The organism is Variovorax paradoxus, from assembly GCA_016806145.1.
Taxonomy (GTDB): domain Bacteria; phylum Pseudomonadota; class Gammaproteobacteria; order Burkholderiales; family Burkholderiaceae_C; genus Variovorax.
The window spans coordinates 340,775-396,457 of record CP063167.1; the positions used below are offsets into that span (position 1 = coordinate 340,775).

Annotated in this window: 54 protein-coding genes (2 of these 54 only partly in view); 24 read left to right on the plus strand and 30 right to left on the minus strand. The window is 71.1% G+C overall.

Annotated elements, in window-relative coordinates; genetic code table 11:
* The 14 genes from INQ48_32545 to INQ48_32610 all read right to left on the minus strand — a co-directional run.
* A protein-coding gene (locus INQ48_32545; protein ID QRF62283.1) for an MmgE/PrpD family protein crosses the window boundary here: on the minus strand, positions 1-1,256 show its 5' portion. 121 nt of this gene lie to the left of the window's left edge; only the first 1,256 of its 1,377 coding nucleotides appear in the window; the start codon lies at positions 1,254-1,256; its stop codon lies off the left edge, out of view.
* 13 nt (positions 1,257-1,269) lie between these two features.
* Positions 1,270-2,466 carry a CoA transferase gene (locus INQ48_32550; protein ID QRF62284.1) on the minus strand — a complete coding sequence of 399 codons (1,197 nt, stop codon included), beginning with the start codon at positions 2,464-2,466 and terminating at the stop codon, positions 1,270-1,272.
* A 5-nt stretch (positions 2,467-2,471) separates the two neighbouring features.
* Positions 2,472-3,635, minus strand: a complete 1,164-nt coding sequence (locus INQ48_32555; protein QRF62285.1) for an acyl-CoA/acyl-ACP dehydrogenase — start codon at positions 3,633-3,635, stop codon at positions 2,472-2,474.
* A gap of 22 nt (positions 3,636-3,657) precedes the next feature.
* Positions 3,658-4,512 (minus strand): MaoC family dehydratase N-terminal domain-containing protein, encoded by an 855-nt coding sequence (locus tag INQ48_32560; protein QRF62286.1) that lies wholly within the window; start codon positions 4,510-4,512, stop codon positions 3,658-3,660.
* 123 nt (positions 4,513-4,635) lie between these two features.
* Positions 4,636-6,393 (minus strand): sigma 54-interacting transcriptional regulator, encoded by a 1,758-nt coding sequence (locus INQ48_32565; protein QRF62287.1) that lies wholly within the window; start codon positions 6,391-6,393, stop codon positions 4,636-4,638.
* Between the two features lie 124 nt (positions 6,394-6,517).
* Positions 6,518-7,648: a branched-chain amino acid ABC transporter substrate-binding protein gene (locus tag INQ48_32570; GenBank protein QRF62288.1), complete on the minus strand. Its 1,131-nt coding sequence runs from the start codon at positions 7,646-7,648 to the stop codon at positions 6,518-6,520.
* Positions 7,649-7,683: 35 nt separating this feature from the next.
* Entirely contained in the window at positions 7,684-8,370 is a 687-nt protein-coding gene (locus tag INQ48_32575; GenBank protein QRF62289.1) for an HAD hydrolase-like protein, read from the minus strand.
* Between the two features lie 14 nt (positions 8,371-8,384).
* Positions 8,385-9,143: an enoyl-CoA hydratase/isomerase family protein gene (locus tag INQ48_32580; GenBank protein QRF62290.1), complete on the minus strand. Its 759-nt coding sequence runs from the start codon at positions 9,141-9,143 to the stop codon at positions 8,385-8,387.
* Between the two features lie 46 nt (positions 9,144-9,189).
* Positions 9,190-10,512: an AMP-binding protein gene (locus INQ48_32585; GenBank protein ID QRF62291.1), complete on the minus strand. Its 1,323-nt coding sequence runs from the start codon at positions 10,510-10,512 to the stop codon at positions 9,190-9,192.
* Positions 10,509-10,994 (minus strand): thioesterase, encoded by a 486-nt coding sequence (locus INQ48_32590; GenBank protein QRF62292.1) that lies wholly within the window; start codon positions 10,992-10,994, stop codon positions 10,509-10,511. The genes INQ48_32585 and INQ48_32590 overlap by 4 nt, the downstream gene beginning before the upstream one ends.
* A 199-nt stretch (positions 10,995-11,193) precedes the next feature.
* A complete protein-coding gene (locus tag INQ48_32595) occupies positions 11,194-11,646 on the minus strand; it encodes a PaaI family thioesterase (GenBank protein QRF62293.1) in 453 nt (150 codons plus the stop codon).
* Between the two features lie 16 nt (positions 11,647-11,662).
* Positions 11,663-12,376 carry a helix-turn-helix transcriptional regulator gene (locus INQ48_32600; protein ID QRF62294.1) on the minus strand — a complete coding sequence of 238 codons (714 nt, stop codon included), beginning with the start codon at positions 12,374-12,376 and terminating at the stop codon, positions 11,663-11,665.
* Between the two features lie 7 nt (positions 12,377-12,383).
* Complete coding sequence (locus INQ48_32605; protein QRF62295.1) at positions 12,384-13,379, minus strand: LysR family transcriptional regulator; 996 nt, start codon at positions 13,377-13,379, stop codon at positions 12,384-12,386.
* Positions 13,380-13,473: 94 nt separating this feature from the next.
* Positions 13,474-14,514 (minus strand): VWA domain-containing protein, encoded by a 1,041-nt coding sequence (locus INQ48_32610; protein ID QRF62296.1) that lies wholly within the window; start codon positions 14,512-14,514, stop codon positions 13,474-13,476.
* A 228-nt stretch (positions 14,515-14,742) separates the two neighbouring features.
* Here INQ48_32610 and INQ48_32615 point away from each other — a divergent pair, with 228 nt between their 5' ends.
* From INQ48_32615 to INQ48_32675, 13 genes are all read left to right on the plus strand, one after another.
* Entirely contained in the window at positions 14,743-15,252 is a 510-nt protein-coding gene (locus INQ48_32615) for a DinB family protein (GenBank protein QRF62297.1), read from the plus strand.
* 171 nt (positions 15,253-15,423) lie between these two features.
* A complete protein-coding gene (locus INQ48_32620; protein QRF62298.1) occupies positions 15,424-16,464 on the plus strand; it encodes an ABC transporter substrate-binding protein in 1,041 nt (346 codons plus the stop codon).
* Between the two features lie 10 nt (positions 16,465-16,474).
* On the plus strand, positions 16,475-17,566 hold the full coding sequence (locus INQ48_32625) for an ABC transporter ATP-binding protein (protein ID QRF62299.1): 1,092 nt from the start codon (positions 16,475-16,477) through the stop codon (positions 17,564-17,566).
* Between the two features lie 8 nt (positions 17,567-17,574).
* Positions 17,575-18,429 (plus strand): ABC transporter permease, encoded by an 855-nt coding sequence (locus INQ48_32630; GenBank protein QRF63046.1) that lies wholly within the window; start codon positions 17,575-17,577, stop codon positions 18,427-18,429.
* Positions 18,426-19,220 (plus strand): ABC transporter permease, encoded by a 795-nt coding sequence (locus INQ48_32635; protein ID QRF62300.1) that lies wholly within the window; start codon positions 18,426-18,428, stop codon positions 19,218-19,220. The genes INQ48_32630 and INQ48_32635 overlap by 4 nt, the downstream gene beginning before the upstream one ends.
* Before the next feature lie 2 nt (positions 19,221-19,222).
* On the plus strand, positions 19,223-20,152 hold the full coding sequence (locus INQ48_32640) for a polysaccharide deacetylase family protein (protein QRF62301.1): 930 nt from the start codon (positions 19,223-19,225) through the stop codon (positions 20,150-20,152).
* Positions 20,149-20,859 (plus strand): GntR family transcriptional regulator, encoded by a 711-nt coding sequence (locus tag INQ48_32645; protein QRF62302.1) that lies wholly within the window; start codon positions 20,149-20,151, stop codon positions 20,857-20,859. The genes INQ48_32640 and INQ48_32645 overlap by 4 nt, the downstream gene beginning before the upstream one ends.
* A complete protein-coding gene (locus tag INQ48_32650) occupies positions 20,856-21,509 on the plus strand; it encodes an Asp/Glu racemase (GenBank protein ID QRF62303.1) in 654 nt (217 codons plus the stop codon). The genes INQ48_32645 and INQ48_32650 overlap by 4 nt, the downstream gene beginning before the upstream one ends.
* Before the next feature lie 166 nt (positions 21,510-21,675).
* Positions 21,676-22,422 (plus strand): DUF3348 domain-containing protein, encoded by a 747-nt coding sequence (locus INQ48_32655; protein ID QRF62304.1) that lies wholly within the window; start codon positions 21,676-21,678, stop codon positions 22,420-22,422.
* Between the two features lie 10 nt (positions 22,423-22,432).
* Complete coding sequence (locus INQ48_32660; protein QRF62305.1) at positions 22,433-25,090, plus strand: DUF802 domain-containing protein; 2,658 nt, start codon at positions 22,433-22,435, stop codon at positions 25,088-25,090.
* The gene (locus tag INQ48_32665; GenBank protein QRF62306.1) at positions 25,090-25,764 is read left to right on the plus strand and encodes an OmpA family protein; all 675 of its coding nucleotides are present in this window, start codon (positions 25,090-25,092) and stop codon (positions 25,762-25,764) included. The genes INQ48_32660 and INQ48_32665 overlap by 1 nt, the downstream gene beginning before the upstream one ends.
* Positions 25,721-26,431, plus strand: a complete 711-nt coding sequence (locus INQ48_32670) for a DUF2894 domain-containing protein (GenBank protein QRF62307.1) — start codon at positions 25,721-25,723, stop codon at positions 26,429-26,431. The genes INQ48_32665 and INQ48_32670 overlap by 44 nt, the downstream gene beginning before the upstream one ends.
* 51 nt (positions 26,432-26,482) lie before the next feature.
* Complete coding sequence (locus INQ48_32675) at positions 26,483-26,767, plus strand: antibiotic biosynthesis monooxygenase (GenBank protein ID QRF62308.1); 285 nt, start codon at positions 26,483-26,485, stop codon at positions 26,765-26,767.
* A gap of 10 nt (positions 26,768-26,777) precedes the next feature.
* Here INQ48_32675 and INQ48_32680 read toward each other — a convergent pair whose 3' ends face one another.
* Entirely contained in the window at positions 26,778-27,098 is a 321-nt protein-coding gene (locus INQ48_32680; protein ID QRF62309.1) for a helix-turn-helix transcriptional regulator, read from the minus strand.
* Between the two features lie 100 nt (positions 27,099-27,198).
* Between INQ48_32680 and INQ48_32685 the strand changes: the two genes are divergently transcribed.
* Positions 27,199-28,290 carry an NADH:flavin oxidoreductase/NADH oxidase gene (locus tag INQ48_32685; protein ID QRF62310.1) on the plus strand — a complete coding sequence of 364 codons (1,092 nt, stop codon included), beginning with the start codon at positions 27,199-27,201 and terminating at the stop codon, positions 28,288-28,290.
* A gap of 30 nt (positions 28,291-28,320) precedes the next feature.
* Here the strand turns inward: INQ48_32685 and INQ48_32690 are convergent, their stop codons facing one another.
* Positions 28,321-28,980, minus strand: a complete 660-nt coding sequence (locus INQ48_32690; protein QRF62311.1) for a TetR/AcrR family transcriptional regulator — start codon at positions 28,978-28,980, stop codon at positions 28,321-28,323.
* A 209-nt stretch (positions 28,981-29,189) separates the two neighbouring features.
* Here INQ48_32690 and INQ48_32695 point away from each other — a divergent pair, with 209 nt between their 5' ends.
* From INQ48_32695 to INQ48_32730, 8 genes are read left to right on the plus strand one after another with little or no spacing between them, the layout of a single operon-like run.
* Entirely contained in the window at positions 29,190-30,176 is a 987-nt protein-coding gene (locus INQ48_32695; GenBank protein ID QRF62312.1) for a tripartite tricarboxylate transporter substrate binding protein, read from the plus strand.
* A complete protein-coding gene (locus INQ48_32700; protein QRF62313.1) occupies positions 30,173-31,708 on the plus strand; it encodes an AMP-binding protein in 1,536 nt (511 codons plus the stop codon). Before INQ48_32695 ends, INQ48_32700 begins: the two co-directional genes overlap by 4 nt.
* A complete protein-coding gene (locus INQ48_32705) occupies positions 31,705-32,868 on the plus strand; it encodes an acyl-CoA dehydrogenase family protein (GenBank protein ID QRF62314.1) in 1,164 nt (387 codons plus the stop codon). The genes INQ48_32700 and INQ48_32705 overlap by 4 nt, the downstream gene beginning before the upstream one ends.
* Positions 32,869-32,881: 13 nt before the next feature.
* The gene (locus INQ48_32710) at positions 32,882-34,090 is read left to right on the plus strand and encodes an acetyl-CoA C-acetyltransferase (GenBank protein QRF62315.1); all 1,209 of its coding nucleotides are present in this window, start codon (positions 32,882-32,884) and stop codon (positions 34,088-34,090) included.
* Between the two features lie 13 nt (positions 34,091-34,103).
* Positions 34,104-36,227 carry an enoyl-CoA hydratase/isomerase family protein gene (locus tag INQ48_32715; GenBank protein QRF62316.1) on the plus strand — a complete coding sequence of 708 codons (2,124 nt, stop codon included), beginning with the start codon at positions 34,104-34,106 and terminating at the stop codon, positions 36,225-36,227.
* 9 nt (positions 36,228-36,236) lie between these two features.
* Positions 36,237-36,653 (plus strand): PaaI family thioesterase, encoded by a 417-nt coding sequence (locus tag INQ48_32720; protein QRF62317.1) that lies wholly within the window; start codon positions 36,237-36,239, stop codon positions 36,651-36,653.
* Positions 36,650-37,891, plus strand: a complete 1,242-nt coding sequence (locus tag INQ48_32725; protein ID QRF62318.1) for an FAD-dependent monooxygenase — start codon at positions 36,650-36,652, stop codon at positions 37,889-37,891. The genes INQ48_32720 and INQ48_32725 overlap by 4 nt, the downstream gene beginning before the upstream one ends.
* The gene (locus INQ48_32730; GenBank protein ID QRF62319.1) at positions 37,888-39,045 is read left to right on the plus strand and encodes a CoA transferase; all 1,158 of its coding nucleotides are present in this window, start codon (positions 37,888-37,890) and stop codon (positions 39,043-39,045) included. The genes INQ48_32725 and INQ48_32730 overlap by 4 nt, the downstream gene beginning before the upstream one ends.
* On the opposite strand, the gene INQ48_32735 is transcribed toward INQ48_32730, so the two are convergent.
* The 6 genes from INQ48_32735 to INQ48_32760 are packed head-to-tail and all read right to left on the minus strand — an operon-like array spanning position 39,042 to position 45,304.
* Positions 39,042-39,614 (minus strand): DUF2889 domain-containing protein, encoded by a 573-nt coding sequence (locus INQ48_32735; GenBank protein ID QRF62320.1) that lies wholly within the window; start codon positions 39,612-39,614, stop codon positions 39,042-39,044. The two genes, INQ48_32730 and INQ48_32735, sit on opposite strands and share 4 nt — an antisense overlap.
* Before the next feature lie 14 nt (positions 39,615-39,628).
* Positions 39,629-40,318, minus strand: a complete 690-nt coding sequence (locus tag INQ48_32740) for a nitroreductase (GenBank protein ID QRF62321.1) — start codon at positions 40,316-40,318, stop codon at positions 39,629-39,631.
* A 34-nt stretch (positions 40,319-40,352) separates the two neighbouring features.
* Positions 40,353-41,492 carry a CoA transferase gene (locus INQ48_32745; GenBank protein ID QRF62322.1) on the minus strand — a complete coding sequence of 380 codons (1,140 nt, stop codon included), beginning with the start codon at positions 41,490-41,492 and terminating at the stop codon, positions 40,353-40,355.
* Positions 41,489-42,715, minus strand: a complete 1,227-nt coding sequence (locus tag INQ48_32750; protein QRF62323.1) for an FAD-dependent monooxygenase — start codon at positions 42,713-42,715, stop codon at positions 41,489-41,491. Before INQ48_32750 ends, INQ48_32745 begins: the two co-directional genes overlap by 4 nt.
* Complete coding sequence (locus tag INQ48_32755; GenBank protein QRF62324.1) at positions 42,712-43,707, minus strand: tripartite tricarboxylate transporter substrate binding protein; 996 nt, start codon at positions 43,705-43,707, stop codon at positions 42,712-42,714. Before INQ48_32755 ends, INQ48_32750 begins: the two co-directional genes overlap by 4 nt.
* Positions 43,708-43,747: 40 nt before the next feature.
* Positions 43,748-45,304 (minus strand): AMP-binding protein, encoded by a 1,557-nt coding sequence (locus tag INQ48_32760; protein QRF62325.1) that lies wholly within the window; start codon positions 45,302-45,304, stop codon positions 43,748-43,750.
* Between the two features lie 368 nt (positions 45,305-45,672).
* Here INQ48_32760 and INQ48_32765 point away from each other — a divergent pair, with 368 nt between their 5' ends.
* Positions 45,673-46,230 carry a TetR/AcrR family transcriptional regulator gene (locus INQ48_32765; GenBank protein ID QRF63047.1) on the plus strand — a complete coding sequence of 186 codons (558 nt, stop codon included), beginning with the start codon at positions 45,673-45,675 and terminating at the stop codon, positions 46,228-46,230.
* Positions 46,231-46,306: 76 nt separating this feature from the next.
* Positions 46,307-47,506 carry an MFS transporter gene (locus INQ48_32770; protein QRF62326.1) on the plus strand — a complete coding sequence of 400 codons (1,200 nt, stop codon included), beginning with the start codon at positions 46,307-46,309 and terminating at the stop codon, positions 47,504-47,506.
* Between the two features lie 44 nt (positions 47,507-47,550).
* Here INQ48_32770 and INQ48_32775 read toward each other — a convergent pair whose 3' ends face one another.
* The 8 genes from INQ48_32775 to INQ48_32810 form a co-directional block, all read right to left on the minus strand.
* Positions 47,551-49,683, minus strand: a complete 2,133-nt coding sequence (locus INQ48_32775; protein QRF62327.1) for a WG repeat-containing protein — start codon at positions 49,681-49,683, stop codon at positions 47,551-47,553.
* Positions 49,684-49,873: 190 nt separating this feature from the next.
* Entirely contained in the window at positions 49,874-50,719 is an 846-nt protein-coding gene (locus INQ48_32780; GenBank protein ID QRF62328.1) for an ABC transporter permease, read from the minus strand.
* Positions 50,622-51,884 carry an ABC transporter substrate-binding protein gene (locus INQ48_32785; GenBank protein ID QRF62329.1) on the minus strand — a complete coding sequence of 421 codons (1,263 nt, stop codon included), beginning with the start codon at positions 51,882-51,884 and terminating at the stop codon, positions 50,622-50,624. The genes INQ48_32780 and INQ48_32785 overlap by 98 nt, the downstream gene beginning before the upstream one ends.
* The gene (locus INQ48_32790; protein ID QRF63048.1) at positions 51,881-52,723 is read right to left on the minus strand and encodes an ABC transporter ATP-binding protein; all 843 of its coding nucleotides are present in this window, start codon (positions 52,721-52,723) and stop codon (positions 51,881-51,883) included. The genes INQ48_32785 and INQ48_32790 overlap by 4 nt, the downstream gene beginning before the upstream one ends.
* 17 nt (positions 52,724-52,740) lie before the next feature.
* Positions 52,741-53,817: an acyl-CoA/acyl-ACP dehydrogenase gene (locus tag INQ48_32795; protein QRF62330.1), complete on the minus strand. Its 1,077-nt coding sequence runs from the start codon at positions 53,815-53,817 to the stop codon at positions 52,741-52,743.
* Complete coding sequence (locus tag INQ48_32800; protein ID QRF62331.1) at positions 53,807-54,391, minus strand: carboxymuconolactone decarboxylase family protein; 585 nt, start codon at positions 54,389-54,391, stop codon at positions 53,807-53,809. The genes INQ48_32795 and INQ48_32800 overlap by 11 nt, the downstream gene beginning before the upstream one ends.
* A 61-nt stretch (positions 54,392-54,452) precedes the next feature.
* Positions 54,453-55,481 (minus strand): AraC family transcriptional regulator, encoded by a 1,029-nt coding sequence (locus tag INQ48_32805; protein QRF62332.1) that lies wholly within the window; start codon positions 55,479-55,481, stop codon positions 54,453-54,455.
* Between the two features lie 57 nt (positions 55,482-55,538).
* Positions 55,539-55,683, minus strand: the 3' end of a protein-coding gene (locus INQ48_32810) for a response regulator (GenBank protein QRF62333.1). Its footprint extends 1,571 nt past the window's final position; only the last 145 of its 1,716 coding nucleotides appear in the window; its start codon lies off the right edge, out of view — the gene reads right to left on this strand; the stop codon is at positions 55,539-55,541.

Consider the following 55,683-nt stretch of genomic DNA (forward strand, 5'->3'; position numbering starts at 1 on the left):
CGCGTCGCCTTCTCTTCCAGTTCATGGCGCTCGAGGGTGTTGCCGGGATCGCCCTTGGGCTCGTCGACACGGCCCTCGAGGCGGCGTCCGTCGATGGTATCAACATGCACCTTGCCGATCCATCGCGCTGGATAGGCCCGGTCCACCTCGGCATCGAGGACCATGCTGACCTTGTCGTGGAAGGCCGAGACCGCGGCGTCCTTGAAGTGTCCGTCGAATTCCGCCAGGCCCGCGCGGCCATGCACGGCCACCAGGCCGAGCACGGTGCCCATCGAGAACTTCGACTGGTGCACGGTCTGCGGATCGGTGACCGGGCCGAGGACGTCGATGGCCGCCTGGTGCACCTGCGCCGTCACCGCCTTCACGTCGCCGGCCGCGAGCTGGTGGCGCTGCAGGATCTGCTGCAGTGCATCGGCCGCGGGGTGCGTGTGGCGGCACGAGGCGTGGAACTTGAACGAGGTCTCGGCCAGCGCCCAGCGTGTGCCGAGGCCGTCCGTGAGCCGCGCCGGATCGGCGTCGCTCGACATGCCCGCGGCCATGCCCTGCGCGCCGGTCAGAATGCGCCGCGCGCCCGTGAAGTCGTCCTTGGCCAGGTAGGCGGCCGTGAGGCCGGCGCCGGCCGCGTGCGCCGTGTGCAGCTGCTTCGAATCGGCGGCGTCGCGCAGGAACTCCCACAGGCCCGAGGCCTGGGTGCCCGCGGAACCGATGGCATGCGACATCTGGTCGGGCGTGAGCGCCAGCAGGTGGCCGGCCGTCACCGCGGCGGCCACGGCGCCCGCGGTGCCGGTGGTGTGGAAGATCTTGTAGTGCGAGCGGCCCAGGAACTCGCCGACGCGGATGCCGACCTCGTAGCCGGCGACCGCCGCGGTCAGCAGCTGCGCGCCGCTGAGGCCATGCGCCTGGGCGATCGCGAGCGCCACCGGGAACACCACGGCGGCCGGATGGAACACGGAGCCGTTGTGCACGTCGTCCTGCTCGGCGAAGTGCGAGGCCGCGGCATTCGCCATCGCGGCCATCAGGGGGCTGGAGCGCGTGCGGTGGATCAGGATCTCGCTGCGGCCATCGCCCGCGCCCATGGCGGACGCGAAGCGGGTGATGGTCTCGACCGGGCGCGCGCCCTTGCCGGCCAGTGCCGAGCCGATCCAGTCGAGGAGCAGGTCCTCGGCGCGGCGCAGCACCGCGGGCGGAATGTCTTCGGCCTTCAGGTCGGCGGCAAAGCGCGCCAGGATGGACTCGGCGGTGCTCGAGGTGGTCATGTCGAATGGTCTTTCAGAGGATCTGGCTGTCGCGCAGGCGCGCGATGTCTTCGCGGCCGTAGCCCAGCTCTCGCAGGATGGCGTCGGTGTGCTCGCCCAGCGCGGGAACCGGGTCCATGCGCGGCTCGAAGCGGTCGTTGTCGGCCGGCGGCTTCAGCGCCGGGATCGGCCCGACCGGCGAACCCACCTCGCGCCAGCGCTCGCGGGCGCGCAGCTGGGGATGGGCCCACACGTCCGCGATGCCGTTGACGCTGGCATTGCCGATGTGGGCGGCGTCGAGGCGCTCGATGCACTGGGCCGCCGTCAGCGGCTGCAGCAGCGACTCGATGCGCTGCTTGAGTTCCACCCGGTGGGCGCTGCGCTTGGCGTTGGCGTCGAAGCGCTCGTCGGTGGCCAGCTCCGGGTGCGCGAGCACCTGTTCGCAGAAGGCCTTCCACTCGCGCTCGTTCTGCAGGCCGAACAGCACGGTCTTGCCGTCGCCCGCGGTGAAGGGACCGTAGGGATAGATGCTCGGATGGCTGGCGCCCGCGCGCACGGCCTGCGCCTGGCCCTCGAAGCCGTAGTAGAGCGGGTTGCCCATCCATTCGGCGAGGCACTCGAGCATCGACACGTCGATGTGGCTGCCCTCGCCGGTGATGCCGCGCTGGATCAGCGCGGCCAGCACCGCGCTGTAGGCATACATGCCGGCGGCGATGTCGGCCACCGAGATGCCGGCGCGCGCCATCTCCTCGGGCGAGCCGGTCACCGACAGCAGGCCCGCCTCGGCCTGGATCAGCAGGTCGTAGGCCTTCTTGTCGCGGAACGGTCCCGCGCTGCCGTAGCCCGAGATGTCGCAGACGATCAGTCGCTGGTGCGTGGGGCGCAGCGCTTCCTCGGACAGGCCGAGCCGCGCCGCGGCGCCGGGCGCCAGGTTCTGCACCAGCACGTCGGCCTGACCCAGCAGCCTGGCCAGCACCTGCCGCGCCTCGGGATGCTTGACGTCGAGGGTGATGCTCTCCTTGGACCGGTTGATCCAGACGAAATAGGAGGCCTCGCCCCGGACCCGCCGGTCGTAGGCGCGCGCGAAATCGCCGGCGCCCGGGCGCTCGATCTTGATGACCCGCGCGCCCATGTCCGCGAGCTGGCGCGTGGCGAAGGGCGCCGCGACCGCGTGCTCGAGCGTGACGACGGTGATGCCTTCGAGCGGGCGCCTGCTGGAGCTGCGTGCCATGGCGCTCAGAAGGAACGCGGCAGGCCGAGCAGGTGCTCCGCCACGTACGCGTAGATCAGGTTGGTGGAGATCGGCGCGACCTGGTAGAGGCGCGTCTCGCGGAACTTGCGCTCGATGTCGTATTCGTTCGCGAAGCCGAAGCCGCCATGGAACTGCAGGCAGGTGTTGGCCGCTTCCCAGCTCGCCTTGGCCGCCAGGTACTTCGCCATGTTGGCCTGCGCGCCGCAGGGCTGGTGCGCGTCGAACAGCTCGCAGGCCTTGAAGCGCATGAGGTTGGCGGCCTCGACCTCGATATAGGCGTCGGCGATCGGGAACTGCACGCCCTGGTTCTGGCCGATCGGGCGGCCGAACACCACGCGCTCGTTGACGTACTTGGTCACGCGGTCGATGAACCAGTAGCCGTCGCCGATGCATTCGGCCGCGATCAGCGTGCGCTCGGCATTGAGCCCGTCGAGGATGTACTTGAAGCCCTGGCCTTCCTCGCCGATCAGGTTCTCGGCCGGGATCTCGAGGTTCTCGAAGAACAGCTCGTTGGTCTCGTGATTCACCATGTTCGGGATCGGCCGCACCGTCATCCCGCTCTTCTCGGCCGCGCGCAGGTCGACCAGGAAGATCGACATGCCCTCGGACTTCTTCTTGACCTCGGCCAGCGGCGTGGTGCGCGCCAGCAGGATCATCCAGTCGGAGTGCTGTACGCGCGAGATCCAGACCTTCTGGCCGTTGATGACGTAGCGGTCGCCCTTCTTCACGGCGGTGGTCTTGATCTTGGTGGTGTCGGTGCCGGTCGTGGGCTCGGTCACGCCCATGGACTGCAGGCGCCATTCGCCCGAGGCGATCTTGGGCAGGTAGAGCTGCTTCTGCTGCTCCGAGCCGTGGCGTAGCAGCGTGCCCATGTTGTACATCTGGCCGTGGCAGGCGCCGGAGTTGCCGCCCGAGCGGTTGATCTCCTCCATGATCACCGAGGCCTCGGTCAGGCCCAGGCCCGAGCCGCCATACTCGGCGGGGATCAGCGCCGCGAGCCAGCCGGCCTTGGTCAGCGCATCGACGAAGGCCTCGGGATAGGCGCGCTGCTCGTCGATCTTGCGGTGGTATTCGTCGGGAAACTCGGCGCAGAGGGCGCGCACGGCATCGCGGATGTCTTGGTACTTGTCGACGGCGTTCTTCGTCATGGGATCGCTGCTTGCTTGCTGGTTAGAAAAAACTGGCGCGGGCTTCCATCGCCAGCGCGCCGTCATGGTTGCGTGCCCACAGTTTCTGCGAACCGTCGGCCTCGGCCTTGCCGCACAGCTCGAAGGCCGCGGTGTCGAACAGGGGATGCACGGCGCGGAAGGCGAAGCCGCGCACGCGGCGCTGCGGCTGCTGGCGGCTCGCGAGCCCCAGCAGCAGCGTGGCCACCATCGGGCCATGGACCACCAGGCCCGGATAGCCCTCGACTTCGGTAGCATAGGGCCGGTCGTAGTGGATGCGGTGGCCGTTGAAGGTCAGCGCGGAATAGCGGAACAGCAGCACCGGGTCGGGCACGACGGTCTCGCGGTAGTCCTCGTCCGTGGCCGCCTGCTTTCCCGCCGGGGCGGGCGCGCCCGCGGCCGGCATGCCGCGGTAGACGATGTCCTGCTGCTCGGTGATGGCGATGCCCCGGGCATTCGAGATCTCGTGGCGGACCTTGACGAAAACCAGCGGCCCGCTCTTGCCGTCCTTGGCATCCACATCGAGGATGCGCGACTGGCGCGTGATCTCGTCGCCCACCTGCAGCGGATGGTGGAACTGCAGCTCGCCGCCGGCCCACATGCGGCGCGGCAGCGCGATCGGCGGCAGGAAGCCGCCGCGCAGCGGGTGGCCGTCGGCACCGATCCGGTCCTGGCGCGCCAGCGGGATGAAGTGCAGCCAGTGCCACAGCGGGGGCACGTCGCTGCCCAGGTTGAAGGCGAGGTCGTCCCGGTTGAACGTGGCGGCCAGCGCCGACAGGGGCGCGGCGCCGACGTCGTCGCCCCCGCGCTCGGTACGGCCGATCCAGGCCCGAAGGTCGACGGAGGTCTCGGTAGTCATGGCCGCAGCATTGCCCGATCCGGCGGAATGCGCAATTTGCCATTCGCAAAGTGCGCCTTGTTGGGCATTCAACGCGCCGGCAGCCGCCCGGTGTCGGACGCCTTCGCGCCGATGCCATCGGGGTCAGTGCCCGGCCGGCCGCGCCTCCTCGGGATCGAAGGCGCCGCGCCCGCCGCGCTGCAGCCGCAGCCCATAGCCGCGGATCTTCGCGTAGAGCGTGGGCTTGGCGATGCCGAGCCGGCGCGCGGTCTCGGTGACGTTGAAGCCACAGGCACGCAGCGCATTCGCGATCGCCTCCTTCTCGACCTCCTCGAGCGTGCGCACCTCGGAGGCCGGGTGCACCGGCGGCGGCGGCGCGGCGTCGGGCTTCTGGCCGCCGGAGAACCATGCGGGCAGGTCGTCGACGCAGGCGGTCTCGGCATCGGTCATGTTCACCAGCCGCTCGACGGTGTTCTCGAGCTCGCGCACGTTGCCGGGCCACGGATGCGCGACCAGCCGCTGCATCAGGGCCGGCGAGACGCGGAACACGTTCTTGCGCAGCAGTTGCGCGTACTTGCGCAGGAAGTGGTGCACCAGCACCGGCACGTCCTCGGGCCGCTCGCGCAGCGAGGGCAGCTCGATGCCGATCACGTGGCAGCGGTAGTAGAGGTCCTCGCGGAACTCACGCCGCTCGATCATGGCCTGCAGGTCGCGGTTGCTGGCCGAGATCACGCGCACGTCGATCGGGATGCTGCGCGTGTCGCCCACGCGCACCACCTCGCGCTCCTGCAGCACGCGCAGCAGCTTGGCCTGCACGTCGATCGGCAGCTCGGAGATCTCGTCGAGGAAGATGGTGCCGCTGCTGGCCGCCTCGAACTTGCCGGGCCGGCCCTCGCGCGTGGCGCCGGTGAAGCTGCCGGGCGCATAGCCGAACAGCTCGCTCTCGATCAGGTCGCGCGGGAGCGCGGCGCAGTTGATCGCGATGAAGGGCCCCGCGGCGCGCGCGCTGGCGTTGTGGATGGCCTGGGCGAAGACCTCCTTGCCGACGCCGCTCTGGCCGATCAGCAGCACGTTGGCGAAACCGCGCGCGGCCTTGCGCGCGGCCTCGACGGCCGCGACCAGCGGCGGCGCCGTGCCCACCACGTCGTCGAAGCTGTAGCGCGCATGGTTGCCCGCGATGCGGTCGGCCATGCGGCGGGCGCGCTGGATCTCGCGAAACGAATTCACGATCGACACCACCTGGCCCGCCGCGTTCTTGATCGGCACCGCGGTATCGACCAGGTGCAGGTGCCGCTGCGGCGAGTCGATGATCAGCTCGCGGTCGATGTAGCCCTCGCCGGTTTCCAGCAGCGGCTGGATGATCGGCGCGAAATCGAGCAGCGAGCCGAAGGGCTTGCCGATGCTCTCGCGCGGATGCAGGCTCAGGATGCGGCCGGCCGCGGCATTCATGTGCTTGACCATCAGGTCGCGGTCGACCACCAGCAGGCCGTCGGTGATGTGCTCGACGATCGCGGACTGCTCCTGCAGCAGCGCGCCCTGCTGCTCGGCCACCAGCTCGGCCGAATGCGCCGCGGCCCACAGGTGGGCCAGCAGGCGCAGTTCGTCGCCGAGGTCCGCGCTGTCAGGGCGCGCGAGCAGCGCCACGAACAGCGCCTCGCCGGTCTTCGAGTCGGCGGCGCGCAGGTGCAGGCGATCAAAGCCCTGGGGCTGCACCACCGGCAGGTACGGCGCCAGCGCCGCGCCCTCGGCCGGCAGCGCGGCCATCAGCGCCGAAGCCTCGATGCCGGGCGCGGTCCAGGCGCGCCGCAGCACGCGCCCCGCGCCGAACAGCAGCGCGCCGTGGCCCTGGGCAACCGCCCGCTCGACCAGCACGTCCCAGACCTCGTCGAGCATCGGCGTCATCGCGTTCCTTGTCCTCGTCAGCCCGGCGCGCGCGGCGAGAACGCCGCGGCCGACCGGTCGCGCCGATTCTGCCAAGGAAGCGCGGGCGGCGGAACGCTGGTGCCATCCCTCGGCACACGCGCGCTCACGGCTTGCGCTCGACCGGCACCAGCTTGCCGCCGGCGATCTGGTAGGCCGTGACCGGCGCCTTGAGCCACTCGCCGGTGGCATCGAACTGCACCGGGCCGAGCATCGACTCCATCTTCAGCGTCTTCAGCGCGGCCGTGACCTTCTTCGGCTCGTCGCTGCCGGCCTGCTGCATCGCGCGCGCGACCACCAGCGTCGCCACGTAGAAGGCCGGCGCATAGGCGTCGATCGGCGCGTCGAAGGTCTTGGTGAAGCGCTCGCGGAAGGCCGGGCCGCCCGGCAGGCTGTCGAGCGGGCGCCCGCTCTGCGCGCAGAAGTAGCGGCCTTCGAGCAGCTTGCCGCCCAGCGGCACCACCTCGGCCGTGCAGATGCCGTCGCCGCCGAGCAGCAGCGCGTTGATGTCGAGCTGGCGCATCTGGCGCGCGACGCCCGCGCCCTGCGCGTAGTAGCCGCCGAGGAACACCGCCTCGGGCGCGAGCCCCTTGAACTTGGTCAGGATGGCGGTGAAGTCGGTGGCCTTGTCGCTGGTGAACTCGCGCCCCACCACCTCGAGGCCCAGGCCCTTGGCGGTCTGCACGAAGATGTCGGCCACGCCGGTGCCGTAGGCGGTGCGGTCGTCGATCACCGCCACCTTGCGCAGGCCGCGCGCGGCGGCGAACTCGGCCATGGCCGCGCCCATCACGTTGTCGTTGGCCGCGAGCCGGAAGATGCTCGCGAAGCCCTGGCGCGTGAGTTGCGGGTTCGAGGACGCGCCGGTGATCATCGGGATGTCCTCCTGGCTGTAGATGCGCGAAGCGGGAATCGAGACGCCCGAGTTGTAGTGCCCGATGACCGCGCGCACGCCGCTGTCGACCATCTTCTGCGCCACCTGGGTGCCGGTGCGCGGATCGCCCTGGTCGTCCTCCGAGACCAGCTCAAAGCGCGCGCGCCTGCCGCCGATGCGGAAGTCCTGCGCGTTGAGATCGGCGATGGCGAGCTTCACGCCGCGTTCGTTGTCGCGGCCCGCGTTGGCCTGCGGACCGCTGAGCGGGCCGGCATGGCCGATCTTGACGACCAAGTCCTGCGCGCTGGCGGGCAGGAGTGAGGCCCACAGGCCCAGGGAAGCAGCAACAAGCAGAAGACGGCGCATGGTTCTGTACCTCGAAATGGATGAAGGAAACCGGACTAGTCCAGGAGGGCGAGCACGCCCTCGAGGGTGGGGAACTCGTGGTCGGGCCGTGGCTGCCAGACGCTCAGCCGCTCGGCGCCGCGGTTGATCCAGGCCACCTGCATGCCCAGCGGCTTGGCGCCGTCGATGTCGGCCCAGCTCGCCAGCGAGCAATGCAGCACCGACTCCGCCGGCACCGCGAGGCGGTCGAGCGCGAGCCTGAAGATCGATTCCGAGGGCTTGTAGGCCCGCGCCATCTCGGCCGTGGTGACCTGGTCGAAGAAACGCACGAGCTGGCTGCGCTGCCACAGGTCGCTGTCCATGTTGGTGATGGGCATCAGCGGAAAGCGCTCGGCCAGCCGTTGCAGGATGGCCTCGACCTCGGGATGCGGCGGTGCCGACTCGACCAGGTGACCGAGGTAGAGCTCGTTGAGCAGGTCGATGTCGAGCCGCGCGGTGACGCCGGGCTCGATGGCCTCGAGCGTCTCGCGCAGCGCCTCGCGCGCCACCTGGCGATAGGGGCGCCAGCGCCCGCCGCGGTAGCGCTGCACGTTGCGGATGTCCCAGTCGAGGTAGAGCTCGAACAGCGGCCGCTCGGTGCGCAGGCCGGCTTCGGCCAGCACGGCCTCGATGCCGGCCATGCCGCCGCGGTCGACGTCGACCAGGGTTCCGAAGTAGTCGAAGGTGATGGCCCGGACGTTCATCGCGGTCTCCCCGTTCAGGCGCGACGCCCGAACTTGAGCACGCGCTCGGCGGCGTCGGGCGTGGCGAAGGCGGCCACGGTGGCCTCCTGCTCGAGCTCGAGCGCCACCGCGAGGTTCGACTGCGCCTGCATCGTCACCACGCGCTTGAGCCGCGACACCGAGCCCTGCGACTTCGAAGCCACCACCGCCGCCACCTCGAAGGCGCGCGCCAGCACCCGCTCGGGCGGCACCACCCAGTTCGCGAGCCCGAGGCGCAGCAGGTCGGCGGCCGACTGGCGCTCGCCCAGCAGCCAGAGCTCCATCGCGCGCTGGTGGCCCACGGCCTGCGGCAGCAGCCAGGTCACGCCGCCCGTCACGAACTGGCCCCAGTCCATCTCCGGGAAGAAGCACACCAGGTCCTCGGAAGCCACCACCAGGTCGCAGTTCAGCAGCCATTCGAAGCCGCCGCCGACCGCGAAGCCGTGGATCGCGCCGATCACCGGCTTGCCGCCGAACATCAGGTCGCGCGTGATGGTCTGGATGCGCTCGATGTGATGGCGGATCGAGGCCGGCGTGCGCGTCTGCTCGCCGAACTCCTTGAGGTCGTCGCCGGCGCAGAAGGCCCGGCCCGCGCCCGAGAACACGATCGCGCGCACGTCGGCCGAGGACTGCGCCTCGCGCAGCGCCTCGTGCAGGTCGTCGAGCACCACGGCGCTGATGGCGTTGAGGCGCTCGGGCCGCTGCAGCCGCACGTGCGCGATGCCGTCGCTGGTTTCGAGAGTGACGTAGTCCATGGCGAAAAATCCTTTGCTCGTTCGTTCGTTGGTCTCGGGCCGGTCTTCACTGCTTCTCGACCCACTGGGTCTTGCCGTCGGTGCGTTCGTAGAACTCGAACGGCACCATCTCCACCAGCGCAGTGGCGCCCGCGCGCTCGCGCACCGCGATCTCCAGGCGGCGCGCGGCCGCGTCCCAGTCGGCCGGCGCGAGCCCCGCGGCCGCTTCGGCCCGCAGCTCGACGCGGTCGTAGGGGCCGGGCCCGCGCAGCACGATGCGGAAGTGCCCCGAGCTCAGCGCGGGCAGCGACTCGATCGCCGCGCGCACCGCGCTCGGAAACACGTTGATGCCGCGCACGTTGAACATGTCGTCGGTGCGCCCGCTGACGCGGAAGCGCCAGGCGGTGCGGCCGTCGGGGCCGGGCTCGGTGCCGGTGACCGTCACCACGTCGCGCGTGCGGTAGCGCACCAGCGGCTGGCACTCCTTGCGCAGGTGGGTGCAGACCAGTTCGCCGACCGTGCCCTCGCGGATCGGCAGCCGCTGCAGGGTGGCGGGGTCGAGGATCTCGGCGAACACCACGTCGCCGGCGTGGAACAGCAGGTCGGTGGTCCAGTCGGTCTGGCCGCCGAGGATGCTCATCACCTCCGACAGGCCGAAGTTCGCGTTGCGCACCTTGAAGCCCCAGCGCGCCTCCATCTGCGCGCGGAACTCGGCGTTGTCGAGCCCCGCTTCGCCGCCGAACAGGCCCAGCTTCAACCCCAGGTCGGCCGGCTGCAGCCCCGGATAGTGCTGGCGCAGCACGCTCTCGAGCAGCGCCGGGTAGGACGGCGTGCACGAGATCGCCGTGATCTTCAGGTCGAGGATGGCATCGATCAGCTGCCGCGTGTTGCCCACGCCGAAGGGCAGCACGGTGGCGCCGGCCGCCTCGAGCGTCGTGTGGTCGGTGAAACCGCCGGTCCACATGCAGTAGTTGAGGCAATGCACCACGCGGTCGCTGGGCCGCAGGCCCGAGGCCCACATCGAGCGGCCGCCGACCTCGGCCACGATCTCGGCGTCGCGGCGCGAGTTGGCGAGGATCAGCGGCCGGCCCGTGGTGCCCGAGGTGCGGTGCAGCCGCACCACGCGCCCCTCGGCGCAGGCCACGTAGTCGCCGAACGGATAGTCGGCCTCCTGGCTCAGGCGCAGCTCGTCCTTCTCGGTCAGCGGCAGTTCCTGCAGCTCGTCGAGGGTGAGCGCGCGGTCGAGCCAACCCGACAGCTTGCGCCGGTAGAACACCGAGCGGGTGCGCACGTAGCGCCACTGCTCGGTCCAGCGTGCTTCCTGCAGCGAGCGCAGGGTGGCGGGCGAGAGCGTCTCGACCTCGGGATGCAGCATCGCGGCGGTGCTCATCGCGCGGCCTCCGCGGCGCCGTTCGCGCGGCGCAGCGCCGTGGCTTCGACCGCGGCGGCCGGCACGATCGCGCGCGAATGCTCGCCCGTGGCCACGACGCCCGCGTCGTCGCGCGCCTCGACCTCGAACACGTAGAGGCGTTTCTCGCGGCGCAGCAGGGTCGCCTTCGCGCGGACCACCTGGCCGGGCGCCGTGGGCGCGCCATGCACGAGCTGGACCCGGTGGCCGACCGACATCTCGCCCGTGCGCAGGGCGGGCACGAGGATCGCCGCGCAGGCGCGCTCGAGCAGGCCGACCAGGGCCGGCGTGGCAAGCACCCGCGGATAGGCCTCGCCGCTTTCTTCGGCGAAGGCGCTGGCCAGGTGTGTCGGTGCGACGACGAGCGTGGCGCTGCCGGTCGCGCCCTCGCGAAGCGCGGGCCGTCCGTCGGGATCGGCGCCAAGTGCGCCGGGTGTTTCGGGGGTGGCTGTGGTGGAGGTCATGCACACGACATGGCAAGCGCCGTGCCAACGCAATACCTCGTGCTTTGCGCGCTGAAAGCGGTGGTTTCAGGGCTTTTCAGGGCCTTTTGGCGCCTCTCGGGCCGTCTGCGCGCGGCCACCGAACAACTCCTGAACGTTCAGCTTCTGAACGGGCGGCAGCATTCGACCCACCCGCCGCGCCGGCGGTCGCGGCAGCCCGTCAGTGCCGGATGTCCTCGCGCCCCACCACCGCCATCAGCGTGGCCGTCATGGTCGCGATCAACGACTCCTTCCCCTCGCGCAGCGCATAGGCGCGGCCGTCGCTCACGCTGATCGTGCGGCCCGCCTTGGTCACGCCGGCGCGGAACACGAAGCGTTCGCCGGCGGCCGGGGCCAGCAGGTTGATCTTGAACTCGATCGTGAGCACGGCCGCCTCGGGCGGCATCAGCGAGAAGGCCGCGTAGCCGCAGGCGCTGTCGAGCCCGGTGGCGACGATGCCGGCATGCAGGAAGCCGTGCTGCTGGGTCAGTCGCTCGGAGGCCGGCATCGCCAGCTCGACCTCGCCGGGCCGCACCTCCACCAGTTCGATGCCGAGCGCGCGCATCGCGTTCTGCCGCTCGAAGCTGGCCCTCACCCGTTGCGCATCGGCGGGGTCGATCGTCTCTCGCACCATGGAATCGCTCCGTTCATCACGTGGAAACCAGGGTGTGTACCCGTTGTCGCAGCGCCGGGTCTTGGAAGAATCGGCCAACATCGCCGCCGGCCTCGGCGCGCGAGCGCGCGGCGAAGCGACCGGGCGAGGTGCCGGCGCGGCGCTGGAAGTCGGCCGACATGTGCGACTGGTCGGCATAGCCGCGCGCCTGCGCCGTGTCGGCGAGGCTGGCCGGCGAGCGCGCGAGATCGAGCAGCGCGCCGCGAAAGCGGTGCAGCGCCTGCCAGGCCTTCGGGCCCAGGCCGACACTGGCCTCGAAGCGGCGCCGCAGCGTGCGTTGCGACACCGCGGCCGCGGGCGGCGCCCCGCCGAGGCACGGGCACAGGTCCGCCGCGAGGGCGTCGAGCGCATGGGCCGCCGCGTCGAGCGATCCGTCGATGTCGATCGGCCCGAGCTCCGGCAGCGCGCCGGGCGACGGCTGCGCATGCGCGCGAAAGCCGACCACCATGCCCGCGAGCGCGCGTTGCCGGGGCCGCGCGTCGGCCACGGGCCGCGACCAGGACGCCTGCCACGGCGGATCGTCGTCCGGCCGCCGCAGGTAGCGGATCTCGGAGAACGGCGTCGCGAAGCGGTGCCGGCCCGGCGCGGTCAGGGTGCCGTCGTCGACGAGGATGAACAGGTGGTCGAGCAGCGCGCGGTGCGCCGCGAGCGGCGCCAGCTCGACGTAGACACTCCCTCGCCCATCGCTCACGCGGCGCTCATGCGGCGTTTTGGCGCCGGGCCACCGGCGCCTCGTCGTCGACCGCATCGCCGATCGCCGCGCGCGTGAGCACCGCCTGCTGCTGCAGCCAGGTGCCGAAGGCCTCGAGCTCGGGTCGGCCTTCGTTGCGCGGGCCGCTCACGAGCCAGTAGGCCATCGGCGAATCCATGCGCTGGCGCGGCAGCACCTCGACCAGGTCGCCGTTGGCCAGGCTCTCGGCGATCAACGGGCTGCGCGCGAGCACCACGCCCTGGCCGGTCAGCGCGGCCTGCGCCATCTGGTAGTCGTAGTTGAAGTAGAGCCAGCGGCGCGGCTGGATCCGGGCCAGGCCGTTCGATTCGAACCAGCGGCGCCAGACCAGCCACTCGACATAGCTCGGGTGCGCGTCGCCGACCTCGATCAGCGTGAAGCGCGCGAGGTCCTCGGGTTTCTCGATCGGCGGGCTGCTCTTGATGAGCCAGGGGCTGGCCACCGGCGTGAGATGCTCGCCGAACAGCCGCACCGCGCCCTCGGGCATGTGCTCGGCGCGGCCGTAGCGCAGCGCGAGGTCGATGTCGCTGACCTCGAGGTCGATCACCGCGTCGGAGGCGTCGATGCGGATGTCGATGTCGGGATGGTCGCGCTGGAAGGCCTCGAGGCGCGGGATCAGCCACATCGAGGCGAACGACGCGAAGGTGGTCAGCGCCACGCTCTTGCGCGATGCGCTCTGGCGGATCTGCCGGATGGTGGCGTCGATGCGCGGCAGCGCCTGCTGCACCGCGAGCAGCAGCTGGGCGCCGGCACTCGTGAGCTCGACCGCGCGCGTGTGGCGCAGGAAGAGTCGCACGCCCACCTCCTCCTCGAGCGCCTGGATCTGGCGGCTCACGGCCGGCTGCGTGAGCGACATCTCCTCGGCCGCGGCGCGGAAGTTCAGGTGTCGCGCCACGACCTCGAAGGCACGCAGCTGGCCGGCGCCGATGGGGCGCGTTCGCAAGGGGGATGGGGAATGCTGCATGAAGGAGTCGACCGGTGATGCGACATCGCGGCCGGGGGGCCGGCGGGTGCAGCCGAGATTGTGGCGCCGCCGCGCGGGAGCGGCAAACCGCGGCTCAGACGATGCGCCCGAACCACAGCACCGACAGCCCCGCGCCCGTGATCGCGAGCAGCGCCGACAGCAGCGCCAGCAGGCCCGAGAGCTCGTTCTCGCGCGGCTGCACCTGCACGCGCGAGCCGAGCTTCTCGTAGACGCCGTGCAGCGCCTCGGCGGTGCCGGCATGGTGGTACTCGCCGCCGGTCATGCGCGCCACCTCGCGCAAGGTGGGCTCGTCGAGCTTCATGTAGATCGCCATGCCGTCGGGCGCGGCGATGTCGCCGTCTAGGGTGCCCATGCCGATCACGTAGACGCGCACGCCGCGGTCGGCCGCCATCTTCGCGGCCTCGAGCGTGTCGATGCCGGTGGTGCGGCGGCCGTCGCTCAGCAGGATGATCGCGGCGGCGTCGTAGGAGCCGGGCGCCACCGGCGTGATCTGGCGCGGCGGCGGCTTCGCCTTGTCGTCCAGGCTGCGCCCGCGCGGCGCGCTGCCGCCGAAGGTCATCTCGCCGAGACTGATGTTGTCCTGCGGGAACAGCTCGGCCAGGCACAGCACGATCGCGTCGCCGACCGCGGTGCCCATCTGCATCTGGAAGGCGTCGATGCTGGCCGCGAGCGCGTCGCGGTCGAGCGTGGCGCGCTGCGCGACCTGGCTGCTGCCGGCGAAGGTGACGAGGCCGACCTCGATGCGCCGCGGCAGCTCGCGCAGGAAGGACTTGGCCGCCGCCTGCGCGGCCTCGAGCCGGGTCGGCTTGACGTCGCTCACGCGCATGCTCAGCGAGACGTCCATCGCCAGCATGATCGAGGTGCGCGCCCACGGCAGCGGCACGCGCGCCACCGGCCGCGCCGCGGCGAACAGCAGGCCGGCGCAGGCCAGCAGGAACAGCGCGGGCGGCAGGTGCCGGCGCCAGCCGCGCCGCAGCGTCGCGGCGCCCTCGGTCTGCAGCCGGCCGTAGCGCAGGGCCAGCCGGCCACGGCGCCGCAGCAGCCAGGCATAGGCCAGCGGCAGCGGCGCGAGCGCCAGCAGGAACCAGAGGTAACCGGGCCACAGGAAGGACATCGGCGCTGCCTTGGAGGTGGAGGATGCGGATCGGCCGTACGCCGGTGCATCCGCAAGCATCGTGCCCATGAAGCCGCGCCCGCGCAATCGGCCGCCCGGCCAGTCCCTGCATTGATGCGGGGCTCTTATCAGTGGGGCGGCTGCATTTCATTGGACCGCGCCAGAGGCGCCGGGGATCATCCTGCCCCGAAGCGCGCCGCGCCGCGGCGCCTCGCCAGGAGACCCCCGATGAGCGCACGCACGCTGCTGACCTCGATGTTCCGCTACAAGGCCTGGGCCGACGAGGGCCTGTTCGCCGGCCTGCTGGCCGCGCGGGGCCGGCTGCCCGACGACGACCTCGAGGCGGCCTGGGCCACCCTCGACCACGCCCATGCGGTCGACGGCATCTTCAGGGCCCATCTCGAGGGCCGGCCCCACGGCTACGGCGGCACCCATTCGCCCGAGCGGCTCGCACCGGGCCACCTGCTGCAGGCGGTGCGCGACAACGACCGCTGGTTCCTCGCGCACGTGCAGGCGATCGGCGACGACGAGCTGGCTGCCCCCCTCGCCTTCGACTTCACCGATGGCTCGGCCGGCCGCATGTCGCGCGAGGAGATGCTGGGCCACGTGATCGCGCATGGCGGCTACCACCGTGGCGAGGTCGGGGAGATCCTTACGCGCCACACGGGTTCGTCGCCGCGCGACACCTTCACGGCCTACCTGCACGAGGCGGAACCGGCGCGCCGGCTGCGCGCGTAGCGCTTTCCCTCTTTTCTCCGCGACACCCGCACCCGCGGGTTGGCACGGATTTGGCTTCCTGCATGGATTGTGCACAATTTCTTTTGAAGAGCGCACAATTGTTGGGCTGACTGGCGGCTGCCACGGCCTTCCATCCACCCATTTGGGGCATCCGCCCCCAAGGACATGCAGATGAATCGCTCAGCATCCGGCCTCTCGCGCCGCGCCTTCGGGCAGGGACTCCTCGCCGCCTCCACGCTGGCCGCGCCGGCCTGGGTGCGCGCCCAGGGCAAGGGCCGCGAACTCGTGGTCGGCGGCGCGGGCAGCCACAAGGCCTTCCTCGATCCGCTGATCCCGGTGTTCGAGAAGCAGACCGGCTGCAAGGTGATCTTCGAGGGCACGCGCTCGCTCGTGAACCTCGAGAAGATGGTCAACAACAAGGGCCGCCAGTACATGTCGGTGGTGCTGATGGACGATCCGGTGATGATCCCGGCCGTCAAGGAAGGCGTGCTGGAGCCGCTCACCGCCCGCGACATCCCCAGCCTCGCGAAGCTCAAGCCCGGCACGGTCCACATGGACGGCATGTGGGCCAACTACATGCAGTCGACCACCGGCGTGGCGGTCAATACGGCCAAGCTCAAGCAAATGCCGTCGTACGCGGCGCTGTGGGAGCCGGCCAACAAGGGCAAGGTGGTGATCCCCTCGCTGCAGAACACCGAGGGCCTGTCGATGTTCCTGGTGGCGGCCGCGCTCGAGACCGGCAAGCCGATGAAGGACGCGCAGTACCAGCCCGAGGCCGCCTTCCGCAAGCTCAAGGCGCTCAAGCCCAACCTGCTGACCGTCTACACCCAGCTGCCGCAGGCGCTGAACCTGCTCGAGCAGGGCGAGGCCACGGCCATCGCGGGCATGATCGGATTCAACGCCTTCGACCGCAAGGCCAAGGGCGCGCCGATCGACTTCGTGCTGCCGAAGGAAGGCGGCATGGCCATGCCGACCGGCATTGCCAAGGTCAGGGGCGGCCCGCAGGCCGACCTCGCCAACGCCTTCGTCGAAGCGATGCTCGGCGCCTGGCAGCAGCAGATCGCCGAGATCTCGCTCGCCATGCCCACCAACACCGGCGTGGCCGCGCCGGCCGGCCTGCCCAAGGGCGAGGTGTTCATTCCCGACTGGGCCTACATCGCCGAGAACCGCAAGGCCTGGGTCGAGCGCTGGGACCGCGAGATGGCGCTGTGAGGCGCGTCGCATGAGCACCCTCGAACTGAGCGGGATCGTCAAGCGCTACGGCGCGCAGACGGTCGTGGACGGGCTGGACCTGCGGGTGGGTTCCGGCGAATTCGTGTCGCTGCTCGGCCCCTCGGGCTGCGGCAAGACCACGCTGCTGCGCATCGTCGCCGGGCTCGCGTCGTGCGACGCCGGCACGGTGCGCGTGGGCGGCAGCGACGTGACCGCGCTGCCCGCGCACCAGCGCAACATCGGCGTGGTGTTCCAGAGCTATGCGCTGTTCCCGCACCTCACGGTCAGCGAGAACATCGCCTTCGGCCTCAAGGCCCGCGGCACGCCGCGCGCCGAGCTCGCGCAGGCCGTGGACGCGGCGCTGCGCTCGGTGCGGCTCGCGGCGCTCGCGGACCGGCCGATCTCGGCGCTGTCGGGCGGCCAGCAGCAACGCGTGGCGGTGGCGCGCGCGATCGCCACGCGGCCGCGGCTGATCCTGCTCGACGAGCCGCTGTCGGCGCTCGACCGCAAGCTGCGCGAGACCATGCAGGTCGAGCTGCGCCAGATCCTGCGCGACGCGGGCATGACGGCTATCTTCGTCACGCACGACCAGGAAGAGGCGCTCGTGATGTCCGACCGCATCGCGGTGATGAACCGCGGCGCGATCGAGCAGCTCGACGCGCCCGAGCACATCTACGGCCAGCCGCGCACCGAGTTCGCGCTCAACTTCGTGGGCCTCTCTTCGCAATGGCGCGGCACGCTCGACGGCGCGCGCGTGCGCACCGCCTGCGGCGAGATCGAGGTGCCCACCGAGCGCGCACGCGACGTCGGCGCGGGCGGCCTGCGCCACGAGGTGCTGGTGGGCGTGCGCCCCGAGCGGCTGCGCGCCTCGCGCGATCCGCAGCCCGCGGCCGCGGGCATGAACCGGCTGTCGCTGGTGGTGAGCCAGACCGTCTATCGCGGCGCCAACCGGCTGGTCTACTTCAGCGCACCGGGCGGCGGCGCGACGCTGCTCGCGGAATTCCCGGCCCACGACGACCTGGCGCCGCGCCCCGGCGAGACGCTGTCGGTGCAATGGCCGGTGGCCGACACGCTGCTGTTCGCGGCCGAGGCGGCGCCATGAGCGGCACCATGCGCCGCGCCGAAGGATCGCCGGGCTGGCTCGCCGTGCCGGGCGCGGGCTACCTCGTGCTGCTGTTCGTGCTGCCGCTGGCCGCGCTGCTGGCCACCAGCTTCCAGGGCGAACAGGGCGGCTTCTCGCTCGCGGGCTACGCGCGCTTCGCGACCGACCCCTTCAGCGCCGTCGTGGTCTGGAACACGCTGAAGATCGCGCTGCTCGTCACGCTGCTGTGCCTCTTGATCGGCTACCCGGTGGGCTTCGCGATGGCGCGCGCCTCGCTGCCGGTGCAGGGGCTGATGTTCCTCGCGCTGATCCTGCCGCTGTCGGTGGGCGTGGTGGTCAAGAGCTTCGCCTGGACCATCCTGCTGCGCAGCAACGGCCTGGTCAACCAGGTGCTGCTGGGCCTGGGGCTGGTCGACGAGCCGGCGCGGCTGCTGTTCAACGAGCGCGGGCTGGTGATCGCCGCGGTGCACGTCTTCCTTCCCTTCATGGTGCTGCCGGTGTTCACGGTGGCGCGCCAGATCGACTCGCGCCTGGCCGAGGCCGCCGCCACGCTGGGCGCTGCGCCGCTGCATGCCTTCGTGCGCGTGACCTGGCCGCTGTCGCTGCCGGGCGTGGTGGCGGGCTCGGCCTTCGTGTTCTCGATGGCGGTGTCGATGTACGTGATCCCCGCGCTGCTGGTGGGCGACCGCTACCAGACGCTGCCCGCGCTGCTGGCGCGCGCCTACCTGTTCATGCGCGATCGGCAGTCGGGCTCGACGCTGGCGGTGATCCTGCTGGCGATTGCGGTGGCGGTGGTGGTGGGCAGCACGCTGCTCACGCGCCGGCTGCAGGTGCGCGCGCAGCCACAAGGAGCCACGACATGAGCGCGCGCTGGAACCGCATCGCGGGCGGGCTGCTGATGGCGGCGACCGCGGTCTTCATGCTCGCGCCGCTGGTGGTGGTGGTGCTGGTCTCGTTCAGCCCGTCGCCGGTGTTCAACCTGCCCGAGGGCCAGTGGTCGCTGCGCTGGTACCGCGCGATGCTGGCCAAGGACGGCCTGGCCGACACCGTGCTGCTGTCGGCCGCGGTGGCCGCGGGCGCGACGCTCGCGGCGCTGGTGCTCGGCACGCTGTGCGCGATCGCGATCGAGCAGGGGCGCTTCCGCGGCCGCGAGGCGCTGCTGGCCTTCCTGGTCTCGCCGCTGATGATGCCGGGGCTGGTGATCGGCGTGGCGCTGCTGCAGGCCTTCCGCGCGGTCGGGCTGGCCAACGTGTTCTGGAGCCTGCTGATCGGGCACGTGGTGATCACCCTGCCCTACGTCACGCGCACGGTGCATGCGAGCCTGGCGCTGTTCGACACCCGGCTGCTCGAGGCGGCGCAGACCCTGGGGCTGTCGCGCCCGCGCGCGCTGCTGCAGGTGATGGTGCCCGCGCTGGCGCCGGCCTTCCTGACCTCGGGGCTGTTCGCCTTCCTGGCCTCGATGGACAACTACCCGATCTCGATCTTCCTGACCGACGCGCGCAGCAAGACGCTGCCGATCGAGATCCTGCACTACCTGGAGGAGTCGCCCGACCCCACCATCGCCGCCATCTCGGCCTGCCTGATCCTGCTCGCCGCCGTGGTGCTCTTCATCGCCGAAAGGCTGGTCGGCCTGCGCCGGCTGGCCCAGTTCTGACCATGGCCGATTCTTCATCCCCTGCTTCCATCACGGCGCCCGCGCGCGACTTCATCGGCTACGGCCGCGACCTGCCCGCCGTGCGCTGGCCCGAGGCAGCGCGCGTGGCCGTTTCCTTCGTCGTCAACTTCGAGGAGGGCGCGGAGTTCTCCATGACCGACGGCGACAGCCGCAACGAGGCCATCTACGAGGTGATCGACGGCCAGCCGGTGCCCGACCGCTGCATCGACAGCCACTTCGAGTACGGCACGCGCGTGGCCTACTGGCGCATCGCCGACCTGTTCGAGCGGCATGGCGGGCACTTCACGCTCAGCGCCTGCGGCCGCGCGGTCGAGCGCTCGCCATGGCTGGCGCGGCATGCGTCGCAGGCCGGCCACGAGGTCTCGGCGCACGGCTGGCGCTGGGAGCGCGGCATCGACCTCACGCTCGACGAGGAGCGGCTGGCCATCGACCGCTGCTGCACCGCGATCGAGGCCGCCACCGGGCGCCGCCCCGTGGGCTGGCACACGCGCTCCAACCCGAGCCCGCACACGCGCCGCCTGCTGGTGGAGCGCGGCTTCCTCTACGACAGCGACGCCTACAACGACGACACGCCCTACCGCGTGGCGGTCGACGGCCGGCCGCACCTCGTGCTGCCCTATGCTTTCGACACCAACGACATGCAGTTCCAGAACACCCAGCGCTTCGATACCGGCGACGCCTTCGCCGACTATGTCTGTGCCGCCTACGACTGGCTGTGGCGCGAGGGCGGCCACGCGCCGCGCATGCTGTCGGTGGGCCTGCACCTGCGCATGATCGGCCGGCCCGGGCGCATCGGCGCGCTCGAGCGCATCCTGCGCCACCTCCACGACAAGGGCGGTGCCTGGGTGACCAGCCGCGAGCGCATCGCCCGCCACTGGCTGGCGCACGCCGGCGAGGGCAGCACCGCATGAAGGAACGCGAGGACGCGGTCTACGACACGCTCTCGCGCGCGCTGCTGGCCGGCGCGCTGGCGCCCGGCGCGCCGCTGCGCGAGACCGCGCTGGCCGAGGTCTTCGGCGTGAGCCGCGAGCGCATCCGCAAGATATTGCTGCGGCTGGGCACCAACCGGCTGATCGAGATGATCCCGAACCGCGGCGCCTTCGTGGCCGCGCCCTCGCTCGAGCAGGCGCGCTCGATCTACGACGCGCGCCGCATCCTCGAGGGCGGCATCGTCGCGCACCTGGCGCAGAACGCGGGCGCCGAGGCGCTGCGCCGCCTCGACGAGCACATGGAGCGCGAGCAGGCCGCGCTGGCCGAGGGCGACCGCGCCACCTCGGTGCGGCTGTCGGCCGACTTCCACATGATCCTGGCCGAGGCCACGGGCAACACCTTCATCCTGCAGCAGATGCAGGAGCTGGTGAGCCGGACCTCGATGCTGGTGGCGATGTACGAGGCGCCGCATTCGGCGCAATGCGCCTGCGACGAGCACCGCGACATCTTCACCTCGCTGCTCAAGGGCGACGGCGGCGGTGCCGCGCGCGCGATGCGCTCGCACCTGTCGCTGGTCGAGACCCGGCTGCGCCCCGGCGCGGCCGCGCCCTCGCAGGACGTGGTGGGCGTGCTGCTGCGCATGTGGACGGGACAGCGCGCCGCGCAATCCACGGACGAAGGGCGATGAGCGAGGCCACGCTGCTGGTGCTCAACCCGAACACCAGCGAGGCGATGACCGAGGCTGTCGTCTCGGCCGCCCGCGCGCTGCTGCCGCCGGGTATGAAGGCCATCGGCTGGACCGCCTCCGCCGGCCCGCCGGTGATCAAGGACCGGCCGAGCTACGACGCGGCAACGGCCACCATGCCTGCGCTGCTGGCCGAGGCGCCGCGCGCCGACGCCATCCTGCTGGCCTGCTTCGGCGACCCCGGGCTGGCGCTGCTGCGCGAGCGCGCCGGCGTGCCCGTGACCGGCCTCGCGGAGGCCGCCATCCTGGCCGCGCGACAACGCGGCGAGCGCTTCGCGATCCTCACCGCGGGCGCGGCCTGGGTGCCGATCCTCACCGACTGCGTGGCGGCCGGCGGCGCGGCGCACCTGCTGGCGGGCGTGTTCGCGCTCGATGGCGACGGCGCGGCGCTGCGGGCCGATCCCGAGCGCTTCCGCGCGCAGGTGCGCGCGCTGTCGGTCCAGGCGCGCGCGGCCGGTGCGCGGCGGCTGATACCGGGCGGCGCGGCCTTCGAAGGACTGCGCTTCGACTGGGCCGAGGGCCTGGCGGTGGACTGGCCGGTGGAGGCCGCCGTGACGCTGCTCGCTCGCGCACTGCCCAAGCCCCCGGCCTGAGCCTCGGGCCGGCGCGAGCGGGTTGGATTTCGATACAAATTCCCGCCCTGCCCGCCGGCCCGCACCGCCCCTGGCGAAACGCCGTCCGCGCCACTGCCAGCGACCCCGGTCCCGGGATTCCCCCGAGGGTCGGCGGTGTAGACTGCCGGGTTTTTCCGACTCTGGCATGGCGCACGCTCCACAGCGCACAGGTTTCCGCACAGATTTCAGTGGCTCGGCGCTCGTCCGCTTGCTTTCCCGACTGACCGATGGCGACATCCGCGAATCCGAACAGGCTTCGGCGGACCGGCTGAGCCAATGGTTCGGCTGGACCGACGCGATCTCGCTGTCGGCCGCCCTCAACGGCACGCCGGCCAGCCTGCCGCCGGCCCCGCGGGGTTCGGTGCGTGCCGATGAAAGCGAATGCGCGCGCGTGCGCGCCGCGCTGGCCCAGGCGATCGCCGAGGACAGCAGCTTCGCGCCCGCCAAGGCACGCCCGGCCGCGGCCACGGCAGGCACCGAAGCGCCGCCGCCCGACTTCGCGCCGATGCGCCAGCGCTACCTCGCGCGGCAGCAGGCGATGGAGACGGCCATCGGCCCGCTGCGCGGCCGGCTGCGCGCGCGGCTCGCGGCCGGTTCGCACGACATGGCACGGCTCGCCGCCGTCGACGTGGTGATGGAACAGGTGCTGGGCGCGCGCGAACGCAGCCTGCTGGCGAGCGTGCCGACGGCGCTCGAGAAGCGCTTCGCGCGGCTGCGCAAGGCCCGCCAGGACGAGGAAACGGGCGCGGAAGACAACGCCGCCGGCGGCCATGCCGACTGGCTCGCGGTCTTCCGCAAGGACATCCAGGACGTGCTGCAGGCCGAACTGGACTTTCGATTTCAACCGGTCGACGGGCTGCTCGAAGCCCTGCGCACCGGTCACAAGGGCTGACTGGATACACATGACCCGATTTCTCCATCACGCCGTGTTCGTCGCGGGCCTGGCCGTCGTCGGCTGGGTCGGCGCCGGCTACATCGGCACGAACACGCTGGCGCTGGCCGTCACCGGGCTCGTGGCCGCGTTCTACCTGATGGGCGGGCTCGAGCTGCACCGCTTCCAGCAGGCCACGGGCTCGCTGGTGCAGGCGACGAACGCGCTGTCCGAGCCCCCGGCCAGCCTGAACGACTGGCTCGCTTCGCTGCATCCCTCGCTGCGCAACGCCGTGCGCCTGCGCGTCGAGGGCGAACGCGTGGGCCTGCCCGGGCCGGCGCTGGCGCCCTACCTCGCGGGCCTGCTGGTGCTGCTGGGCATGCTCGGCACCTTCCTCGGCATGGTGGTCACGCTCAACGGCACCGGCGCGGCGCTGCAGGGCGCGACCGACCTCGAAGCGATCCGCGAATCGCTCTCGGCCCCGGTGCGCGGCCTCGGCCTCGCCTTCGGCACCTCGGTGGCCGGCGTGGCCGCCTCGGCGGCGCTGGGCCTGGTGTCGGCGCTGTGCCGGCGCGAACGGCTGCAGGCCTCGCAGGCGCTCGACGCGAAGATCGCGAGCACCCTGCGCGTGCATTCGCAGGCGCACCGGCGCGACGAATCCTTCAAGCTGCTGCAGCGCCAGGCCGACCTGATGCCCGAGCTGGTCGGCCAGCTGCAGGCCATGATGGGCGCGATGGAGCGCCAGACCCAGGTGCTCAGCGAGCGCCTGATCGGCAACCAGGCCGAGTTCCACGGCAAGGCCGAGGCGGTCTACGCCGGCCTCGCGAGCTCGGTCGACCAGTCGCTCAAGCACAGCCTGATCGAGAGCGCGCGCGTGGCCGGCGCCGCGATCCAGCCGGTGGTCGAGGCCACCATGGCCGGCATCGCGCGCGAGACCGCCTCGCTGCACGGCAGCATCGCGCAGACGGTGCAGCAGCAGCTCGAAGGCCTGTCCTCGCGCTTCGAGGCCAGCACCGGCCGCGTGGCCGACACCTGGCAGGGCGCGCTCGCCGCGCACCAGCGCACCAGCGAGGCGCTGTCGAGCGATCTGCGCGGCTCGCTCGAAGGCTTCGCGCAGAGCTTCGAGCAGCGCTCGAGTGCGCTGGTCGACGGCGTGTCGACGCGTCTCGAGACCACGGTCGGCAAGGTGTCCGACACCTGGCAACAGGCGCTGGCGCGGCATCAGGAGACGAGCGACAGGCTCTCGGGCGACGCGCAGCAGGCGCTGTCGGCCGCCGCCACGGCCTTCGAGGCGCATGCGGCCTCGCTGCTGCGCACCGTGGGCGACGCGCAGGGCGAGCTGCAGGCTGCACTGGCCGCGCGCGACGAACAAAGGCTCGCGGCCTGGACCGAATCGCTGACCTCGATGGGCGCGGCCCTGCAGAAGGAATGGCAGCAGGCCGGCGCGCAGGCACTGATCCACCAGCAGAAGCTGCTCGACACCCAGGCCGATCTCTCGTCGCGCGACGAGGAGCGGCTGTCGGCATGGACCCGCTCGCTCGCGGCGATGGCCGCGTCGCTGCAACAGGAATGGCAACAGGCGGGCAGCCATGTGCTGGGCCATCAGCAGAAGCTGCTCGAAACGCAGGCCGACCTCGCCGCGCGCGACGAGGAGCGCCTCGCGGCCTTAACCGGATCGCTCGAGGCCATGGCTGCGTCGCTGCGGCAGGAGTGGCAACAGGCTGGCGCTCATGCGCTCAACCATCAACAGAAGCTGCTCGAGACGCAGGCCGACCTCTCGTCGCGCGACGAACAGCGCCTCGCCGCCTGGACCGGCTCGCTCGAGACCATGGCCACCTCGCTGCAGCGTGAATGGCAACAGGCCGGCGCCCATGCGCTCGACCATCAGCAGAAGCTGCTCGAGACGCAGGCCGACCTCGCCTCGCGCGACGAGCAGCGCCTCGCGGCCTGGACCGGCTCGCTCGAAGCCATGGCCGGCGCGCTGCGCCAGGAGTGGCAGCAGGCCGGTGCGCACAGCGCCGACCAGCAGCGCCAGCTGCTCGATGCGCTGACGAAGACCGCCGGCGAGATGTCGTCGCAGAACGAGGCGCATGCCAAGCGCACCGTCACCGAGATCGCGCAGTTGCTGCAGGCCGCCGCCGAAGCGCCGCGCGCCGCCGCCGAGGTGGTGTCGGAGCTGCGCCAGAAGCTGTCGGACAGCATGGCGCGCGACAACGCGATGCTCGAGGAACGCAACCGCCTGCTCGAGACGCTGGGCACGCTGCTCGATGCGGTCAACCATGCGTCGACCGAGCAGCGCAGCGCGGTCGACGCGCTGGTGGCGGCCTCGGCCGAGGCCATGGAGCGCGCGGGCAGCCGCTTCGCCGAACAGGTGGAGACGCAGACCGGCAAGATGGCCGAGGTGGCCGCGCAGGTCACCGGCAGCGCGGTCGAGGTCGCGAGCCTCGGCGAGACCTTCGGCTTCGCGGTGCAGCGCTTCGGCGAATCGAACGACAAGCTGGTGGCGCACCTGCAGCGCGTGGAAGGCGCGCTCGGCAAGTCGATGGCGCGCAGCGACGAACAGCTGGCCTACTACGTGGCGCAGGCGCGCGAGGTCATCGACCTCAGCATCATGTCGCAGAAGCAGATCGTCGAAGACCTGCAGCAGATCGCCAGCCGGCAGCCCGCCGCCGTGGCCAGCGAGGCGTGATGCGCCAGGACGCGGACATCGACGACGCCGGTCTCGACACCAGCGTGCCGGTCTGGGCCGTCTTCGGCGACCTGATGTCGGGCCTGCTCGGCGCCTTCGTGCTGATCCTGGTCTGCGCGATCGGCATGCAGCTCGACCTCGCGGCCAGGCTCGAATCCGAGGTCAAGCAGCGCCAGGCCGAGGCCCAGCGCCGCGAGGCGCTCGAGAAGGCGCTGGCCGGGCCGCTGGCCGCGGGCCGCGTCACGCTCAACAACGGGCGCATCGGCATCAGCGGCAGCGTGCTGTTCGCCTTCAACTCCGCCGACCTGCAGCCCGAGGGCCGGCAGGTGCTGCGCAGCCTCGCGGCGCCGCTGGCCACCTACCTGCGTTCGCGCGACGAGATCCTGATGGTGAGCGGCTTCACCGACAACCGCCAGATGCGCGAGGGCGCACGCCTGTTCGCCGACAACTGGGAGCTCTCGGCCCAGCGCGCGCTGACCGTGACCCGCACGCTGATCGAGGAAGGCGTGCCCTCGTCCTCCGTGTTCGCCGCCGCCTTCGGCGCCGAACAGGCCGTGGCATCGAATGCCGATGCCGATGGCCGCGCGAAGAACCGGCGCGTGGAGATGGCGCCCACGCCGCGGCCGTCGTATGCGGCGAGCACCACCGGCACTGCAGCGAAGGCCCGTGAGTAGCGACGCGCCCATCGACGCGAACGACGACCCGCTCGCGATCGTCGCGGCCTGGCGCGCGCGCGGGGCCGAGCGCTTCGATCCCGTGCGGCTGCATTTCATCGAGACGCTCGCGAAGCGCACCGCGGTGCAGGGTGGCGAGGCCAGACGGCTGCTCGACGAGCGGCTGCGGCAGTTGCTGGGTGCGTATGGCGAGGACTTCGAGAAGGCGATGCCGGAGGCGGTGGCCGCGGCGGCACAGCCGTTGCCGCGCGGCGCGCTCGCCGAGCTCGTCGAACACATCGCGCGCCAATCGCCGCTGCCTGAAGAAGCACCGGCACCGAGCAGCGGTGCCGTGCCGATTCGCGCCAGCGCGGCGAACTCCGCCGCCGCGCCCGCCGAACTCAAGACCATGCGCTACTTCCGCGGCACCTGGTCGCGCCTGAGCGCCGATCGCCGGCTCACGCAGTCGCTCGCGAAGATGCCCGAGAACGCGGGCCCGCTCAATTCGCACCACCTCGTGCACCGCGCGCTGATCCTCATGCGCGATCTGTCGCCCGAATACCTCAACCGCTTCATGACCTACGTCGACACCTTGCTGTGGGTGGAGCAGTTGCAGGCCAGCCAGGCTTCGGCGCCCGCGGCGCGCGCCGAGGGCGGGAAGAAGTCGGGGCGCGGGAAGTCGGGCTGAGCGTCCCCTTTTGCCGCAGGGCCATGGGGAAACACATTGAATATGGCCTCCATGCACATCGTCACCGTCCACTTCCAAATCGCCCCAGACCACCGGGCAGACTTCCTCCGCGCGATCAAGGCCAACGCCTCGCGCTCGGTCGAGCACGAGCCCGGCTGCCGCCAGTTCGACGTCTGTGTGTCGCCCGACGATGCGGGCCATGTCTTCCTCTACGAGGTCTACGACGACCGCGCGGCCTTCGACGCGCATCTCGCGAGCGCGCACTTCCAGCGCTTCAATAGTCTGACGACGGACTGGGTAATCTCGAAGCAGGTCGAGAGCTTCGAGCGGGTCTGAGGCAGCGCGCCTAACCCTGCTTCGCGGCCGTTTCCTGGGCCGCGAGCACGGCCTTCAGCAGGCCGGGAAAGCGCTTGTCGACTTCCTTGCGGCGCAGCTCGTTCACATGCGCGGGGCCGTCGGTGCGGGTGCGCACGATGCCCGCCTCGCGCAGCACCCTGAAGTGATGCGACATGCTCGACTTCGCCCTGCCTCCGCCCAGCGCGGCACAGCTGGCCTCGCCGCAGCCGGCGAGCTCGTGCACCACGCGCAGCCGCTCGGGATCGCTCAGGGCATAGAGGACCTGGGTCAGCGAGACATCGTCGAGGGCCGGATGGTTGAGGCTGCGCATCGCGCGACCATAGCACGGATGGGCTTTTGTCCTATTGTTCGATAGTTATCGAACTAATGTACGATCAACCCTTGTTCTTCACACCTTCTCCAGGGATCCGATGCCAAGCCTCTTCTCGCCTTTCACCTTGAAAGATGTCACGCTGAAAAACCGCATGGTCGTCTCGCCGATGTGCCAGTACTCGGCCGTCGACGGCGTGGTCAACGACTGGCACCACGTCCATCTGTCGGGCCTCGCGCGCGGCGGCGCGGCCCTGGTCATCGCCGAAGCCACGGCCGTCTCGCCCGAAGGCCGCATCACGCCCGGATGCGCCGGGATCTGGACCGATGCGCAGGCCGATGCGTGGCGCAAGATCGTCGCCTCGGTCAAGGCCGCGGGCGCCGTGCCCGGCATCCAGATCGCCCACGCGGGGCGCAAGGCGAGCGCCAACCGGCCCTGGGAAGGCGACGACCACATCGCCGCCGACGACGCGCGCGGCTGGCAGACCATCGCCCCCTCGGCCATCGCGTTCGGCGGCGGCCTGCCGAAGGTGCCCCAGGCCATGACCTTGGCCGACATCCAGCGCGTCAAAGCCGACTTCGTGGCCGCGGCCAGGCGCGCGCTCGACGCGGGCTTCGAATGGCTCGAGCTGCATTTCGCGCACGGCTACCTGGCGCAGAGCTTCTTCTCGACCTGGTCCAACGAGCGGACCGATGCCTACGGCGGCGACTTCGAGGGCCGCGCGCGCTTCCTGATCGAGACGCTCACCGCCGTGCGCGAGGTCTGGCCCGAGCGCCTGCCGCTGGCGGCCCGCTTCGGCGTGACCGAGTTCGCGGGCCAGGACGACCTCGAGGAAGGCATCGAACTCGTGCGCCGGCTCAAGGCGGCCGGCCTCGATTTCATCGACGTCAGCATCGGCTTCTCGACGCCCACCGCGAAGATCCCATGGGGCCCGGCCCTGATGGCGCCGATCGCGCAGCGCGTGCGCCGCGAGACGGGCCTGCCCGCCACCACGAGCTGGTTCATCAGCGAACCGCGGCAGGCGGACGAACTGGTCGCCAGCGGCACCGTCGACCTGGTCACGCTGGGCCGGCCGCTGCTCGCGAATCCGCACTGGCCTTACCGCGCCGCGCTCGAGCTCGGCGTGGACAAGGCGGCCTGGACGCTGCCAGCGCCGTACGCGCACTGGCTGGAGCGCTATCGGTCGTCGTGATCGTCGCGACGCGGAAGCCCCGGGGTGAGCTCAGGCGGCGCCGGGCTGCGACCCCGGCAGCCCGTGGCCGCCGCTCACGGCGTTGACGAAGAGATAGGAAAGCACCTTCACGGCGGTGGCGTCGTCGATGAACCGATCGGGGAAGTCGCCGCCCTTCGCGGTCCAGTTGTAGCAGGTGTATTCGAGCATCGAGCACAGCGCGGAGGCCGCGAGCTCGGTGTCGAGGTCGCGCGCGTAGCCCTGCTTCTTGGACAGCTCGATCAGCGCGGAGACACCGCGGATGCCCTGCTGGCGCACGTTGCGCCAGGCGCGCTCGAACTGGCTGTCGACCATCGCCATCTGGAAGGCCGCGGTGGCCGTCGGCCAGTCGTCGCGGTAGATCTTCCAGAACGCGCCCAGGCGCGTGGACAGCGTGTCGAACGCCGTCTCCCGCTCCTCGAGCGGCTTGTTGACCTCGTCCTTGAGGCGGCGGCGGAAGTCCTCGACCAGCTCGAGCAGCAACTGCTCCTTGGTCTTGAAGTACAGGTAGAAGGCGCCCGGCGACTTGCCAGCCTTGGCCATGATGTCCGCGATCTTCACGCCCGAGAACCCGTCGCTCGCGATCGCGCGCTTGGCCGCCTGCTTGACCGCCTCGCGGGTCGCGTCGCCCTTGGTGGTCGCACGCTTGCGGACTGCTACCTCTGCTTCCATTCTGAATCTTCCTTTACTTGCCATTATGCAATAGAGGCTCCTCTCTCGTTGGCTCAAACCTAGGGTTTACGATAGATAAATGACGATTTACTTTTATATTTGACGGCGTTTTAATCAGGTATCGCAGGCAATCACCCTCGAAAGAGGACGAATCGCTTCGTGTGAACATGAATTCATGTTTGGCACGAAAACAACAAAAGGAGACAACGATGCTTTCAAGACGATCGCTCATGCAGGGCGCACTTGGCGCCGGGTTCGGCGCGCTGTCCCAGGCGCCGGCGCTCGCGCAGGCGGCCGATTGGCCGCAGCGCCCGGTGCGGCTGGTGGTGCCGTTCGCCCCCGGCGGCGGCGCGGACATCGCGACGCGGCAGCTATGCGAGCAGCTGCGCAAGGGCTGGGGCGGCACGGCCACCGTCATCGACAACAAGCCCGGCGCCAACACCATCATCGCGGCCGAGACCGTGCTCAACGCGCCGCGCGACGGCAGCACCTTCCTCGCGACCATCTCGCTGACGACGCAGCTGCCCTACCTCATGGCCAAGGTGCCGTTCAATCCCGCCACCGACCTGGTGCCGGTGGGCGCGATCACCGTCGAGCAGCTGGTGCTGGTGGCCAACCCCGCCGCCGGCGCGCGCACCCTGCCCGAGCTGTTCGCCGCCGCGCGGCGCGAGCCCCAGCGCTTCGCCTTCGGTTCCTACGGCATCGGCTCCAACTCGCACCTGGTGCTCAACGAGCTCAACCGCGCCTCGGGCACCGAGATCGTCCACTCCCCCTACAAGGGCGCGGCGCCGGCCGTGCAGGCAGTGCTGGGGGGCGAGGTCGCGCTGGCGGTCTCGAACTACGGCACGGTCAAGCAGCACATCGCGAGCGGCAAGCTGGTGCCCCTGGCCGTGACCGGCGAGCGGCGCTCGCGCTTCCTGCCGGCCGTCCCCTCCTTCGCCGAGCTGGGCATCAAGGGCTTCGAGACGCCGGCCTGGATCGGCGTCTTCGCCGCGCGCGGCGTGCCCGACGCCATCGTCCAGAAGCTCGGCGCCGACATGCGCAAGGCGCTGCAGGCCCCCGAGCTGGTCGCCAAGCTCGTCGACTTCGGCCAGGAGCCGGGCCAGATGACGGTGGCCGAGTTCCAGGCGCTGGTGCGGCGCGACGAAGAGAACGCGGGCCGGATGATCCGTGCGGCCGGGATCCGACTCGAATGAACGAGACGCCGATCGTCCAGGCGCTCGCGGCGCTCGCCACGGCGCATCCCGATCGCCGCGCGTTCGCCGGCGAGGGCGAGGCCTCGCGCTGGGGCGAGGTGCTGCGGCGCGTGGCCTCGATGGCCGGCGGCCTGCGCGCGGCGGGCCTGAACCCCGGCGACCACGCGGCCACGCTCGCGCTCAATTCGCCACGCCATTTCGAGCTGCTGCTGGCCGTGTGGTGGGCCGGCGGCGTGCTGGTGCCGCTCAACACGCGGCTCGCGAGTGACGAGCTGCGCTTCATCCTCGAGCATTCGCGGGCATCGATGCTGGTCGTGGACGACAACTTCCGCGACTTCGGCCAGGCCATCGCCGCCGCGGCGGACGCGCCGAAGTTGGTGCTGACGCTCGACGAGGCGCTGCATGGCCACCTTGCCGCCAGCGAGCCGATCCCCGCCTTCGCTGCCGACCCCACGGCGCTCGCCGCGCTCATGTACACCGGCGGCACCACCGGCCTGCCCAAGGGCGTGGAACTCACGCACCGCAACTTCGCCGCCGCGGCCGGCAACATGCGGCGCGATCTCGCGCACGACGAGCACACGGTGTACCTGCATGCCGCGCCGATGTTCCACCTCGCCGACCTCGGCATCGGCCTGGCCGTGAGCCTGGCCGGCGGCGGCCACGGCTTCATGGCGCGCTTCACGCCCGAGGACTTCTACCGGCGGCTCGCGCGCGACGGCATCACCCACCTGCAGCTGGTGCCGACGATGCTCGCCGCGGTGCTCGATGCGCCGTGCCGCGACGACGCGCTGCTCGCGCGCGTGCGCCGCATCTCGTACGGCGCGGCGCCGATCTCCGCCGCGCTGCTGCAGCGCGTGCTCGACGCGTTTCCGAATGCCGGCATCCACCAGTTCTACGGCTTGACCGAAAGCTGCGGCGCCTGCGTCATGCTGCCGCCCGAACGGCACGTGCTCGCGGGGCCGCTCGCCGGCAAGCTCGGCGCCGCCGGCACCGCGACCGAGGGCTTCGAGATCCGGATCGTGGACGGCCACGGACAGCCGCTGCGCGCGGGTCAGGTCGGCGAGATCCAGATCCGCGGCGTGCCCGTGATGCGCGGCTACTGGAACGATGCCGCGCAGACGCAAGCGACCCTGAAGGACGGATGGCTGGGCTCGGGCGATGGCGGCTACCTCGACGACGAGGGCTTCCTGTTCGTGGTCGACCGCATCAAGGACATGATCATCAGCGGCGGCGAGAACATCTACTGCGCCGAGGTCGAGAGCGCCATCGCCGGCCACCCCGCCGTGCGCGAATGCGCGGTGATCGGCCTGCCCGACGACCACTGGGGCGAACGCGTCCATGCGGTCGTCGTGGCGCGAGCGGGCTTCGCGCTGGACCGCGAGTCGCTCGACGCCCACTGCCGCGCGCGGCTGGCCGGCTACAAGGTGCCGCGCAGCTACGACTTCGCCGAATCGCTGCCGCTGTCGGGGGTCGGCAAGGTGCAGAAGAAGGCGCTGCGCGAGGCGTATCTCCAGAGGAGCGCCGCGCGATGACTGAATTGCTGTTCCCACGCCACCTGTTCCAGCCCGAGCACGAGGACTTCCGCGCCCAGGTGCGGCGCTTCGTCGCCGAGCGCATCGTGCCGCACCACCGCGACTGGGAGCGCGCCGGCCAGGTGCCGCGCGACATCTGGCGGCAGGCCGGCCAGCTCGGCATGCTGTGCTGCACCGTCGACAGCCGATGGGGCGGCGCGGGCGCCGACTATCTCTACACCGTCGTCGCGCTCGAGGAGATGGCCTTCGCGCATGCGGCCGGGCCGGGCTTCGGCATCCATTCGGAAATGGCCGTGCCCTACCTCGCCCATTTCGGCAGCGATGCGCAGCGCGAGCGCTGGCTGCCGCGGCTGGTGGCGGGCGATGCCATCGCCGCGGTCGCAATGACCGAGCCCGCCGCGGGCAGCGACCTGCGCGCCATCCGCACCCGCGCCCGGCGCACGGACGGCGGCTGGCGCCTCTCGGGCCAGAAGGTGTTCATCTCCAACGGGCAGCTCGCCGACCTGTTCGTGGTCGCGGCCAAGACCGACGACGACGAACGGCTGTCGATCTTCCTGGTCGATGCCGGCCTGCCAGGCGTGCAGCGCGGCCGCAAGCTCGAGAAGCTCGGCCATCACGCGCAGGACACGTCCGAACTCTTCTTCGACGAAGTGCAACTCGATGGCGCGGACCTGCTCGGCGAGGCCGGCCAGGGCATGCGCTACCTGATGCACGGCCTGGCGCGCGAGCGGCTGACCATCTGCATCACCTGCCAGGCCCGGGCCGAGGCGGTGTTCCGCGACACCTGCGCCTACGTGGCCGAGCGCCGCGTGTTCGACGCGCCGCTGTCGCAGATGCAGAACACGCGCTTCGCGCTCGCCACGGCGAAGGCCGACCTGCTCGCGGGCCGCGCGCTGGTCGACCGGCTGATCGCCGAGCACATGGCCGGCACGCTGGACGCGACCACGGCCGCGGCGGGAAAGCTCTGGGTGACCGAGATGCTCGGGCGCTGCGTCGACGCCTGCCTGCAGCAGCACGGCGGCTGGGGCTACATGTCGGAGTACGAGGTGTCGCGCGCCTATGCGGATGCGCGCGTGGAGCGCATCGCCGGCGGCACCTCCGAAATCATGAAGGAAATCATTGCGCGCGGCCTCTGGCCCCGCGCATCGGGCAGCAACTAGAGAGGTACGGAAATTGGAAGCATTGATCTACGACGCGGTGCGCACGCCGCGCGGCCGCGGCAAGGCACAGGGCGCACTGCACACGCTGTCGCCGCTCGAACTGTCGGCCACGGTGCTGCGGGCCCTGCCCGAGCGCAACGGCTTCGACCCCGCGGTGGTCGATGAAGTCATCCTGGGCTGCGTCGAGGCCGTCGGCGACCAGGGCGCGAACATCGCGCGCTCGGCCGTGATCGAGGCCGGCTACGGCGACACGGTGCCCGGCTTCATGGTGGCGCGCTTCTGCGGCTCGGGCCTGGACGCGGTCAACGCCGCGACCGCCAAGATCATGGCGGGCCAGGCCGACTGCGTGGTCGCGGGCGGCGTGGAAATGAACTCGCTGGTGCCGATGCTCTTCGGCACCGGCGGCCCTTCGGTCTCGGACGTCTACTTCAACGACCGCGTGCTGCAGACGCCCCAGGGCGTCGCGGCGGACCTGATCGCCACCCTCGAGGGCTTCTCGCGCACCGACGTCGATGCCTTCGCGGCACGCTCGCACCAGAACGCCGCTGCCGCGCAGCGCGCCGGCTGGTTCGACCGCTCGCTGGTGCCCGTGCACGACCGCAACGGCCGGCTGTGCCTGGCCACCGACGAGCTGGTGCGGCCCGAGACCACGGTCGATTCGCTCGCGGCGCTCAAGGCCTCGTTCCTGAGCTCCGGCGAGAAGATGGGTTTCGACGCCACCGTGCGCTACCGCTACCCGCAGGTCGACAGAGTGAACCACGTGCACCACGCCGGCAATTCATCCGGCATCTCGGACGGCGCGTCCGCGGTGCTGCTCGGCAGCCGCCGGCTCGGCGACCAACTGGGCCGCAAGCCGCGCGCGCGCGTGCTCGCCACCGCGAGCGCGGCCGCCGACCCCTGCGTCATGCTGACCGCTCCCACGCCGGCCACCGAGAAGGCGCTCGCGCGCGCCGGCCTGCGCATCCAGGACATCGACCTGTTCGAGGTCAACGAGGCCTTCGCCTCCGTGGTGCTCAAGTACATGTTGGACCTGGGGGTCGACCCCGAGCGCATGAACGTCGCCGGCGGCGCGATCGCGCTCGGCCATCCGGTCGGCGCGACCGGCGGGATGCTGATCGGGACGCTGGTCGACGAACTCGAGCGCCGCGGACTGCGCCGCGGGCTGGTCGCGATGTGCACCGGCCTGGGCATGGGCGTCGCAACGATTGTGGAACTGGTCTGAGGGAGCGCTGCAAATGATCGACTACGAACAAGACGCCGACGGCGTCGCCCACATCGTCTGGAACAACCCGGACGGACCGGTCAACCTCAAGACCCACGCCTCGATCACGGCCTTCTCGGCGGCGGTCGACCGGGCCCTCGCCGACGACGCTGTGCGTGGCGTGCTGGTGCGCTCGGCCAAGCGCGACTTCGTCGCGGGCGGCGACCTGCTGGGCCTCTATGCCACGCAGACGGCCGAAGGCGCCATCGCCAAGGTCGCCACCATCGGCGCGACGCTGCGCCGCATGGAGCGCGCGGGCAAGCCCTTCGTGGCCGTGCTCGACGGCTCGGCACTGGGCGGCGGGCTCGAGATCGCGCTGGCCTGCCACCACCGGCTGGCGGCGGACGACGCGCGGCTCCGATTCGGCCTGCCCGAGGTCACGCTGGGACTGATCCCCGGCGCCGGCGGCACGCAGCGCCTGCCGCGGCTGATCGGCATCGCGCCCGCGACGCGGCTGCTGATGGAAGGCAAGCCGGTCGGCGCCGCCGAGGCGCTGGCGCTCGGGCTGGTGAACGAGGTGGTGGCGGCCGACCGCCTGCTCGAGACGGCACGCGCCTGGGTGCTCGCCCATCCGCAGGCGCAGCAGCCCTGGGACCGCAAGGGCTTCCGCTATCCGGGCTTCGAGCCGCAATCGCTGGAAGGCCGCGCCTTCTTCTTCAATGCCTGGCCGCAGCTGCGGCGCAAGTCGCCGACGGAGGACCGCGCGCCCGGCGTGCTGCTGCACGTGCTCGGCCAGGCGCTGCAGCGCGACATCGACGCGGGCCTCGCGATCGAGCAGCGCTACTTCGCACAGGTCGTGACCTCGCCTTCCGCCAAGAACCGCATCCGCACCCAGTTCATCGCGGCCAACGCGGCGCGCAAGCTCACGCGCCGCAGCCCCGACGTGCCGCGCTTCGAGCCGAAGCGCGTGGGCGTGATCGGCGCCGGCACCATGGGCGCGGGCATCGCCCTGGTCTGCGCCCGTGCCGGGATCGCCACCGTGCTGCTCGATCGCGACGACGCCACCGCCGCGCGCGGCCGCGAGCGGATCGCGAAGACGCTCGACGGCTCGGTCGAACGCAAGCTCATGAGCATGCAGGAGCGCGATGCCATCCTCGGCCGGCTGCAGGCCGGGTCGGACTTCGAACTGCTGCAAGGCTGCGATCTCGTGGTCGAGGCCGTGATCGAGGTTGCAGAGGCCAAGCGCGAGGTGTTCGAGCGCGTGCTCGCGGCGGCCGGTCCCGACGTGCTGCTCGCCACCAACACCTCGACGCTGTCGATCTCCGGCCTCGCGAAGACGGTGGCGCATCCGCGCAACTTCATCGGCTTGCACTTCTTCGCACCGGTGGACCGCATGGCGCTGGTGGAAGTCATCATGGGCGCGGACACCTCCGAGGCCACGCTCGCCCGCTCGCTGGACTTCCTCAGGCTGCTCGGCAAGACACCGGTGGTGGTCAACGACGGCCCCGGCTTCTACACCTCGCGCGTGGTGGGTGCCTACACGCGCGAAGCGCTGCACCTGCTCAACGAGGGCGTGTCACCGGCGCTGATCGACAACGCGGCCTTCATCGCGGGCCTGCCGATCGGGCCGCTCGCGATGGCCGACCTGACCTCCTACGACCTGCTGGCCGACATCGTCGGCAGCCTGGCGCGCGAGGCCCGTGGCACCGCGATGCAGTCGCAGGGCGCGCAGCAGGCGATAGCGAAGCTGCTCGATGCCGGCCGCCTCGGCCGGAAGGCCGCGGGCGGCGTCTACGACTATCCGCCCGAGGGCAAGACCGTGTGGAGCGGGCTGGCCGAACTGTTCCCGCCGCGCTCGCCGCAGCCCTCGACGCAGGAGGTGGTCAACCGGCTGCTGCACATCCAGTCGCTGGAGACGGTGCATGCGATGGACGAAGGCATCGCCAGCGATCCGCTCGCGCTCGATGCCGCTGCCGTGCTGGGCTGGAGCTATCCGGCCTTCCGCGGCGGCGTGCTCGCGCACATCGACCAGGCGGGTGCCGACCGCTTCGTGGCCGAGTGCGATGCGCTGGCGCGCCAGCACGGCGCGCGCTTCGAGGCACCGGCATCGCTGCGCGCCATGGCGCGCGACGGCGGCCGCTTCCACGCACTGGGCTAGGAGCGCGCGATGGCCACATTCGACCTGCAATCCGCGCCCGCGATCCTCGCGGAGGTCTTTCCGCCCTGGGTGTTGTCGCTGCGCCCCGAGATCGTCCACATCGGCGATGGCCAGACGGTGCTCGCCATGCCCTTGTCGCCGGTCGCCTGCCGCGAAGGCGGGACCGTGTCGGGCCAGGCGATCGCGGCGCTGGCCGACACCGCGATGGTGTGCGCGCTGTGGGCCGCGCTGGGCGAACAGCGCCCGGTCGCGACCGTCGACCTGCACGTCACCTACCTGCGCGCCGCGAAGGACGGCCTGCGCGCCACGGCCGAGGTCGTGAAGCAGGGACGCAGCCTGTCGTTCGCGCGCGTGAGCATCGCGAGCGACAGCGAACCCGATCGCCCGGTGGCCACGGCCGTCGGCACCTTCGCGACCGGCGCATGAATGGCCCGCAAATCCCGGCGCTGCCGCGCATTTTGGTCGCCGGCGCGGGCATCGGCGGCCTGGCACTGGCCGCGCTGCTGCATCGACGCGGCTTCGCGGTCGAGGTGTACGAGCAGGCCAGCCAGCTGCAGGAAGTCGGCGCGGGCGTGCAGCTGAGCGCGAACGCAGTCAAAGTGCTGCGCGCGCTCGAGATCGACGAGCAGGTCGTGTCCCGAGGCTTCCTGCCGCGCCACTTCATCGGCTGGAGCTGGCGCTCCGGCCGCATGCTCTACAAGACCCCGCTGCATCCCTCGCACCAGGCCCGCTACGGCGCGCCCTACGTGCACGTGCATCGCGCCGACCTGCATGCGCTGCTGCGTTCGGCACTGCCGGCCGGCATGGTCCGGATCGCGCACAAGGTGTCGGCGGTGACCCAGGAGTCCGACCGGGTACGCGTCGACTTCGAGAACGGCCATGTGGCGTTCGCGGACGTCGTCGTCGGCGCCGATGGTATCCATTCGGCGGTGCGGCGCTCGCTGTTCGGCGACGAGGCGCCGCGCTTCACCGGCAACATCTGCTGGCGCGGCATCATCCCCGCGGAGCTGCTGCCTCCGGGCCAGGTGCTGCCCGCCTCGTCGAACTGGATGGGGCCCGACGGCCATGTCGTGACCTACTACCTGCGCGGCGGCGCGCTCGTCAACTTCGTGGCGATCCGCGAGACCGAGGCCTGGACCGGCGAGTCGTGGACCACGCCCAGTTCGAAGGACGAACTGCTGCGGGCCTTCGAGGGCTGGAACCCGCGGCTGCTCGCGCTCTTCGAGCGCGCCGAGGGCCTGTACAAGTGGGGCCTGTTCGATCGCGATCCACTCGCGCAATGGAGCGTGGGCCGGGTCACGCTGATCGGCGATGCCGCGCATCCCATGCTGCCCTTTCTCGCGCAGGGCGCCGCGCAGGCGCTCGAGGACAGCTATGCGCTGGCCGACTGGCTGACGCGCTTTCCGCACGCGCCGGTCGAGGCGCTCGCGGCCTACGAGGCGGAACGCAAGCCGCGCACCAGCCGCATCCAGCTCGGCGCGCGCGAACGCGGCCGCACCGCGCACCTGCGCTCGCCGTGGGCGCGGCTGAAGCGCGACCTCGGCTTCTTCTGGCAGAACCTCACGGCACCCGGCAAGACCTCGCACCGCGCCGAATGGATCTTCCAGCACGACGTGACGCAGGCGCCGCGAACGCTCGAGGCCCGCGAGACGGCACGGGCATGACGCCGGCGCCACATGGGCCCTTGAGGGGCCTCAAGGTGGTGGAGATGCCCGCGATCGGCCCCGTGCCCTTCTGCGGCATGCTGCTGGCCGACCTCGGCGCCGACGTGCTTCGGCTGGACCGCCCGCACACGGCCGGCCTTGGCGAGCCGCTGGACACGGCCTGCGACGACCTGGGCCGCGGCAAGCGGTCGCTGGTCGTGGACCTGAAGGCGCCGAGCTCGCGGGAGCGGGTGCTGGCCATCCTCGAGAAGGCCGACGTCGTCATCGAGGGCTTCAGGCCCGGCGTGATGGAGCGGCTCGGCCTCGGGCCGGAGGTGGCGCTGCGGCGCAACCCGCGCCTCGTCTACGGCCGCATGACCGGCTGGGGACAGCACGGGCCGCTCGCGGCATCGGCCGGGCACGACATCAACTATCTCGCGCTCACGGGCGCGCTGCATGCCATCGGTCGAAGCGGCGAGGCACCGGTGCCGCCGCTCAACCTGGTCGCTGATTTCGGCGGCGGCTCGCTGTACCTGGCGCTGGGCATTCTGTCGGCGCTGCACGAGCGCCAGTCGTCGGGCGCGGGCCAGGTGATCGATGCCGCGATCGTCGACGGCGCGTCGTCGCTCATGACCCTCGCCTATGCGTTGCGGCGCCAGGGCCTGTGGCGCGACGAGCGCGGGGCGAACTCGCTCGACGGCGGCGCGCCCTGGTACGACAGCTATCGCTGCCTCGATGGCGAGTACGTCTGCGTCGGCGCGCTCGAGCGGAAATTCTTCGTCGAGCTGATGGGCCTCATCGGCCTCGACGCCGACGATTTCCCTGATCACATGGACCGGGCATGCTGGCCCGCGCTTCGCTCCGTGCTGGGCCGCACCTTCGCGCAGCGCAGCCGCGATGCATGGTGCGCGCTGCTCGAGGGCACGGACTGCTGCTTCGCGCCGGTCTTGTCGATGGCGCAGGCTGCCGAGCATCCGCACCTGAAGGCGCGCGGGACCTTCGCGGACCCCGGTACGGGGATGCAGCCGGCCGCCGCGCCGAGGTTCTCGCGCACCCCGGGGCGGGCCGGGCACGCGGCGCCGGCGCCGGGATGCGGTGGCGAACAAGCATTGCGCGACTGGGGCGTGGAAGGTCATCCGCCGACTGGCGCGGCGGAAGCCCGCTCGGATCGCTAGGAACCCGGGCCCGCGGTACGCGCGTGCTTCGGGTAGTAGCGCAGCACGGCCGGGCCGGTGGCATCCCAGCCCAGGCAGGTGTTCAGGTGCGCGGGCGCCCTCGAATCGCCCGGCACTTCGATGCCGCTTGCTGCCCGCCGCCGCGCCAGCACCGGCGGAATGGTCTGGATCGCCGCGGTGGCGACGCCGAACAGCAGCTCGCGCAGATGCGTGCAGCCCTCGATGCCGCCGATGCGTGCCTGGATGGCATCGCGCCAGCCGCGGCCCAGCCTGGCGCCGACCAGCGCCTGCATCTTCGCCTGCACGCGCCGGCATTCAGCGAAGGGCGCGCTGTCCATCGCGACTTCGATCGCCACGATCTCGAGGCCGTCGTCGAGCGTCACGCGAAGGCCCATGTCGTGGACCGGCGTGCCGGCGCTCAACAGCCGCCCGTCTACCTCGCGGTCGTAGGCCTTGACGTCGCGCAGCCACGCATCGATATCCCAGCGGCCGTCGGCGCGCAGGTAGCCGCGGTAGCTGATGCTGCGTTCATGCAAAGGCTCCCGGTCCGTGGCCTGCGGGAGAGGCATGGCTTCTTCCCCGCTCAGTCGCGCCAGTCGACGACCTGCTCGATCGGCGCGCGGGTCGTGCGGAAGCTGTTGGCCGCATGGGCCTCGTCCTCGTAGCCGAAGGACATGCCGCAGACCACGAGCCGCTCCTCGGGAATGCCGAGCTGCTTCTTCACCAGCGGGCTGTAGACCGCCAGCGCGCCCTGCGCAATGGCCGCGAGGCCGTGCGCCTGCATGGCCAGCAACACCAGCTGCACATAGCCGCCGACGTCGATGGCGCCGTAGGTACCGAGCCCGGGGTCGGAGCTGAAGATGGCCGCATGGGGCGCGCCGAAGAAGCGGAAGTTCTCCTTCATCTGCCGGGCCGTCCCCTCCTTGTCGCCCTTGGCGATCGCCAGCGCGTCGTAGAGCTGGAAGCCGCATTCGCGGCGCCGGTCCTGGTAGACACCGGTGTAGGCATGCGGCAGCGGGAGGTCGCTCGAGCGGTCGTCCGGCCCGGCCGCCAGCAGCGCGGCGCTCAGCGCGTCGCGTGCGCCGCCCGACACCACGCTGACCTGCCAGGCCTGCACGTTGGACCAGGAAGCCGCGCGCTGGGCGCTGCGGAAGACCTGCTCGATCAGCGAACGCGGCACCGCGCGCGGCTGGAAGGCCCGGCAGCTGTGGCGTTCCGAGAGAAGCCGGTCCAGTGTCTGCGCCGCGGCGGGCGACTCGAGGGTGTCTTGCATGTGGAATCGATCCTTGTGATGTGTGGTGGTGCGGTCAGGCGACGGCCCGAGCGTCGAGCAGCGCGCGTATCTGCTCGGGCCCGTAGCCGAGTTCGTCGAGGATGCGCCGCGTGACGTCTTCGCCCTGCATGACCGGCGCGCCCTTCGATGCAGGCGTGCGCGACAGGCGGGGCGCGGGCGCCGGCTGCGGCAGCGGGCCCTCGCGGTCGAAGGCCCGGCGCTGCGCCAGCGCCGGGTCGGCTTGCGCTTCGTCGAGGCTCGCGACCGCGGTGACACAGGCCTCCTTGCCGTCGAACAGCTGCATCCATTCGGCGAGCGGCCTGCGCGCGACCACAGCCGCGATCTCGGCCTTCAGCCCGGCCCAGGCCGCGGGCTGCTCGCACAGCGCGGCACGGTCCGCGGGCAGGCCCAGCACCGCCATCAGCGTGGCGCGAAACGGCGCCTCCATGGCGCCGACCGCGAGGTGCCTGCCTTCCGCCGTTCGGTAGACCGCGTAATGCGGCGCGCCGCCATCGAGGAAATTGCCGCCGCGCCCGCCCGCCCAGTCGCCGCGCGCGCGGATCGCCCACAGCGAGGTCATCAGCGAGAGCACGCCGTCGGTCATGGCGATGTCGAGCACCTGGCCCTGGCCGGAGCGATGGCGCTCGAGCAGCGCCGCGCAGATGCCGAAGGCGGCATGCATCGAACCACCGGCGAAATCCGCGATCAGGTTCAGCGGGATCGCGGGCCCGCCCTCGGCCGTGCCGATGCTGTCGAGTGCGCCGGTGGCCGCGAGAAAGTTGATGTCGTGTCCGGCCGAGCGGGCCAGCGGCCCTTCCTGGCCCCAGCCGGTGATGCGCGCATAGACCAGCGCCGCGTTCGCGGCCTGGCACGGCGCCGGCCCCAGGCCCAGCCGTTCCATCACGCCGGGCCTGAAGCCCTCGACCAGCACGTCGGCCCTGTCGATCAGCCGCCGCACGGCCGCCAACCCTTCGGGCTGCTTGAGATCGACGCGCATCTCGCGCTTGCCGCGGTCGGTAAAGCGCAGCGCGGGATCGTGGCGCCGTGGCTCGTCGAAGCGCGCGACCTGAATCACCTCGGCGCCCATGTCCGCGAGCATCATCGTGCACAGCGGCACCGGCCCCTTGGCCATGAACTCGACCACGCGGATGCCCGCCAGCGCGCGCGCGCTCATGGCCGGCTCCCGGCCGCCTTCGAGGCCATCTTCGCCACGTCGTAGCCGTACAGCGACTGGCCGCGCTCGATCTGCTCGTCGCGCTTCATCCGGCTGTTGAAGAACAGCGTGGCATTGCGGCGCAGCGATTCGCGCGCGCTGCCCACGTGCATCGCGTGGCCGCGTGCGCGCGCGGCCAGCTGGATGCGGCCGGTGCGCTGGATGCGCGCACCCTCGTAGGTGCGCAGTGCCTGCGCGGCATCGGATCCCGCGGCCAGGCTCTCGGCCAGCAGGAAGGCGTCTTCCATCGCCATGACGGCGCCCTGCGCGAGGAATGGCAGCATGGGATGCGCGGCATCGCCCAGCAGGGTGGCGCGCCCGCGCCCCCAGGCCGGCAGCGGATCGCGGTCGTAGAGCGCCCAGCGGTTGCACTGCTCGGCGCGCTCGAGGATGCGCAGCAGCCCCTTGTTCCATCCGGCGAAGGCCTGCAGCAGGTCGCCGCGCTCCGCCTCCTGGGTCCACGACTCGTCGGCCCAGCGCGTGGTCTCCTGGACCGCGACGATGTTGAGCAGGCTGCCGCCGCGCACGTAGTAATGGACCACGTGGCCGCCGGGGCCGACCCAGATCGTGGAGTCGCGCGCCACCTCGCGGCGCAGCGCGTCGTCGACCGGGACCGTGGCGCGGAAGGCCACGTTGCCGGTGAAGCGCGGCGACTCGTCGCCGTGCAGGAAGCGCCGCACCGCCGAGTGGATGCCGTCGGCGCCGATCACGGCGTCGAAGCGCGCGCGGTCCTCGCCGAAGCCGAGCGTGATATCGCCATCGCCATCGTCCATGTCCATCGACGTGAGCCGGCGGCCGACCTGGAGCGCCGATGGCGCCACGGCGCCGAGCAGCATCTGGTGCAGGTCCGCGCGGTGCACGTGGTAGTACGGCGCGCCGTAGGCACGGTCGAAGTCGCCCTGGATGCCGGTGCGCGAGATCGCGATGCCGGTCTTCCAGCCGCGGATCACCAGGTTCTGCGGCCGCACGCCCAGGGCGTCGAGCGCATCGCCCAGGCCCAGGCTGCGCAGCACCTTGACGCCGTTGGGACTGACCTGCAGGCCCGCGCCGACCTCGCGGAAGGCCGGCGCCTGCTCGAACACGACGGCCTCGATGCCGCGCTGCCGCAGCAGCGCCGCGGCGCACAGGCCGCCGATGCCGCCGCCCACGATCGCGACGCGGCCCGGTCCGGATGCGGCGCTCATCGCTTGGCGAACCCGTACTTGGTGAGCAGGGCGCGCTCGTCGACCGTGGCCTTCACCGCGAAGCGCGTGAACTCGGCCGTGTCCTTGAAGCGCGGGCCCTGGCCGTAGCGCAGCATCGCGGCCTTCACGTCGGGCGCCTCGAGGCTGCGCCGGAAGGCTTCCTGCAGCGTGCGCACCACCGCCGGGCTCATGTTCTTCGGACCCACCAGCCCCCAGGGCGAATCGATGCTCGCGCGGTAGCCGAGCTCGCGCGTGGTCGGCACCGTCGTCCACTTCGGCGAACGCTCGTCGCTCGCCACGGCCAGCAGCCGCGCCTTGCCCGAATCGACCAGCGAACCGTAGCCGCCGGAGCCGTCGACCACGAACTGGACGTCGCCCGCCAGCAGCGCCACCGAGACGTCGGCGCTGCCCTTGTAGGGAATGGGATTCCACTTCACCTTCTCCTGCGCGGTCATCTCCTCCATCAGCAGGTGGCCGCTGTTCCCGAGGCCCGCGGGCACGCCGTAGTTCATGCGCTCCGGGTTCGCCCTGCCGAAGGCGACGAGGTCGGCCCAGGTCTTGAACGGCGAATCGGCGCGCACCACGATCGCGAACGGCACATGGGTCAGGCACACGACGTAGGTCAGGTCGGCGATGGGGTCGTAGCCCACGTCCTCCGTCACCGGCGCACGGTACACCGCCATGGTCGCGAGCCCCAGCGTGTAGCCGTCGGGCGGCGCGTTCCTGGTCTGCAGGATGCTGATGGTGCCGCCGGCGCCGGGCCGGTTGTCCACCACGATGGGCTGGCCGAGGATGCCCTCGGCGGCGCGCGCCATGACGCGAAACACCGCGTCGGTCGAGCCGCCGGGCGGAAAGCCGACCAGCACGCGGATCGGTTTCGACGGAAAGCCCGCGGGCTCGGCCGCGAAGGCCGAAGGCAGGGTGGCAACGGCCGGGGCCAGGAGCGCGGCCCGCAGCAGGGCGCGCCGCGTCGGCGTGGTGATGGATGGCATGGCTTGTCTCTGTGGTTCGAAGGGAAGCGGGCGGCGTGGCTCAGATGCGGCGGCCATGGCCTGCCCAGTAGGGCTCGGAGAGGCGGCGCTTGTAGATCTTTCCGTTGTCCTGCCGCGGCATCTGGGTCTCGAAGCGAATCACCGACGGCACCTTGAACTTGGTGAGCCGCGCCAGCAGCGTGGCGCTGATCTCCTCGGCCGTGAGCGCCGCGCCCGGCGCCAGCTGCACATGCGCCGCCAGGGCCTCGCCGTACTCCTCGTGCGGAATGCCGAACACGGCGCAGTCCTGGATGCCGGCGATGTCGATCAGCGCGGCCTCGATCTCGGCCGGATAGATGTTGACGCCGCCCGAGATCACCATGTCCTTCACGCGATCGCAGACGAAAAGGTAGCCGCCCTCGTCGAGGTAGCCCATGTCGCCGGTCGCGACCAGGCCGTGCCGGTCGAGCGCGGCGCGGTCCGCGTGGCGGTTGCGGTAGGTGAAGTCCGGGTAGGTGTCGTTGCGGCAGCAGATCTCGCCGATCTCGCCCGCGGGCAGCACGAGGCCGTCGGCATCGAGGATCTGCATGCGCACCGTCGACTGCGGATGGCCCACGGTGCCGGGGCGCTCCCTGGCGTCCTGCGGCGTGGCCACCGTCACCGGCCCGGTTTCGGACGCGCCGTAGAACTCGTAGATCACGTCGCCCATCCACTCGCACATGGCGGCCTTCACGGCCACGGGACAGGGCGCCGCCGTATGGATGATGTGCCGCACGCTGCTGACGTCGTAGCGCGCGCGGACCTCGGGCGGCAGCTTCAGCAGCCGGATGAACATGGTGGGCACCATGAACAGGTGCGAGATGTGGTAGTCCTGGATCAGCTGCAGCAGCTCGATCGGATCGAACTTCGAGCGCACCACCACCATGCCTTCCTTCGCGGTGGCCGCGTAGCAGGCGCGCCAGTAGGCCGTGGGACCGCCGTGATAGAGCGGCCCGAGGATCGCGGCATGCATGCCGGGCTGCGTGCCGAAGGCATGGTGCAGCGTGCCGAGGTTCTGGCGGAACGCCGCCAGGTCGGCATAGGGCTCGCGCTGCACGCCCTTGGGCTTTCCGGTCGTGCCCGAGGTGTACATGATCACGCCGCGCGGCTTGGTGGTCGGCCGGGCCGCATCCTGCTGCGCATCGAGCCAGGACTGCCAACCGATATGGCCGGCCGCGAGCGCATCCGCCGCGGCAGGCTCGACGCCATGGCGCACCGCGATCTCCTTCGGCGTCGGCACCGCGATGACCTGGAGCTTGTCGAGCAGGTCCGCATCGACCAGCGCCAGCAGGTCGTCGTGCGCGATGAGCACGCGCGCACCGCAGTCCTGCAGCACGTAGCCAATCTCCTCGCTCTTGCCATGCCAGTTGAGCGGCACGGCATAGATGCCCGCCAGGTCGGCCGCGGCCATCGCCTGCGCCATCGGCGCGTCGTTGCGCATCAGCAGCGCCACGGTGTCGCCTTCGACGAGTCCGAGCGTCTGCAGGCCGGAAGCGATCCGCGCGACCGCGCGGTCGAAGGCGGACCGGCTCTGAGAACCGCTTTCGCAGTTGAAGAAGATGGGGGCGATCTCTGTCATGCCTGTCTCTGTTCTGAGTGAGGAGGAAACACCGGCTGGGTGGCCACCGAGGCGGCGACTGGGTCCAGCCCCTGAGAAAAATTAAATCACCGTTCACTTTAAAAGTAAACCGTGATTCAGTATTTCAAACCTTAGGGAAAACCCAGGCTTCATCCCATGAGACATGGCGATCTCAGAGCTAAAGCCGGGCGAAAAAATCTGGTAAATGATGATTCACATAAAAGGGCCGATATGAACCGAACGCGGCACGAGGAAGCAACGCCTCAAATAGGGATCGATCGTTTCCCATATACTCGCCACCCATGTCCCCCTCCCCTTCGATCCAGGCCAGCCCCACGCGGGGCCGCGGCCGCCCGCGCGAGTTCGATATGGACGAGGCGCTCGACAAGGCCGTGCTGGTCTTCCGCGAACGCGGCTACCACGGCACCTCGATCACCGACCTGACGGCCGCGATGGCGCTGACCTCGGGCAGCGTCTACAAGGCCTTCAAGGACAAGCGCGGCATCTTTCTCGCGGCCCTCGACCGCTACAAGGAAAGGCGCGATCCGCTGATCCGGGCCGAGGTCGAGCGCGGCGCCACCGGCCGCGAGCGGCTGTTCAACGTGCTGAGCTTCTTCGCGGGCTCCGCGCACGGCGTCGAGGGCGAGCGCGGCTGCCTGGTGGTCGGCACGGCCACCGAACTGGCCACGCTCGACGACGAGGTCGCGCAACGCATCAAGCGCTCACTCGACCGGAACGAGGCCCTGCTCGAGGAACTGATCCGCCAGGGCAAGGCCGACGGCTCGCTCGCCACCGCGCTCGACGACAGGACCGCCGCGCGGCTCGTGCTGTGCGTGCTGCAAGGGATGCGCGTGGTCGGCACCACCGGGCGCGGCAAGAAGGAGATGCAGGCGGTCGCGGAGGCCGCGATGCACATCTTCAACTGATCCTTTTTTTGCCAATTTTGGATATGAACATTTCCTTATTTGGCGCCTTCATTTGTTCCACGCTCCCACGCTCCCCATGACGATCTCCACGAACACGGCAACGCCGCACGCCACCGCTGCGCAACCCCACGCCTGGCTGGTGCTGCTGGTGGCCACGGCCTGCGGCCTGGCTGCGGCCAACCTCTACTACGCGCAGCCGCTGGCCGGGCTGATCGGCGCCTCGCTCGCGCTGTCGCCCGCCGCCACCGGCCTCATCGTCACGCTGACGCAGATCGGCTACGGCCTGGGCCTGCTGTTCATCGTGCCGCTCGGCGACCTGGTCGAGAACCGGCTGCTGGTGCTGGTCCTGCTGTGCGCCGACGCGCTGTCGCTGCTGGCCGCGGGCCTGTCCACCCATCCGCTGCCCTTCCTGGCGGCGGCGCTGTGCATCGGGCTCGGCACCGTGGCGGTCCAGGTGCTGGTGCCCTACGTCACCCACCTGGTGCCCGAAGCCCGGCGCGGGCGCGCCGTCGGCAGCGTGATGAGCGGCCTGATGCTGGGGATCATGCTGGCGCGGCCGGTGGCGAGCTTCGTCGCGCAGCTGTCGTCGTGGCACGTGGTGTTCGTGCTTTCGTCGGCCCTGATGCTGGTGCTGGCCCTGGTCCTCGCGCTGGCGCTGCCGCCGCGCACGCCATCGCACGGCATGCGCTACGGCGAGTTGCTCGCATCGATGGTGCGGCTCGCGCGCACGACACGGGTCCTGCAGCGGCGCGCGCTCTATCACGCCTTCCTGTTCGCATCGTTCAGCCTGTTCTGGACCGTCACGCCGCTGCTGCTCGCGAGCAGCGAATACGGGCTGTCGCAGGCGGAGATCGCCCTCTTTGCGCTGGTGGGCGTGGCGGGCGCCGTGGCCGCTCCCCTGGTCGGCCGTGCCGCCGACCGCGGCTGGAGCCGCGGCGCGACCATCGGCGCCATGCTCGCGGTGGCGGGCAGCTTCCTGCTGGCCCATTTCAGCCATGGCGGATCGCCGCTGTCGCTGGGCCTGCTGGTGGTCGCGGCGGTGGTGCTGGACTTCGGCGTGGCGGCCAACATGACCCTGGGGCAGCGCGCGATCTTCGGCCTCGGTGCCGAACTGCGCTCGCGGCTCAACGGGCTCTACATGGCCACCTTCTTCCTCGGCGGCGCGGCGGGGTCGGCACTCGGTGCCTGGGCCTATGCGAAGGGCGGATGGCCGCTGGCGTCGTGGATCGGGTTCGCGTTGCCGGCGGTGGCGCTGGCGTGGTTCGCGACGGAGTGAGCGCGACGGTCGAGGCCGTCACGCCTGAAGACCCGGCAGCGCCCTCAACGCGCCGACGAGGACAGCGCGCGCAGCCAGCGTTCGCGCTCTTCGTCCTCCAGCGCCAGCAAGCTCTCGGGTGAACCGCCTCCGCCGACGACCTGAAGGTCCTGCAGCTGCCTGCGCACCTCGGGCCTGGCGAGCACCTGGGCCACGGCTTCCTGCACGGTGCGATTGGACGCGGCATCCGAGTTCGCCGGTGCCCAGAGGCTGAAGTGGTCGTACGTCGCGTAGCCGCTCAAGGGCGCGCTAGCGGCCAGCGTCGGCCACGGCACGCCCTCGAAGCTTTGCGGGCGCGCCGGATCGGCGGTGGTGCCGAGCACGCGCAACTGGCCGCGCCGTACGGCGACCGCCACGCCGTTCACGGGCGCGAACAGCAGGTCCACCGCATGCTCCTTCGTGATGACGTCCGAGTCGGGGTACATGCCCTTGAAGACCACGCGTTGCACGTCGACACCGCTCAGCGCGCGGAACTGGCCGAAGGCGAGATGGCCGGTCCAGCCGTCTTCGCCCGTGCCGATGCGCAGGCTGCCGGGATGGGCCCGCGCGTGGGCGAGCAGGTCATCGGTGCTGTGAATGCCCAGCGTGTCGGCCCTCGTGCTGTCGATGGCCAGCACCAGAGGCTGCGACGCCAGCAGCGTGACGGGGCGAAGGGCCTGCATCAGCGCATCGATCGGCGGGCCCTGGTGCACGCCCTCGATGCCTCCGCGCGGCAACCTCAGCGCCGCGAGCAGGACCTTCTCGTTGCCGCCTTCCGTCATCAGCCGGCGGTAGTCGGCCTCGGTGGCTTGGGGCACGTGATCGACCTGCACATTGCGTCCCAACAGCCTGGGCAGGTGGCTCGCCAGCATCCCGGCATAGTGGCTGCTGCGGCCACCGGGCGGAAACAGCACGGCCACGTGCAGCGTGGGCTGCGGCGCGGCGGCCAGCCATTGCCCCGCATCGTCGAGCAGGCCGTAGCGAATTTCCCATGCGCCAGCGGTGGACGCGTTGCGCACCAGGGCTTCGGCCACCCAGTGGCGGCCCATGCGATGGAATTGCCGAATGATCGGCCGTTCGTCCTGCCAACCGGGCGGCCGCCAGTCCTGGGGAAATGCGCCTACGACGACGGCGTAGCCATGGCGGAACGGACGCGCCTCCCGGAACTGCGGCGCGATCGCCCATTGACCCTGCGCGTTCCGGTATCCCCATCGGCCGGTGTCCGCGTCCTTGGCCGGCCGCAGCGCGGCGCCGGCATCGCTGCCATGCAGCCGTTGCCAGCGGCACGCGCGCGGCGTGCTGGCATTGCGCTGGCGATCGAGTCCGACGGCGGTGCACAGCCGGATGCGCCGCTGGGCTGTCGCGTCGGACAGCCCACCGAAGATGAACGGGATCACCATCCTCCCTCGCGCATCGATGAGGCCCGAGCCGGTGGAGCCCGGTGCCGCCATCTGCCGCTGGTAGTCCATCCATTGGGCCGTAGTGATATCCCGCGGCGGCGGCGGCGTGCGCCACTGCCCCGCGGCATCGCGCAGGCCGGGCTGTGCGTAGACCGTGTCCACCTGCAGATCGGAAGCCGCCTGCCTGGATTCGTCGGGCATCAGGTAGGAAAGAGCGGCGGGAGAGTCGATGGATGTCGTGTCCTTGCCATCGCAACTCACTGGCGGCACGGCCCACTGCCCTCGCGCATCGATGCGCCCGATACCCACCGTGGTCCGTTGTCCGCCGCCGGGCTTTTGCTCGACCAGCCACGCCTTGAGCGTCGGCTGGAGTGCGCCGTCGATGCCGATGATGCCGATGCGCTCCAGCCACGCGACCTGCCAGCGGCCATCGCAGAAGCTGCGCGCCGTCGGTGACAGGAAAAGCACTCGCCCGTCGAGGGCGTCGACCAGCGCAGGCGCGCGCTCGCTGTTCCTGCCCGGATTCAGGCTCAGCCAACGCGCCTTTTCGATCAGGTCCGGCGCGATGCCGATGGTGAAAGTGAAGATGTCTTCCCAGGGCGGCGCTGATGCATCCACCGGCCGCAATTGCCAGGCCGGCTGCATCGGCACAGTGCCCGGGTCAGCCTGCAGATCCTGGTAGGTCGGCGGCGCCGCGTTGGCCGAGCCTAGGGCGATGCAAAGCCACAGCAGGATTGCGAAGAGAGGCAGGCGCTTCATGAAGCTCGCCTGGTCGTGGCAGACAGGGGGATCGGTCTTTCGCTCATGGCTTCCGGTTCTTTTGCCGGTTGATTCTGCTTAAAAAACCAATGTATTCAACGCTTTATATGAAGTCCTTGCGTCATTCAGAAGGCTGAATTTTCCGGTTCGTTTTCCTGTTCGGTTGCCCCTGCTCGCCGCACGCGTCCCCTCACCCATGCGTCCACCGCGCATGCAACCACCGCGCCAACCCATCGAGCAGATACCCCAGCGCCCCGATCAGCACGATCACCGCCATCAGCTCCGAATAGGCGAGCCGGTCGCGCGTATCGAGGATGAAGTAGCCGAGCCCGGCCGACACGCCCAGCATCTCGGCCGGCACCAGCACGATCCAGATGATGCCGATGGCCAGCCGCACGCCCGTGAGCAGGTGCGCAGTGATGCCCGGCAGGATCACGCGCAGCACGGTCTCGCGGCGCGTGGCCGACAGGCTGCGCGCGAGCGTGAGCCAGTGCGGATCGAGTTGCGCGACGCCGGCCGCGGTGTTGAGCAGGATCGGCCACACGGCCGCGAAGGCCAGCAGGAAATACACCGGCAGGTCGCCCACGCCGAGCACCATCACGGCGATCGGCATCCACGACAGCGGCGAGATCATGCGCAGGAACTGGAACACCGGCGTGCTGGCCTGCGCGAAGCCGCGCCACAGCCCGGTGAGCACGCCCAGCGGCACGCCGAACACGATCGCCAGTGCGAGGCCAATGGCCACGCGCTGCAGGCTCAGCAGCGCGTGCTGCCAGATGTCGGGGCCGGCGACGAGACGCACGAGCGCCAGCGCCGACGGCCCGGGCGCGAAGGCCGCGGCGATCGGCGTGCGCTGCGCGAGCCAGGCGCTGCCGGCCCACCACAGCACGAGCGCGAGCGCGAGGCCGGCCAGCGGCAGTCCGAGGCGGCGGCCCACGTCAGACCGCGATGGTCTCGCGCCGCTGGTAGTCCGGCGCCACGCCGAACACCTGCGGCCCGCCCACGGCCTCGATCGCCTTGCGCACGAAGCGGTCATCGACCAGGTCGCGCGCCACGAACTTCGGATCGAGCGCACGCAGGAAGGCGTTCTCGCCCTCGACCCGGGTGCCCTGCACCGCGCGCACCAGCTGCTCGGTGTAGGAAGCGAAGGGATAGGGCTGGAAATCGATGCGCCGCTGGCTCCAGCCCTTGTGACGCACCACGCCGCTGGCCTCGTAGCTCGCGTAGTCGGTGGCGGCCAGCACCTTGGCCAGGGTCTGCGGCGGATGCGGCGTGTAGCGCCGCTCGCCGGCGTTCGACAGCAGCCGCGCCGCGTCGAGCCGGTTGTCGCGCGTCCACAGCTGCGCCTTGACGATCGCGTGGGTCACGCGCTGCGCCCATTCGGGCTTCTCGACGATGTCGCGCTCGGCCAGGAAGGTGACGCAGCAGGCATGGTCCTTCCACACGTCGCCCGAGAAGCGCAGCACCTTGCCCACGCCCGCGATCTCGGCCGCCGCGTTGAAGGGCTCGGCCACGATGAAGCCCGCGATCGAGCGCGCGGCCAGCGCCGACACCATCTCGGCCGGCGCCAGGACCACGAGGTTGACCTCCTTCGGACCCACGCCGCCGCCGGCACCCGCGCCCTTGGTGACGGCGCTGAGGCCCTCGGCGCGCAGCATGTCCTGCAGCAGCACGTTATGGATCGAATACCAGAACGGCACCGCCACGGTCTTGCCGCCGAGGTCGGAGAGCTTGCCGATCTCGGGCAGCACGGTGAGCGCCGAGCCGTTGATGTGGTTCCAGGCCGCGATCTTGGCCGGGAACTTCGAGCCGTAGCGCACCCACAGCGTGGCCGGCGTGAGCAGGTGGATCACGTTGACCTGGCCCGCGACGAAGGCCTCGACGATCTGCGCCCACGAACGGAACATGCGCGGCGCCTCGGCGCGCAACCCTTCCTTGTCGAACAGCCCGCGCGCATGCGCAATCAGGAGCGGCGTGGCATCGGTGATCGGCAGATAGCCGATCTTCACGGGCTGGTCGTCGCCCTTGAAGCCTTGCGCCATCGCATCGCCGGCCGAGAGAAAGGGCGCCGCCACCGCCGCGCCGGCCAGCGCCGACAGCCGCAGCATGTCGCGCCGCGTGAGGCCGCAGTCGCAGGCGGACGAGGCGCAGACATGGGTGGCGCGCAGCGCGGCGCCATGGGCGGGATTCGGGTCGGTCATTCGACGGGCTTTCTTTCTGGCATGCCGGGTGGCGATTCGATGGAGCAATGACGGCGCGTGGCCTGCAGCGCGGCGAGGATGTCGAGGCGAAGCGCGGTGAAGGCGGCGCCATCGCTGCGCGGGCGCGGCATGTCGACGCGCCATTCGCGCACGATGCGGCCCGGCCGCTCGCCCATCAGCAGGATGCGGTCGCCGACGAGGATCGCTTCATCGATGTCGTGCGTGACCAGCAGTGCGGCGGTGCGCCAGCGGTGCACCAGGTCGACCAGCAGTTCCTGCATCTCGGTGCGGGTGATGGCATCGAGCGCCGAGAAGGGTTCGTCGGCCAGCAGCAGCACCGGTTCGCGCGCGAGCGCGCGGGCCAGCGCCACGCGCTGCGCCATGCCGCCCGACAGCTGCGACGGATAGAGCCCGCCCTGCCCCGCGAGCCCCACGGCCGCGAGTGCGTCCTGCACGCGGCGCGTGCGCAGCTCGCGCTCGAGCTTCGGCTGGCGCGCGAAGTCGAGGCCGAAGCCCACGTTGCGCGCCGCATTGAGCCAGGGCAGCAGACCGGGCTGCTGGAACACCAGCGCCGCGCGCGGATGCGGCGAGCTCAAGGCCTCGCCCAGAAAACGGATCTCGCCCTGGGCATGCCCGACGCCGGGCACCTCGAGCCGCGCGAGCTGCCTCAGCAAGGTGGACTTGCCGCAGCCGCTGCCGCCGAGCAGGCAGACGATCTCGCGCGGCGCCACCGCGAGCGACACGCCGCTGAACACCGGCCTTGCCGCATCGAAGCCGAAGGCGAGATCGCGCGCCTCGAGCACCGGGTGCGGCGCATTCGCGGCCTCGTCGAGGCCGATCTCGGCAGCCAATACGCTCACGATGCGGACTGCGCCGCGCGGCGCGCGAGTTCGCCACGCAGTTGCACCACGCTCGGCGTCACGATCGGAACGAACGCCACCTCGCGCCAGTGCCGTGCCAGGCTCAGCGGCTGGTCGCGGTGGTAGCCGCGGCCACCGCTGGCCTGCAGCTCGAGCTGCACCGCGGCCAGCGCGATGTCGGCCAGCGCGAGCCGGGCGCGGAACAGCGCCTCGGGCTGGGTGCGGAAGCGGCCATCGGCGATGCCCGCGTAGAGCGCATCGACCGTGGCATCGAGCGCCTGCCGCTGTTCGACGAGCGATGCGTCGAGCACCGCGCGCCCGGCGCCGCCGACCTGCGCCGCGGTCGCGAGTGCGGCGCGCGCCAGCCCGATCGACAGCCCGCACTGCAGGCCGAGGAACTCGGGCCGCGCCGTGGGCAGGAAGCGGTTGGCCTCGTCGTGGATCAGTTCGTCGGCCGCGAGCCGCGCGCCTTCGATGCGCAGCGACGCGGTGTTGCTGCCGCGCAGCGCGATCAGGTCGAGGTCGGCGCTGCGCTCCACGCCCGCCTGTCCACTCTGCAGCGCGGCCACGAGCGGCGCGCCGCCATCGGCACGCTGCACCACCACCGCGGCCACGAAGCCCTGGGGCCGCAGGTTGGTACACCACGGCACGCTGCCGTCGAGCCGCCAACCGGGCGTGCCCTCCTGCCGCGTGGCCGTGATCTGCAGCGCCTCGATGCCGCCGAGGAACTTCATCGCGTTCGACAGCCCCGAGGCACCGGCCAGGGAGCCGTCGAGCAGCGCGGGCAGCCAGCGCTCGCGCAGCGCCTGGTTGGGCGACTGCAGCAGGTATTCGATGAAGACGCGCTGGCCCCAGAAGGTGAAGGCCGCCGCCAGCGAATGGCCGGCCACGGCGGCGATGGCCTCGATGGCATCGCGCGTGTCGCCGCCCTGCCCGCCGATCGTGCGCGGCACGCCCAGGCCGAACAGCTGCGCGCCCGCGAGCCGCGGCAGCACCGCGTGCGCCTGCGCGTTGTCGCTGTCGAGCGCCTCGGCCTGCGTGTCGAGCCAGTGCCGGTCGGCCTCAGCCAGCATGGGCGGGCGCTGCGTCGGCGCGCAGGTTCTCGGGCAGGTAGGGCTGCAGTTGCGGATTGACCGCGCTGCCGGCCAGGCTGTTGGCGAAGTTGCACAGCGTGGCCAGGCTCACGCCCAGCACCACCTCGAGCACCTGGCGCTCGGAGAAGCCCGCGCCGCGGAAGGCCGCGAGCGCCTCGTCGCTGACCTTGCCGCGGCTCGCGATCACGGCCTCGGTGAAGGCGCGCACCGCATCGAGCCGCGCCTCTCCCGTGGCCTCGCCGCGCTGCAGCGCCACCACGGCCGAGGCCGGCAGCTTGGCCTGCTTGAGCGCCGCGGCCGAATGGCCGGCCACGCAGAAGTCGCAGCCGTGGATGCGCGCGGCCGTGATCTGCAGCACCTCGCGCTCGGCCAGCGTGAGTTCGCCGCGCGCGGTGGTCTGGGCCACGCCGAGGTAGGTCTCGAGCGCCTGCGGCGAATTGGCGAGGATGCCGATCAGGTTCGGCAGAAAGCCGTTGTTGGCGGCGGCGCGCGCCACCAGCGCACGGCTGGCTTCGGGCGCGGAGGTCTCGGTGTGCAGGGTCAGGCGTGTCATGTCGGTGCGGCTCGTGGGGTGCGGAAACTGGCACCGATTCTTCGCGGCCCGCCCGCGGGCATCAATGACCGGGCGTCTCGGATCTGTGCCGGTTCGTCTCGCTGGCGGTCACGCCGGCGGCCTCGCTGCGGTCGAGCCGCCGCGCGCGCTGCCAGGCGCCCGGCTGTTCGCCGATCACGCGCTTGAAGGTGCGCGAGAACGCGGCATAGGAGTCGTAGCCCACGGCCTCGGCGGCCTGCGCGATCGACTCGCCCTGCGTCAGCTTGCGCGCCGCGATCTGCATGCGCAGCAGTTGCAGGAACTGCAGCGGCGACTGGCCGCAGGCCTCGCCGAACTGGCGGAAGAAGGCCGCGCGCGAGAGATGCACGCGCTGCGCCATGTCGGCCACGCTCCAGGGCCGCTCGGGCGATTGCAGCAGCGCCGCCAGCAAGGGCGCGAAGCCGCGCCGGCGCAGCAGGCCCCAGAAGCCGCGCGCGTTCGCGTCGCTGCGCGCCACGTGGCGCAGGCCATAGAAGAACAGCAGGCCGGCGAGCCGGTCCATCAGCACCGAGGGTTCGGTGCCGGCGCGCAGCGCCTCGCTGCGCATCAGGTCGAACAGGGTGGCGGCCGAGGCCATCGCGAGGTCGTCGGCGCGCAGCACCAGGCAGTCGGGAAAGGACTGCGCGACCAGGTCGCGCAGCGGCCCGTCGAACGAGAAGAAGCCGCAGGCCAGCGCGGTTTCTCCCAGCGCGGGGCTGGCCGACAGCGGCTGCATCGCGCGCGGCGCGCAGTCGATGCCGGGGTCGGCATAGGGCGACAGGAAATGCGGCACGTCGCGCATCAGGAACACGCCGTCGCGCGGCGACAGCGCCACCGATTCGAGCCCCGGCCGGTGCAGCCAGCAGCGGCCCTCGAGGATCAGGTGGAAGCTCGCGCGAGCACGGCCCGCCGTGGAGGCGCGCCAGCGGCCGCAGTACTGGCCCACATGGAACAGCGTGGCGTTCCATTCGAGGCTGCCGAGCAGCCAGTCGGCCACCCGGTCGGCCTGGGCGTCGAACCCGGCATCGGCCGACGGGCTGGCTGCGTCGGGAATGACGGTGAGGGAAGGCATGGGCCCGCCAGTGTGGCCGAGGCCGCGCGCGGCGCCAAAGAACGAATCGCTGTGAGCTTATGACCCGGAAACGACCCGTTCGCGCTCGCCCGCGGCCCGCGCCGTCGTCCGCGCGCGGCCGAGCTCCGCACTCACCGCGCCGCTGAGCGTCTCGAGATCGAAGGGCTTGCGCAGCACCGAGTGCGAACCGACCACCTTCTGC

Excerpts from the sequence above, each read along its gene's own strand:
- INQ48_32550 (QRF62284.1), bottom strand. The coding sequence starts at position 2,466 with ATGGCACGCAGCTCCAGCAGGCGCCCGCTCGAAGGCATCACCGTCGTC.
- INQ48_32555 (QRF62285.1), bottom strand. The coding sequence starts at position 3,635 with ATGACGAAGAACGCCGTCGACAAGTACCAAGACATCCGCGATGCCGTG.
- INQ48_32560 (QRF62286.1), bottom strand. The coding sequence starts at position 4,512 with ATGACTACCGAGACCTCCGTCGACCTTCGGGCCTGGATCGGCCGTACC.
- INQ48_32565 (QRF62287.1), bottom strand. The coding sequence starts at position 6,393 with ATGACGCCGATGCTCGACGAGGTCTGGGACGTGCTGGTCGAGCGGGCG.
- INQ48_32570 (QRF62288.1), bottom strand. The coding sequence starts at position 7,648 with ATGCGCCGTCTTCTGCTTGTTGCTGCTTCCCTGGGCCTGTGGGCCTCA.
- INQ48_32575 (QRF62289.1), bottom strand. The coding sequence starts at position 8,370 with ATGAACGTCCGGGCCATCACCTTCGACTACTTCGGAACCCTGGTCGAC.
- INQ48_32580 (QRF62290.1), bottom strand. The coding sequence starts at position 9,143 with ATGGACTACGTCACTCTCGAAACCAGCGACGGCATCGCGCACGTGCGG.
- INQ48_32585 (QRF62291.1), bottom strand. The coding sequence starts at position 10,512 with ATGAGCACCGCCGCGATGCTGCATCCCGAGGTCGAGACGCTCTCGCCC.
- INQ48_32590 (QRF62292.1), bottom strand. The coding sequence starts at position 10,994 with ATGACCTCCACCACAGCCACCCCCGAAACACCCGGCGCACTTGGCGCC.
- INQ48_32595 (QRF62293.1), bottom strand. The coding sequence starts at position 11,646 with ATGGTGCGAGAGACGATCGACCCCGCCGATGCGCAACGGGTGAGGGCC.
- INQ48_32605 (QRF62295.1), bottom strand. The coding sequence starts at position 13,379 with ATGCAGCATTCCCCATCCCCCTTGCGAACGCGCCCCATCGGCGCCGGC.
- INQ48_32610 (QRF62296.1), bottom strand. The coding sequence starts at position 14,514 with ATGTCCTTCCTGTGGCCCGGTTACCTCTGGTTCCTGCTGGCGCTCGCG.
- INQ48_32615 (QRF62297.1), top strand. The coding sequence starts at position 14,743 with ATGAGCGCACGCACGCTGCTGACCTCGATGTTCCGCTACAAGGCCTGG.
- INQ48_32620 (QRF62298.1), top strand. The coding sequence starts at position 15,424 with ATGAATCGCTCAGCATCCGGCCTCTCGCGCCGCGCCTTCGGGCAGGGA.
- INQ48_32625 (QRF62299.1), top strand. The coding sequence starts at position 16,475 with ATGAGCACCCTCGAACTGAGCGGGATCGTCAAGCGCTACGGCGCGCAG.
- INQ48_32630 (QRF63046.1), top strand. The coding sequence starts at position 17,575 with ATGCGCCGCGCCGAAGGATCGCCGGGCTGGCTCGCCGTGCCGGGCGCG.
- INQ48_32635 (QRF62300.1), top strand. The coding sequence starts at position 18,426 with ATGAGCGCGCGCTGGAACCGCATCGCGGGCGGGCTGCTGATGGCGGCG.
- INQ48_32640 (QRF62301.1), top strand. The coding sequence starts at position 19,223 with ATGGCCGATTCTTCATCCCCTGCTTCCATCACGGCGCCCGCGCGCGAC.
- INQ48_32645 (QRF62302.1), top strand. The coding sequence starts at position 20,149 with ATGAAGGAACGCGAGGACGCGGTCTACGACACGCTCTCGCGCGCGCTG.
- INQ48_32650 (QRF62303.1), top strand. The coding sequence starts at position 20,856 with ATGAGCGAGGCCACGCTGCTGGTGCTCAACCCGAACACCAGCGAGGCG.
- INQ48_32655 (QRF62304.1), top strand. The coding sequence starts at position 21,676 with ATGGCGCACGCTCCACAGCGCACAGGTTTCCGCACAGATTTCAGTGGC.
- INQ48_32660 (QRF62305.1), top strand. The coding sequence starts at position 22,433 with ATGACCCGATTTCTCCATCACGCCGTGTTCGTCGCGGGCCTGGCCGTC.
- INQ48_32665 (QRF62306.1), top strand. The coding sequence starts at position 25,090 with ATGCGCCAGGACGCGGACATCGACGACGCCGGTCTCGACACCAGCGTG.
- INQ48_32670 (QRF62307.1), top strand. The coding sequence starts at position 25,721 with ATGCGGCGAGCACCACCGGCACTGCAGCGAAGGCCCGTGAGTAGCGAC.
- INQ48_32675 (QRF62308.1), top strand. The coding sequence starts at position 26,483 with ATGCACATCGTCACCGTCCACTTCCAAATCGCCCCAGACCACCGGGCA.
- INQ48_32680 (QRF62309.1), bottom strand. The coding sequence starts at position 27,098 with ATGCGCAGCCTCAACCATCCGGCCCTCGACGATGTCTCGCTGACCCAG.
- INQ48_32685 (QRF62310.1), top strand. The coding sequence starts at position 27,199 with ATGCCAAGCCTCTTCTCGCCTTTCACCTTGAAAGATGTCACGCTGAAA.
- INQ48_32690 (QRF62311.1), bottom strand. The coding sequence starts at position 28,980 with ATGGAAGCAGAGGTAGCAGTCCGCAAGCGTGCGACCACCAAGGGCGAC.
- INQ48_32695 (QRF62312.1), top strand. The coding sequence starts at position 29,190 with ATGCTTTCAAGACGATCGCTCATGCAGGGCGCACTTGGCGCCGGGTTC.
- INQ48_32700 (QRF62313.1), top strand. The coding sequence starts at position 30,173 with ATGAACGAGACGCCGATCGTCCAGGCGCTCGCGGCGCTCGCCACGGCG.
- INQ48_32705 (QRF62314.1), top strand. The coding sequence starts at position 31,705 with ATGACTGAATTGCTGTTCCCACGCCACCTGTTCCAGCCCGAGCACGAG.
- INQ48_32715 (QRF62316.1), top strand. The coding sequence starts at position 34,104 with ATGATCGACTACGAACAAGACGCCGACGGCGTCGCCCACATCGTCTGG.
- INQ48_32720 (QRF62317.1), top strand. The coding sequence starts at position 36,237 with ATGGCCACATTCGACCTGCAATCCGCGCCCGCGATCCTCGCGGAGGTC.
- INQ48_32725 (QRF62318.1), top strand. The coding sequence starts at position 36,650 with ATGAATGGCCCGCAAATCCCGGCGCTGCCGCGCATTTTGGTCGCCGGC.
- INQ48_32730 (QRF62319.1), top strand. The coding sequence starts at position 37,888 with ATGACGCCGGCGCCACATGGGCCCTTGAGGGGCCTCAAGGTGGTGGAG.
- INQ48_32735 (QRF62320.1), bottom strand. The coding sequence starts at position 39,614 with ATGCCTCTCCCGCAGGCCACGGACCGGGAGCCTTTGCATGAACGCAGC.
- INQ48_32740 (QRF62321.1), bottom strand. The coding sequence starts at position 40,318 with ATGCAAGACACCCTCGAGTCGCCCGCCGCGGCGCAGACACTGGACCGG.
- INQ48_32745 (QRF62322.1), bottom strand. The coding sequence starts at position 41,492 with ATGAGCGCGCGCGCGCTGGCGGGCATCCGCGTGGTCGAGTTCATGGCC.
- INQ48_32750 (QRF62323.1), bottom strand. The coding sequence starts at position 42,715 with ATGAGCGCCGCATCCGGACCGGGCCGCGTCGCGATCGTGGGCGGCGGC.
- INQ48_32755 (QRF62324.1), bottom strand. The coding sequence starts at position 43,707 with ATGCCATCCATCACCACGCCGACGCGGCGCGCCCTGCTGCGGGCCGCG.
- INQ48_32760 (QRF62325.1), bottom strand. The coding sequence starts at position 45,304 with ATGACAGAGATCGCCCCCATCTTCTTCAACTGCGAAAGCGGTTCTCAG.
- INQ48_32765 (QRF63047.1), top strand. The coding sequence starts at position 45,673 with ATGGACGAGGCGCTCGACAAGGCCGTGCTGGTCTTCCGCGAACGCGGC.
- INQ48_32770 (QRF62326.1), top strand. The coding sequence starts at position 46,307 with ATGACGATCTCCACGAACACGGCAACGCCGCACGCCACCGCTGCGCAA.
- INQ48_32775 (QRF62327.1), bottom strand. The coding sequence starts at position 49,683 with ATGAAGCGCCTGCCTCTCTTCGCAATCCTGCTGTGGCTTTGCATCGCC.
- INQ48_32780 (QRF62328.1), bottom strand. The coding sequence starts at position 50,719 with ATGACCGCTTCGTGCGCAAGGCGATCGAGGCCGTGGGCGGGCCGCAGG.
- INQ48_32785 (QRF62329.1), bottom strand. The coding sequence starts at position 51,884 with ATGACCGACCCGAATCCCGCCCATGGCGCCGCGCTGCGCGCCACCCAT.
- INQ48_32795 (QRF62330.1), bottom strand. The coding sequence starts at position 53,817 with ATGCTGGCTGAGGCCGACCGGCACTGGCTCGACACGCAGGCCGAGGCG.
- INQ48_32800 (QRF62331.1), bottom strand. The coding sequence starts at position 54,391 with ATGACACGCCTGACCCTGCACACCGAGACCTCCGCGCCCGAAGCCAGC.
- INQ48_32805 (QRF62332.1), bottom strand. The coding sequence starts at position 55,481 with ATGCCTTCCCTCACCGTCATTCCCGACGCAGCCAGCCCGTCGGCCGAT.